The organism is Dyadobacter sp. BE31 (assembly GCF_031457695.1).
In the GTDB taxonomy this organism is placed as follows: Bacteria; Bacteroidota; Bacteroidia; order Cytophagales; family Spirosomataceae; genus Dyadobacter.
Map to the genome: position 1 here is coordinate 461,372 of NZ_JAVDXA010000006.1, position 56,897 is coordinate 518,268.

Genomic DNA, 56,897 nt, shown 5'->3' on the forward strand with positions numbered 1-56,897 from the left:
AAGCAGCGTTTCAAGGCTGGCAACAATAGCCAGGGTTACTGCCACGGTGTAAACTTCGGGTTTGTTGAATGCGGAGAAATCAGGTGTTTTAAAGAAACTAAAAAACTCCTGCGCGCTCGAAGCAACCGGGAGCTGCACCATATGCTCGCCGCTCAAAACCCATTGCGGCGCTGCGGCGCCGAACACGAGATTGAGGATAACGCCCGTTATGACCACGAATAAAGCACCCGGAATATACCTGAAAAGCTGAATGCGCTTCATGAACGGCTTATCGAACAGGATCAGCATCGCGAGCGAAATTGCTGAAATGATGATGGCCCCCGTGCTGTTATATCTGAACGAGTACCAAACCTCCGTGAAGGTATTGCGGCCATCCTTCTGTGCAAAGGCTTCGTCGCCCATGAAATCGGCATCGTAGCCGAATGCGTGCGGTATCTCCTTTAAAATAAGTGTAATACCAATGGCTGCGAGCATTCCCTTGATCACCGACGAAGGGAAATAGTAACCGATAATACCGGCTTTGAGGAAACCGGCGATTATTTGCAGAGCACCCGCCAGCACTACGGCCAGCAAAAATGCTTCGAAGCTGCCCAGGGTATCGAGCGCATTGAGTACAATCACAACCAGACCCGCTGCCGGACCTGCCACACCCAGGGAGGAGCCGCTCAGCGAGCCTACTACGATTCCGCCTACGATACCGGCAATAACACCCGAAAAAAGAAGATCGGAGCGCCCGGTCGAGGCCAGCGCAATACCGAGGCATAACGGCAGCGCTACCAGGGATACGACAAGCCCGGCAGGTAAATCGTATTTGATATTGGCGAACAAACTTTTATTATTCAATGACATACGATTGATTCAATAAGGATCAAAAATTGGACTACTCGGAATGCAGAACCGCTGATCAGACCAGCTGCGGTATTTCGAGACGGTATACGTCGTCGGCAAAGTTGCTGGCGTCGATGGTCACGTCCAGGTCTTTCAGAATGCCATTGCTGATGTCGTAGACCATGCCGTGCAGTTGCAGCCTTTTACCATTCGCCCAGGCGGTTTGTACGATGGTGGTTTTGGCAAGGTCGCGCACCTGCTCCTGAACGTTGATCTCCACGAAGCGATTGGCCCTCTCTTGCGGGTCTTCAATCGCATTCAGTTCCTGTGCGTGCAGGCGATACACGTCTTTGATGTGGCGCAACCAGTTGTCGATCAGACCTACCTGCTTGTTACCCATTGCGGTGATCACCCCGCCGCAGCCGTAGTGCCCGCATACGAGAATATGTTCCACGCCGAGTACATTCACAGAGTAGTCGAGTACGCTTAGCATGCTGATGTCCGTGTGGATCACCATGTTAGCAATATTGCGGTGCACGAAAATATCACCTGGTTGGGTGCCGGTGAGCTGGTTAGCGGGTACGCGGCTGTCGGAGCAGCCGATCCAGAGGAACTTCGGGGCTTGTCCTTTTGCCAGATTCGAGAAGAATTCGGGGTTTTCCTTAGTTGTTTCTTCTGCCCACTTTTTGTTGTTTTCAAATAACTGATTATAAGCCCTTATCATGATTTCTTGATTAGAATAATGGATGAATAATAGAGGAACATGCACGCAGGGACACGGAAATACCGCATCGCGTTACGATGGCAACGAACCCAGATAATTTTGGATCAAAGAAATCAGATTAGCTCCGGAGGCGGAGAGAGCAGGTTGCGGTAAATCTCGTTATCGAAATTCGCAGTATAGAAGAATGAGCTTTTGACCGGGATAAGCGTTACAGATCGGTCAAAATGTACGCTATGTGAAATCAGGAGTTGGTCGTCGTTCAGCTTTTCGACCTCTGTTTTTTCCTCATTGTCGCAGGTTCCTGACTCACAAACCACAGATGCCTTTTCCTTGGCCAGCAGCAGACTGGCAACATCTGTGGCTTTACAGATGAGGAAGGCCGTAAGCAGTATGAGACAAAGTGTTCTGAACACGGAAAAACAGTTTTTTAAGAACCAAGTTAACACTCAACGCGTCTAAAACGTTCAGTAGGGCACTTTTTAGTGTGGCTCCGGATTGAATTTTCTGCAAAGCATTCAACCCGAAGAATAAAAAAAGGGTCGTATCAACAACCCTTACTTATTCGCTTTCCATTGCTTTTCATTGTTCTCCAACCAACGCCCAACCAGGAACGCCGAGCTCAGCAGAACGACATAGAAAGCAATCATAACAATGGTCATCATCATAGTTGTACTCGATTATAATGCAAAGTAGGATGAGCAAAAATAGCTAAAAAATGCCAGAACGACGCTTTGTCAGCGAAAAATTAAAGCACTCCTTTGGTCGATGGCATGAAATCCAGCGCTTTAAGGTCGCGTTTTACAGCCATTTTGATCGCTTTCGCAAATGCTTTGAAAATCGATTCGATCTTGTGGTGCTCGTTATCGCCTTCGACCTTGATGTTCAGGTTGGATAGCGAAGTATCTGAGAATGACTTGAAAAAGTGGAAAAACATCTCGGTCGGCATTTCCCCGATTTTCTCTCTTTTGAACTCTGCATCCCACACGATCCACGGGCGGCCCGAGAAATCGATCGCCACCTGTGCAAGGGCTTCATCCATGGGTAAAAGGAAGCCGTACCGGCTGATTCCCCGTTTGTCACCAATTGCCTGACGGTAAGCTTCGCCTAACGCGAGGGCGGTATCTTCGATCGTATGGTGCTCATCAATATGCAAGTCGCCTTCGACGTGGATCGACAAATCGGCACCTGAATGGCGGGCGAGCTGGTCGAGCATGTGATCGAAGAAACCGAGGCCGGTATGAATGTCCGAGCGGCCGCTGCCGTCCAGGTTCAATTCTACCTTAATCTGGGTTTCCTTGGTATTTCTTTCGACAGAAGCTTTGCGGGAAGGGAGTTTTAAATGCTCATAAATAGCATCCCAGTCGCTGGTAACCAATGCCGTGGTCTCGTTCATCTGGTCGGTAATACCTTCTTCCGGCAGTTCCGAACGGAAAAGGATGGCTTTTGCGCCCAGGTTCACGGCCAATTGCACGTCGGTCAGGCGATCGCCGATCACGTAGCTGTTAGCCAGGTCATATTCATTCGAGAAATAAGCAGTGAGCATTCCGATGCCCGGTTTACGGGTAGGAAGGTTGTCTTCCGGAAAGCTGCGGTCGATATGCACGTCCGCGAAACGGATGTCCTCGCCTTCCAGCGTTTTGACCATCTTGTTTTGAGCCGGCCAGAAAGTGTCTTCGGGGAAAGAGTCGGTGCCGAGGCCGTCTTGGTTGGTCACCATCACCAGTTCATAATCGGTTTCATCCGCGATTTTGCGCAATGCGGAAATGGCTTTGGGCAGGAATTCGAGCTTTTCCAGGGAATCAACCTGAAAATCGGTGGGGGGCTCAACGATGATCGTACCGTCGCGATCGATAAATAGGACTTTTTTCATTAACGCAATGCTTATTTTCCCGCAAAGTTCGCAAAGAATGCCTAATTGAAAAGCAGTTGGACACGAATAATGGTGTTGATGGGAATTTTGTGCAATAGGAGAGCGGTTAGGAAATTGTAACTTTGCATTATAATCCGATATTAAAATGTTTACAGGAATCGTAGAAGCCATCGCGGAAGTGGTGAATGTCGACACGGAAGGGACCAATAAAACCTTCACTTTCCGGTCGGCCATTGCCAACGAGTTTAAAATAGATCAGAGTGTGAGCCATAACGGCGTTTGCCTTACGGTAGTGGCAACGGACGGCGACCAGTATAAGGTAACAGCCATCGAAGAAACCCTGTTGAAAACCAACCTGGGCGACCTCACACCGGGCAGCAAGGTGAATCTGGAACGGTGCATGCCTGCCAACGGCCGTTTCGACGGGCATATCGTGCAGGGGCACGTGGACCAGACCGCTACCTGTACGCAGGTGCAGGAGCGCGACGGCAGCTGGCTGTTCGATTTCGAGTATAATGCTTCAACCGGCAATATTACCGTCGAAAAGGGATCGATTTGCATTAACGGCGTGAGCCTCACGGTTTTCAACTCGGGAGAAAATACATTCAGGGTTGCGATTATCCCTTACACCTATAACTTTACCAATTTCCATTCGTTAAATGCGGGAGATACGGTGAACCTCGAATTTGATATTCTGGGTAAATACATCAAGAGAATTCTCGGTTCGTATGCGGTTTAGCATATTGGCATCTTGGAATATTACGTTTATTTTTACCCGTTTATAATACCCAAAGCCCATCCAATACATTCATGGCCAAAATAAGTACACAGTCCAGAACTGATCTTTTCATACACATCGGAATCATTGTCTCGCTGCTTTTGGTCCTTTTTCTGGGGTTTTTCTTCGTTTACCTCCCTTTTACAACCAATCATGGTGAAGCGATCACCGTGCCGGACCTGAAAAAGAAGAGTGTAGAGGATCTCGATGACTTTCTCGGCGACCGCGACCTGCGTTATGAGGTCGACTGTACGTTTGTGACCAATGTGCCGGCGCTGACGATCATCTCCCAATATCCATTGCCGGGTTCAAAAGTGAAAGAGGGACGGAAAATTTATGTTACAGTAGTTTCCCGCACCGCGCCGCTGATCAAAATGCCGAAGCTGACGGATATGACGCACCGTAGCGCGCAGATGTTGCTCAAAAGTGTAGGATTGGAAGAAGGAAATATTTCTTACGTTCCGGACATGGCGCAAAATGCGGTTTTGAGGCAGCTATATAATGGTAAAGAAATCCTGCCGGGCCAGCCGATCGCGAAGGGTACGAAAATCGATCTGGAATTGGGCGAAGGGCTGGGGACGGCACAATTTGAGGCGCCATCGGTGATCGGAATGCCTTTGGATGAAGCTAAAATAGCGATCGTGGGAGCGGGGCTGAAAGTAGGTCAGGTAATGGAAGTGCCGGCCGAGGAAGGCCAGGCAGCAGGCTCGATCGTGCGCCAGAACCCCGACGCGGGTAATAAGGTAAGAATAGGGGACGTAATCGACTTGTGGGTAACCCCGCAGGCGCCTGAATCGACGGATAATGGGAATCAACCGGAGCAGTAAAAAATTCTTCACACACAGGATTTTTATTTGGGTTTGTGTGCTGGCCATGGTACAAAGCCAGGTTGCGCGCGCGCAGTTACGCATCGTGCCGATCGATCAGGCCAGGTACAGTCATGCAGACGATGAACCGGAAGCGCAGAACCTCCGTACCCAGGCTTCGTTGAGCCTGCCTTTTTTTGATGATTTTTCGACTACCAAAACCCTTGCACCCAGCAGCAAATACTGGATGCCGGGGAGCGGGGTTTATATCAATAATACACTCACCAATTCGCACCCGTCGGTCAATGTAGCTACGTTCGACGGCTTGAATGCCAAAGGTATTCCCTATAACCTGGTGAACCCATTGGTACAGGGATATACCGATACGCTTACTTCACAGCCGGTTAATCTCAATCGCAAAGTCGCCGCCGATTCCGTTTACCTCAGTTTTTACTGGGCGGCGAAAGGCTTGGGCGAATTGCCGGATTCCAGCGACTTTTTACAGTTGGAGTTTCTCAACAAAACAGGGGAATGGGTGTCTGTATGGCAGCAGCTGGGATATGAAGTAGATACGCTGTTTCATCAACAATTTGTTTCTATTAAGGACGCGGGCTATCTGCACGATGCATTCCAATTCCGTTTCAGGTCTTATGGCAGGAGTTCAGGGCCTTATGATACCTGGCATCTGGATTATGTCTATCTGAATTCCAAACGATCGGTCAGGCAGCCGTATCTGTTCGACGTGGCTATGCGGAAGCCGGTCTCGAATATCCTGAAAAAGTATACCGCAATGCCCCTGCGTCAGTATCGTATCAACCCGGCCGGGGCGACTGCGGATTCTGTCAAAACCGATGTTGTCAACCATTTCAACAACTTCAACGTCCTCACGAGTACCTACACGCTCACGGACGCGCAGCGGGGGACCGAGTTTGTACGCAATGTGCAGCGCTCTATCGTTGTTGAATCATTGAAGTCGCAGGTATTGCGGGCTAAAATAGCGCCGGTCAATCCAGCCGCGCTGATCGACAGCCTGCATTTGATCAGTAAATTCTTCATCGCCACAACTGATACCATCCCCGGAGCGAACCTCAAAACGAACGATACCATCACCGCGAAAGCCGCATTGACGGATTACTTCGCCTATGACGACGGCAGTGCCGAATATGGCGTGCAGGTGAATCAGAAACTTGGACGTGTTGCCGTGCAATATGTGCTTGCCAAGGCAGATACAATCGGCGGGGTACGGATGTCGATGGTTTCATTCAACAAGGATATTTCAGGACAGGGTTTTACGATTCAGATTTACAGCAGCAAAGGCGGCAAGCCTGACCAAGTGATTGCCCAGCGGTCGGTAGCCGTGCGTTACCCGGCAGCTCGTGATGGTTTTATCGATTATGCATTTGCTACCCCGGTTGCGGTGGCGGATACCTTCTACGTAGGCTGGTTGCAGATCAACGATCAGCCGGTGACGGTAGGTTTCGACCGAAATTCACTTTTGGGCAGGAATGCGGTGTATTATAATCTGGGAACTGAATGGGCGAAGGAAACATCGCTGAAAGGCTCGATCATGATCCGGCCGTACCTTGGCAAAAAGGCGCAAGGGATTATCACCGGTAATGAGCCAGCCGATCAGATCAATGCGGTTTTTTACCCCAATCCGGCCAGGGGCGAAGTGCGCTGGAATAACAAATCGCTCAAAAAGATCGAAGTTTACAGCACCGGAGGGAACCTGGTGCATTCTCTGGCGCCTGCGCGTGATCAGCAATCGGCACCTGTTGGCCATCTGAGTCAGGGAATTTATATCTTTAAGGCTACCGATGGGAAACGTTCTTTTGTACAAAAAATGTTAATCTCTCAATAGACCCAGTCGTCACAAATTTTTGAAATATGGATATTACCGTTGAAGAATTAAAAGAGCGTCTTGAAAAGGGCGAAGATTTGCACTTTTACGATGTTCGCGAAGAACACGAATACGAAGAGGACAACCTCGGCGCGATATTGATCCCCCTTGGCGAGTTGCCGGATCACCTCGATGAGCTGGAACCGTTGAAGGATGAGGAAATCATCATTCACTGCCGTTCAGGCGCTCGTAGCGGCAAAGCTGCACGCTACCTGGAATCCCAGGGTTTCTCCAACGTGCGCAATGTATTGGGAGGCATCCTGGCTTACCGCGAGCTGGAAGACTAAAACTTGTCCATTTGACGGAGCGCAGGCTCCGTCAAATGCCTTATAGCAAACCTGTCTGCTGCCGCACATATTCCAGAATGCGGCCGTATTCGTCCGGATGAAACCACTCGAAATCCCCCTGATGCCTGAACCACGTAAGTTGCCGCTTGGCGTAACGGCGTGAGTTCTGTTTCAAAAGCCTCACCATTTCCTTTTCGTCATACTCGCCGTCCAGAAAGCTGTAAACTTCACGGTATCCTACTGTTTTGAGCGCATGGTGCTCACGGTAGTCAATCACGCTTTTTGCTTCTTCTACCAGCCCTTCTTGCAGCATGATGTCCATTCGTAGGTCTATTCTTTGGTAGAGTTCCGCACGGTCGCGGTCCAAAGCGATGTTAACGGGCAGAAAAGGCCTGTTTCGGGTACTTTTTAGCTTAAATTGGCTGATGGGGATGCCGGAGGTATAAAACACTTCCAGCGCGCGCACAACACGCTGCGGATTAGCTAGCTCGGATGTAGCCGCAAACTCCGGATCGATTTGGCGTACTTCCTCTTGCAGCGGGGAAAGCCCGTTGTCGTTCAGTTTCTGCATAAGTGATTCACGAAGCCCGGGAAGAGGGGCGGGCAGGTCGTCGAGGCCTTCCAGCACTGCTTTGACGTAAAAGCCCGAGCCTCCCGTCATGACTACAATGTCATGTTCCTGAAAAAGCACTTTGAGCAGGGCTAATGCGTCGCGCTCGAAATCGCCGGCGCTATATGCTTCCGAAATAGAATGCGAATCGACAAAATGGTGCTTCGCCTGCATTAGTTCTTCGGGCGTAGGTTTTGCTGTGCCGATACTCAACTCTCGGAAGAACTGTCGCGAATCGGCGGATATGATTTCCGTACCGAGGTCCTGCGCGAGCCGGGTGGATAGGGCGGTTTTGCCTACCGCTGTGGGGCCTGCGACGGTTACCAGATATTTCTGTGGGCTATTTGGCATTGTGCCGTTTTTATTTGAATTTTAATCAGTACAAAAATAGAGATATGGACTCCACTACACTATTTTTTTTGATCATTACCCTCGTTGCCGGTGGCCTGGCCGGAGCTGCACTTAATACCTGGTTGCAGGGCAGGAAGTCGAAGAAATACGTGTCTACACAGGAAGCTTCCGTATTGATCGAACGGATCGAGAAAGTATTTAAAGTGGTGATGGCCGAAGGCTATTTTACTGAGATTTATAATTACCAGAATGACAAAAACATCTGGAACCTTATTAATGATAAAAAGAAAGCCTTGATTATTGCGAAGGCCAAAGTGTTGGTAGGCTATGATTTTAGCAAATTGAAATTCCACCGGCCTGATGGCGAACGCAAATTGGTAATAGATTTCTTTCCTGCCCCCGAAATTCTGTCCATTGATACCGACTACAAGTTTTACGACATCGAGCAAGGCTGGCTCAACCGTTTTCACAGTGACGATTATACTGCCATTTTGAATGAAGCCAAGCAAACGATGAACGACAAAGCGATGGAAAGTGACTTGCCTCGCATTGCTGGTAATCAGGTGCAACTCATGATCTTCCAGTTAGCTGCTTCTATGAACTGGTCAGTTGAAATGAAGCTTCCGGATGGTAATGTGGCAATGCTGCGAGAGTTTACACATTACCGTACACTGGAAGCGCAAATTGATTCTTTGGATACCCGAAAGGAATAGTTAATTTTTTTATATAATTTATGCGTTAAACGCCTCTGTCCTCGTCAGAACAGGAGTTGTCTGCGTATTAACTCATACAGTTTTTCAATTAATCACTTTCTAAACTTTAACAGTTATGCTCAAAAAATTATTACTATTTGCCTCTGTGGTGTTGATGATCGCTATGGTAAGCTGCAAGGGAGATGATGGAGCTGTCGGTCCGGCTGGTGCTACGGGAGCCCAGGGGCCAGCGGGTCCGGCAGGACCTGCGGGTAAGGATGGAGAAGACGGAGCCAGCAGCTCGGCCATAATTCTTTCAACAGGTCAGGTCGACACAGACAGCACCGGCGGATTTATTACAGGTATCGAAAACCTGACAGCCGAACAGGATACTGCTTTGAGCAAATCTGTTGTATTGGTTTACTTGAAATCACAGAACGTTTACTGGCCGATGCCGGGTCTCGTTCTTTTCACGGGTAACAAGTTCAGCTCGTATACCTTTGTGCATGCTGTTCAGAACAAGACGTTTTTCGTTGAGCTGTTGGCTACCAACTGGGGTGAAGATCAGGACGATGCTCCTAAAAGAACTTTCCAGGATATCCGCATTGTGATCGTACCTGGCGAAGTTGTAAACATGGGGCGTCTAAGTGCTGAGACACTCAAAGACTACAACAAAACAATCGCTGCATTGGGCCTGACAGATACGCAGGTGAAAGTGGCAACCAAATTGAAATTCAACCTGAAAAGAAAGTAATACATTCAACAGGTTAACTGGAAAATCAATCAATTAATAGGAAAGGTCAGTTGCAACGGATAATGCCGTTTTAACTGACCTTTTTCTATGCTGTGAAACGACTTTGGAAGATAAACGACCAGGGGAACCGCGGCACAGCACATGCGTTGAAATACGGCGATAGGATTGCAAACAAAAAGAGCTTCCATTTGGAAGCTCTTTCGTATTTTGATATCTGTTGTTCTTAGTATTCCCAAAGACCGTGTTCCAGTTCCATCAACTCCTGCTCGTAATTCAGGGATTTGATAAGTGCCTCTTTTTCTCCATTGTAGATGTCGAGGAATGCCTTATCGTTGGCGTTCGAGAACTTGGTGATCCGTCCGTAGAACAGGCGAAGATCGAAAGCATCCGCGAGGTTCTTATTTTGGGCGGTATTGTGGGTGTTATACCAGATATATTTCTTAGGATCGCTTCTGAAAAGTCTTTCAACATCTTTCCAACGGAACGAAGCAACCGGCAATTCAAGCCCTGTTGCGGTTTGGTCAGAAGGGAGAACAATTGTGAGCGTCTGGATGTCGGTATACAAACGTGAACGTTTCTTATCGAAAATCCAGTCTTCCTTCACTTCCAGGATACTCAACTGATCAGGGAAATATTCTTCTTCTGACGCAGCTATTTGCTGAGTTTCGAAAGAACTGCTATCCGGTTTGGGAGCTTCCACTTTGGGTTCTTCTTTGGCAACCTCAGTTTTGGCACCTTTTTTGGAAGACTTTTTCTTAGGAGGACCCCAACCGTCGTCTACCGGCTCAGCTTCTTTTTTTGTATCCTTTTTGGCACCCCAGCCATCGTCGGCGTTAGCGGCTTGTTTGCTAGGATCTGTTTTGGCTTTCGTATCCCAACCGTCTGCTTTGGCTGGCTCACCAAAACCTGCCGCGATTTCCTCGGCAGAAAGGCCTGCGGTTTGGTTAGGGATTAAAACACGTTTATGAAGCTCGTCACCGGTGATTTTGGTCGCGCAGGAGTCGTTTGTATAAGCATCTATCAATCCTGCTTTCGCCGCATCCAACAAGTAACGTGTGATCTCATTGTTTTTAGAGAACATGGAAATGTTCTGCTTTTCTTTCAAATCAACCCGTCTCCAGAGCGTTCTTTTCATCATCACGTCGCCGTCTGCAATAGGGCGTGACGAGAACTGATTCGCAGTCGAATCCTCTTTCTCCTGCCCAAAAGCGGCAGTACTTGCAAGAGACAGCGACAGCAAAGACCATGCAATCGTTTTTCCGTTCATTCTTCTCATATCATACATAAAGTTGTATTGTCCAATCAACGACTAAAAGCGGTGGATTAGTATAGCGTCACACTACGAGTTTGGTTACCCATTTCAACTTCGCTCACAGCGCCTTTAAAGTTCTGGCGCTCTACTTTCAGGATTGAAATTACATAACGGTCACCAGGTTGCGCTTGCTGTGCGAGAGAGGAAATGGAACCTCCTCCTCCGTTCAATGTCACGCCGTTGATGCGACGTGGACCACGTGCAAGTGAAATTTCAACCTGAGATACCCGGAATTTAGCATCCTCAGGAGAGAAGTTCTTGAAGCTCTCGTCAGGAATAGCTACAATCTGAATGCTTCTGGTACCCGAGGCAGGAGCGCCTCTGCGTTCGTCGAATGCGGCACCGTTCACGCGTACTTCCAGGGATGGTTTGGGAACGCGGTTTACTTTAAATGGCTCAGAACCCAGTACGTTACCTGCATTGCTTACCGTGATGTTCAGGCTGGCCTTGTTAGGTACGATAGTGAATTTACCTTTTTGACCGCTATTAATGATCTCACCGCCGTCTGTTGAGAAGCTAGGTGCCCAGAGTGCTCCCAATGCGGGGCTTTGAATGCTAAGCTTGTTGGCGCAACCAAAATACAACGGAGGCAATGTTCCTGTTTCGATCTGGTAGGAAGGCTTCACCACGAAGTATTCCTGAGTCATTGTATAAGTAGTGTCTTTGCCGGATGGGGTAGGGATAGTGATTTGTCCGCGAAGCTCTCTTTTAGCAAGACCTTCTGCATTGTAACCGCCGCCTTGTGCTGTAAATTCGATGATACCCACGCCGTTTTCAACTTTAACAGGTGATCCATTCAAGCTCATGCGGGGGGTGATACCCGAAGCGGAAGCCGCGATGAACATCTGGCCTTTGAATTTGGTACCGGCTACTACTGTTTTCGCATCTGCACTTACCATCGCCAATACGCGGTCGAATTTAATATCCGCGGCACCTACTTTGGTGGCTAGGTAGTTCAGCACTTCGCCTTCCATACGACGAACGTCGGTTTGTTTCTGGCTCAACACGGCCAGCGCGGCCGCAACAGGCGTAGATTCGAAATTCAACTCTGCGAAGTCTTTATTACGCTGATCTTTGTTGTTTTTTGCCAGATCGTCTTCACGACCATCTTGCGCCAGCATTTTGAATTTGTTGGGAGAAAACTTGTTAAGCTCAGAGGTGAAAGCGTTCAATTTTTGTTTCAAAGCATATGCTTTTCCATTCTTGCGAACGCCAATCATCAATTCTGCCACTTTGGTTTCTTCCTGGGGATTTTTGATAGCGCCTTCTTCGTTGTAGCCTGAACCTGCATCTTTGATAATTTCATCTTTCAATGCATTCAGTTCGTTCGCCATATCGGAAGAAAGCTTGCGTACCTGTTCGGCTTCTTTGATTACAGCCACATCGGCCGCACGGTTACCCGACTTCTCAACTGCCGCTTTGATTTTCAGCACAGTTTCCTGATTTATCCTGTTAGCGGCTCCGGAGGATAATTGCAATGAATTGTTCAGAAGGAGGAATTTTTCGATGATAGCTGAACTTACCTGCAATGCGAGCATCGCCGTAAGCACCAGATACATCATTCCAATCATCTTTTGACGGGGTGTTTCTTTTCCACCTGCCATATTGTTGTGTAATCAGTTTCAGTGATCGAATTATTTAACTAACAACAATGACCCTGCAAACCCGGACGGGAAGCCCCTGATGGGATTACAGAGTCATCGCCTGAGCGCTGTTACGCATTGCCACCACGCATTGCGGTCAGCATGTTTCCGTAAATGCCGTTCAATGAAGAGATATTGTTGGTAAGTCTCGCCATTTCGCTCTTGAACACCTGTGATTCCTTCGTAGCATCGGCCATGTTTTCCATAGCGGCTGTCAGGTTACCATAGAAAGCATTCATTGCTTTCAAGTGTTTGGTAGTGTCCTGCAATTCCAGTTCGTATACTGCATTCAATGCACCCATGTTTTTGGTGATCAGTTGGAACTGGTCGCGGTAAGATTGTGCATCTTTGGTAGCATCAGCCATAGATGACATCGCGTTGATCGCCACGCCATAAGACTTGTTCATATCGCTGATAGCAGTTGAAGCAGTCTTTACATTTTTAGCGTAGTCGTTTGTAGCAACGGTTGCGTCAGTAAGGTCGGTGATTTTGCCTACTGTTTCAGACAGGTTTTTGAAACCTTTGCCGAGGCTTTCGAAAATCTCAGGAGAGATTTTCGCATTATCGAGCATATTATCCAGTTTGGCAGTGATATTGCTGCTAGGGGCCGAGCTTCTGGAAATGGCAGGACCTGAATAATCGTCAGCGAGTTCAGGATACACACGGGTCCAGTCCGGATCCTTGTCAACCGATTGGGTAAGTGTTTGCAATGCATAAAGCAAGAAGATCAGAACCTCGGTTCCAAGACCTGCTGTCAGCATCGGGCCACCTCCGTCCCAGTGCTGGATTTTGAACAAAGCTCCTAAAATTACGACGGCAGCACCCGCACTGTATATTGTTGGTACTAGTTTATCCCAAAAAAAATTAGGTCCGCTACTCTTAGCCATGTGAATTGAAATCGGTTACAGTGAAAAAATTATAGTAAGTAAAGTGTTGGATTGATTCGGTCTGATCGTAAAAAAGAAGCAGAGTAGAAACGCTGCTTCTTTTTTGGTGAAAGTTTTTTCTAGCGACGACGGGCACGGGCTCCTCCGCGGTCGTTTACATTATCCATTACACAGCGGAAGCCGATGAATGCACGGGTTTCAGTTTCAAACTCGTAGGTACGGGTACCGGTTTGCAGGTAGTAGGCAATATCTTTCCAGGAACCGCCTTTTACCACTTTACGTGGTTCGTTCGGGTCGTTGTATTGCGGGTTCATATCCCATACGATCGCTGTCGCATTGTCAGTGTAGGCATCCGAAGTCCATTCCGCCACGTTTCCAGCCATGTTGTACAAGCCGAAATCGTTAGGATTGTAAGCATTTGCAGGACCGGTGTAAGGATATCCGTCGGCATCGTAGTTACCACGCTGAGGCTTGAAGTTTGCCAGGAAGCATCCTTTTGCATTCATGGTATACGGGTTACCCCAGGGATATTTCGCTACAGCACGTCCGCCTCTTGCAGCCCATTCCCATTCAGCCTCTGTCGGCAGACGGAAGCCGGTCGAATTGAACTGGCCCTCTTTGTTCTGGAAATCGTGGAGCAGGTTGGTGCGCCATTTTGAGAAGTAAGTAGCAGCGATCCAGCTTACGCCTACCACGGGGTAGGTGTCGAAGCCAGGGTGCTGATAGTAATATTCTACGAATGGATCTCCGTTTGAATATGCAAAATCCTTTTTCCAAACGGTTGTATCAGGATAGTACTTGGCCATGATTTCCTCCTCACCGAGTACGGATACGGAGTCAACCAGCAACGCGTTCACGAACTGACGATACTCGTTGTTGGTGATTTCAGTGTCATCCATGAAAAATGAACTGATTGTCACGCGGCGGTTCATGTTGTTCATGGAGGAAGCGATGTCTTCGTCAGCCTGGCCCATCACAAAAGAACCTGAGGGGATCACGACCATCCCAGCCGGTGTGGTCTGCTTGAATCCTTTACGGGCAGTAGCAGTGATTTCACCGTTTTGAATACCGCTTTCTTCTTTTCCTCCCTTGCCAAACTTGCTCTTAAGAAAACCGCAGCTTTGCAAGAGCATTAATGCGGCTACCAGAAGCAGGCTTTTGACTCCATCCCGATAGAACACTTTCACATTCATAGTGGTTTTGTAAATTTTGATAATAAAATGCTAGCCTAAAAACGTCAACGAATGATATCTAGTATACTTGAAATAAAACAAAATGTGTACGCCTGTCAGAATAAGTGCCACTGGATTTCAGTGTTGAAATCTTCACGGATCGATTACTAAATCAGGTGTTTATCGACTAAACGTAAGAATAATGCAATTGGTATGGAAGCCGTACATTTTACAAATATAAATCAAAGTTTCGCAAACTGATTCATACGACTTACCAAGAGGTTGGCAAAAAACGTCGATTTGACATCCAAATCTTGGATTTTTAATAATTTGGTGATAAAATATTAATATATCCGATAGCGTTTAGGCGGATTTGCTAAAAGCGGAACCGCGGTGTACGGATAGGGGCCTTTTTACCGAATTTAGGCGAAGGCAGCGCATAAGAAAGCATTACTTCGAAAGAAGAAGGTGACTTCGTTTTGTTTCCGCCAACCACCATATCATAGGCACCCGAGAGACGCAGCGATTGATCGGCCAGCAGGTAAATACCACCCATGATGATGAAGTAAGTGTCCTGTTGACGGTAAGTACCGCCTATCCAGTAACGTTTATTATAGGTCAGTGTCGCTCCTCCTTCCACCGACACGGTGTTAATGTCCGATTTGACCAGGACGATCGGCTGGATATCGAGTAAGTAGCCGAGTTCGAGATTTACACCTGCATTGAAATACAATGTACGCGGAAGCGGGTTAGTGCCTGTTTCGGAGCCCAGTTGGTATTTAGGTTTCAGGAAATGGTTCAGCGAGAGACCCGCGTAGAATGTCTCGTTCTCATACCGTGCGCCAACGGAGAAATCGGGGTTGATTTCTGCGATCGTGCCGGTTTGGATCAAAGGATCGTCCGGGTCGCGGGCGCGGAGCTTGCCGTAATCGATCGCCTGGCGGAACAGCCCTGCGCTGAGGCCTACTCCTAATTTACCACCGCCAAGTGGTATATGGTATGCGGCGGTGAGTTTGAAATCCTGGTCTGTCCTCGGACCACTTTTGTCGTTCAATGCGTAGAAGCCGATACCGAAGTTTTTGATCGGCATGCTGAACGAGAACAGCTGTGTTGAAAGTGCACCACCTGTATCGTCGATGTTAGTCCCTTGATAACCTGCATATTGTGTCCGGTGCGTGAGCTGGAACTTGGTCAGTCCGTCGGCGCCTGCCGCAGCAGGGTTCAGGTAAAGCTGGTTCAGCGAGAACAAACTGAACTGCGCGTCTTTTTGGGCAATGGCACAGAGCGGTAGGAAAAGCAGTAACGCAAAGGGCCGGATATATCTGGTACTTCGAAGAGTAAAGGTCAAAGTCATGCCGCAGGAATAGATTTAAGGATCACGCTGATATGCTTTCGGATTTAGATTGATAACGCATATTGCTTAAAAAAATTGACATATACATGAAAAAGCCCCGGATTTTTTCCGGGGCTTTTCGTGCTTTTTGTAAAGCTTTTTATACGTTGTTCGCTTTGCGGATGTATAAGTCGAGCGCGCCTGTCATCGAAGGTGCATTCGGTAACGGAGCCTGGATGTCCAGAAAAAGCCCTGCGTCTTCGACCGCCTTCGCAGTGGTAGGGCCGAATGCCGCAATGCGGGTGTTGTTCTGTTTGAAGTCCGGGAAGTTGTCAAAAAGTGACTTGATCCCCGAAGGGCTGAAAAACGCGATGATATCGTAGTATACGTCTTCCAGATCGGATAGGTCAGACGAAACCGTCTGGTACATGGTCGCTTCTGTGAAGTGGAATTCCTCGGTATCCGCAAATTCAGGAATGTCGTTCTTTCTGACGTCCGAGCAAGGGTAGAGGAATTTCTCCTTTTTATGTTTGCGCATGAGCTCGATCAACTCGGCAGCCGTTTTGGTGCCTGTGAAGACCTTTCTCTTGCGGATCACGATGTATTTCTGAAGGTAATTGGCAGTTTGCTCTGAAATACAGAAATATTTCATCGTAGCTGGTACTTCAACCCGACCTTCATTGCAAATGCGGAAGAAATGGTCGATGGCGTTACGGCTTGTGAAAATGACGGCCGTATGGTCCAGGATGTTAACTTTTTGCTTGCGAAAGTCTTTGTAGGAAACCCCGTCGACCTGAATGAAAGGCCGGAAGTCCACCTTGATATTATACTTTCTGGCTAATTCGTAATAAGGTGAATTCTCGTCTGCTGGTCGGGATTGACTTACCAAAAGACTGGTTACTTTTTTAAGCCTGTCCTGATCAAAATTGATGGTATCACTCATGTATAATCCTCATTAGTTTATTCCCAACTCATGTTTCCTGACTACAAAGCAAACTTCATACTCACAATGAGCGGGATTATTTCGATGACACAAAGGTAAGAAAATAAATAGAGATTAATCAACGAGCCGGCCGGCTTGGCTACAACATATAGCGCGACGAACCGGGCTACATAGAAAAAAAGGAATGGCAAAAGGATATAGGGCCGGCTTGCTTCCAGCCAGTTGATATGGTTGGAATACAAGCCAAAAATGGCCAGAAATACGAGCGCGTAAAACAGGTATGTCGACTGTACGATTTTGATAAAAATAATGTCGACCTGCTTGTCCAGATTGAGCATATTCCCCGCCAGCACCATAAATATGTACTTTGCGTAGATCAGCAAAAAGAAGATTACCGACAGGATACAGAAGTCGCCCAGGATTTGTGCCGTATTAACTTTGTCGGAAAGTATCGTGCTGACAGAGAATAGGTTGAGTCGGTTAATCGACAGATAAATAACCGTAAAGCTCATCATCATCGAACTGATTGCGACAAAGAAGATCACCGTGTTGCTATACGGCTTGTTGATCTTCGAAAGCTGGTCACGCGGGTCGTTGTTGAAAAACTCGATGGGATTTATTAAACGGATAAAAGAAAGCGGGTTCAGGTTGAAGATCCACGCATTCAATACCAGGATAATAATCAATGCAATTCCGGCAAATGTGCCGAAAGGTGTGAAAGTAATCGGCTTGATATTGATGAAGCCCGATCGTGCGGGCCCGATGGACTCGGAATCGGTTTGCTTTTTTTTGTTGCAAATGATCACCGTTTTGTCGGCAATACCAGGGCTGCCGTACAAGGTCAGCAGCAGCTCGTCTTTGTGATAAAGGCGATAAAGGCTGTCGAGGCTGAGTTCCTGCCATTTGCCAGCTGCAATGCGGTTTTGCAATGCGCCTTCAAGAAACAGGTAGCTTTCGTTTTCGGAGTGTACAAGAAGCGAATATCTTCTGTTTTTAACCAAATCAATATAAAGACTCGCGAAGCGCGTGCCTTCATTGACACCCTGAGAGAAGGGTACGTAGTTCTTGTACTGCTCGTTGTACACAAGCCAGTCGTCCTGGTAATTATAGACCGGAAAGAACTGACCCGGCGGGTTTACTTTTGCCGCGCCCTGCGCCAGTGAGCCCAACAAGGTTACTGCCGTAAAAAAAGCCCAAAAAACAGCCGAAAATATGGACTTCATTGGTACAAAAAAGGCTGGGTTTCCCCAGCCCTTTGATCAAAGTCAGTTAGCAATGATTATTTCTTTCCAAGTGCGAGAAGCATCGTTTCACCGATCAATGCAGGTGATTCTGCCACGAAGATGCCCGACTCTTTCATAATTCTGATTTTCGCTTCCGCAGTATCGTCCGCGCCGCCGATGATCGCACCCGCGTGGCCCATACGACGTCCTTTCGGAGCTGTCTGACCTGCGATGAAGCCAACAACAGGCTTTTTGTTGCCGGTTGAACGGATATATGCCGCAGCGTCTGCTTCCATGCTTCCGCCGATTTCACCGATCATTACGATCGCTTCTGTTTCGTCGTCGTTCATCAGGAGCTCAACCGCTTCTTTGGTAGTAGTACCGATAATAGGGTCACCGCCGATACCGATTGCCGTAGTTTGGCCCAATCCGGCACGTGAAAGCTGATCTACCGCTTCGTAAGTAAGCGTTCCGGATTTCGATACCAGGCCGATCGTTCCTTTTTTGAAGATAAAACCAGGCATGATACCTACTTTACATTCTTCCGCAGTGATGATACCAGGGCAGTTAGGGCCGATCAGGCGTACATTTTTGCCTTTGATATACTCTTTCGCCTGCATCATGTCCTTGGTTGGGATACCTTCGGTGATACAAACGATAACGCCGATACCAGCATCAGCAGCTTCCATGATCGCGTCGGCAGCGAAAGCCGGTGGAACAAAGATGATGGCAACGTCTGCACCGGTAGCGCGAACAGCAAGGTCAACTGTATTAAAAACAGGTCTTTCCAAATGAGAAAGCCCACCTTTGCCAGGCGTAACACCACCTACAACATTCGTACCGTATTCAATCATTTGCTGGGCGTGGAACGAGCCCTCCGAACCGGTAAATCCCTGAACTATAATCTTGGAGTTTTTATTAACTAAAACGCTCATGTTGGTAAATCAGTTTTTTCGGTAAAAGTAGGACGAAAAGCACGAAGTAGCAAAATGTAGGCATAATTTGTAAATTGCTTTTTCGACATCATGATGGCTGTTTATGAACATATTTCTTAATCCGCATATATTTTCTAACCTCGTTTTGGCGATCACCAGTTTATTTGTCTTCTTCCGGTATTTCAGGCAGCAGCAGGTTTTGGTCCGGTGGCTCTGGGGTATTTTCTTCGGTAGCATTTCGCTTGTCGCATTCACAGATCTGTTGTTTTATGCCGGTGTAGAAGGCCTGGGAATGGCCCACGAAATATTCGAGGCGGGGGAAATGACGCTCGGTGCGCTGTGCCTGGTGACGGCGTCGTGGTGCCTCATTATGCGGTATGAAAGCGGCTCGTTCCTATTTTACTCGACGGTCGGGCTGGGGGCATTGCTGTTCTACTGCATTACCTGGTACCGGGTCGAATATGTGGGGCTGATCATCAAAGCATTTTGCATTCTGGTAACATTGCTGATCTCCTGTGTGGGCCTGGCCAACCGCCAGAAGAGCGCGTTATGGACGTTGTTTTCGATGATGCTGCTGGCGCTTTCGACCAAGTCGGGGAAGCTGCCGCTGCCGATGGACCCGGTGGATATCAATCACTATATGATGGTGTTATCGGTTATTTGCGTCGGAAGAGCCGTCCGCGACCAGTATAAGATCCTTTTTTAAGTTCAAACAATTGTTAATGGATTGCATTTTTCAGAGTGCGTGTCGTAAATTGCACCAGTTAATCTTAACCAACACAAGTTTACTAATACTCAGAATATGAAAAGGACCAAGTATGGCGTAATGCTTCTTGCCTCAGTTTTGGCTTTCGGAGCAGTTACATTGAACCCTGTTTCGGCTAAAACATCTCCTGCAAAAGAAGTAGCAAGCGATGTGAAGCAAGCTAAGACGATCGTGATCAAAGGAAGTGATGCAATGCAGTTCGACCTGAAAGAGATCAAAGTGAAGGCTGGACAAAAAGTGAAACTTACGCTGACTCACTCAGGTAAACTTGCGAAAGCTGCTATGGGCCACAACTGGGTTCTTCTGAAACCAGGTACTGATGTAGCTGCATTCGGATCAAAAGCTGCTGCTGCGAGAGAAACAGATTATATCCCTGCATCTGAAAAAGCAAGCATCCTTGCGCATACCAAGCTGGTAGGCGGTGGCGAAAGCGACACGATCGAGTTCACAGCGCCTGCAAAAGGAACTTACACCTACATTTGCAGCTTCCCAGGCCACTACGCGCTGATGAAAGGTAGCTTCATCGTTGAATAAGCGAACCTGAAATTTATATAAACGGCGTCACGCATTTGTGTGACGCCGTTTCTGTTTTAGATCTCTGCCAATTGCCTCTCGATCAGTTCGACTACCTCCGGCCGGTCCCATTGCGAAGCGCCGATTTCCTGCGCCAGGATTTTGCCCTTATATATAATGTACGTCCGCGGGATCGCATTGCCGTCGAGCTGCGAAGGGTACGGGCCCGCATACTGGTAGAAGGGCAGGTTATAGCCTTTCCGAGAGATGAATGGGTTCACGGTTTCGGCATCTTCGTCGGAAATGATGTAGAATGCGATCTTGCTGTGGTCTTTGTATTTGTTATAAAGCGTCTGGATACCCGGCATTTCCATATTGCACGGCCCGCACCATGTCGCCCATACATTCACGAAGGCGATTTTGTTCTCGTCCATCGTCACTGGTTTGCCAGAGAGGTCGGTGAGCGGCAGGTATACCGACTCCTGTACAGCGGGTGCTTCTGCGCCGGGCGCTTCCGCAACGGGGCTGTTTTCCTCGACGGGCGATTTGAAAAACACAAAATAGACCGCCGCGCCGGCTACCAGCAGCAGTAAAACGAGCGACAATTTTTTGGTGGTTGATGACATAACTGGTGTAGTTCTGGTGATTGGATGTGGATACGAACCATTCCAAAAATAGGGCTTTTCTTTTTTTGATGCTGACTCGGAATTTGAATACTTTTATACACTATTTAAAAAACATCGATTTGAGGAAAAGGTTTACATTCATGAGACTTCAATTTACTGGCATTTCATTTCTCCTTGCGCTTACCTTTTATTGCCCCGCTTTCGCCCAACGCTCAGCAGCTGAATACTTCGAAGACGGCAATACCAAAGCCGGTACAGGTGATTTCAATGGCGCAATGCAGGCGTACACCACGGTGATTTCCATGAATCCGGACCATGCGCCCAGCTATTTCAACCGCGGGCTCGCCAAAGCCAACCTCAAAGATTATCGCGGCGCGATGCAGGATTACGACCGGGCTATCGAGCTGAACCCTAAAGAAGCACTTTACTACCAGAGCCGCGGCGTGAGCAAAAGCTTACAGGACGACTACCGCTCAGCCATTGAAGATTATTCCAAATCCATCGAACTCAACCCGGAGGAGCCCAAGGCCTATTATAACCGCGGCGTGAGTTATGCCAAATTGAAAAATCACCGGAATGCGCTGGTAGACCTCGACCATGCATTAGCGCTGAATCCCGACGAGCTTGCAGCACTGTATGCAAGGGGAAATTGCAAGCAGGATTTGCAGGAATACGCCGGCAGCCTCGCCGACTTCACGCGCGTGATCGAGCTCAGCCCTAAGCGCACGGGCGCTTACGCAGGCAGAGGTCTGGCGAAACTTGAACTCGGCGATTACCAGGGCGCCGCCGCCGATTTCACGCGTGCGATTGAATTAAGTCCGAACGAGAGTGAATATTACAGCAATCGCGGATTTGCCAAAAATAAAATAGACGATTTCCAGGGCGCTATTATCGATTTTGACAAAACCATTCAGCTTGATCCTGAAAATTATAATGCCTATTACGGCCGCGGATTTGCCAAAGGAAAACTGAACGACCCGCGTGGTGCTATTGCGGACCTTACCAAAGCCATTGAAGTAAAAAATGCCTACACCGGCGATCCAAAAAAGAATGCATTCACCGGAAAAATCAACAAAGAGAAACTCGACGAACTGCGCGACCAGGTGCAGACGCATGTGAAGATCGAAACCCTCACAAACGAGCGCGCGGAAGCATATTACGTACGTGCGATCGCGAAGTCGAAAGTAGGGGAACTCAAAGGGGCCTTAGCCGACCTTACCACCGCCGTGGAGCTCAATCCAACCTATTCCAATGCCTACTTCTCACGGGCGATGATCCGTTCCGCATCGGGCGATCAAATGGGGGCTGTCCTGGATTTTACCAGTTCCATTAAACTGCGCTCCGATTACCCGGAGGCTTATTATTTGAGAGGTATTGTAAAAAATAGCCTGGGAGAGATTAATGACGGCTGCCTGGACCTGAGTAAGGCGGGAGAGCTGGGTTATCAGCAGGCTTATAAGGTGATTGCGGCGTATTGTAACTAGTAGGCTAGTACAAATCTCCTGATTTGCACATAATATTTGAAGGCCTCCGGCCGGACTGCACCGCAAAGTCGTTTTGCAATTCTGCCCGGCCGGAGGCCTTCGAATAGTTAGTCACGAAGGATGACCTTCGCGCCATTTTCCTCCCTACTAAGCCTTTTTCAAATTTTCAGCAACCTTATCCCAATTCACCACATCCCAGAATGCCTTGATGTAATCCGGACGTTTGTTTTGGTAATGCAGGTAATAGGCGTGCTCCCAAACGTCGATGGCGAGGATGGGTGTTCCTTTGAAATCCGAAACGTCCATCAGCGGATTGTCCTGGTTGGGCGTTGAGCCTACCGCGAGTTTTCCGCCTTTGGCAACCAGCCACGCCCAGCCTGAGCCGAAGCGAGTAGCTCCCGCTTTCGCGAATTCTTCTTTGAACTTATCGAACGAGCCGAATTGTCCATTGATCGCGTCGGCAACAGCGCCGGTTGGTGCTGCGCTCTTTTTAGGGCCCATTACATCCCAGAAGAATGTGTGGTTCCAGTGGCCGCCGCCGTTGTTGCGGATGGCAGCAGGCGCTTTGCTGACCGATTTGATGATATCTTCAAGGGATTTCTTCTCCCATTCAGTTCCTTTTACAGCGTCGTTGAGGTTTTTCACATATGCAGCGTGGTGCTTGCCGTAGTGGATTTCCATCGTCAGTTTGTCGATGCTGGGCTCCAACGCACCGAAATCGTAAGGAAGCGGCGCTTGCTTGAATGGAGCAGTTTCAGCCAATAGGGAACCGGCCGCTGAGGCGTTCGGTATACCCGCCAATGATTGTTCGGCCAATGCGCCAACAGTGAGTGCGCTGCCGGCCAGTGTCCGCAAAAAATCTGTTCTATTCATAATAGTACATTAAGTGTTTAGTGTTAATCATAAGCCACCCGGCTTACAATGCTGCGGCCGAGCGTAATCTCGTCCGCATATTCCAGGTCCCCGCCAATGGGAATACCTCTTGCGATAGTGCTTAGCTTAATACCTGTGGCTTTCAGCTTTTTTTGCAGGTAAAAAGCTGTCGTATCGCCTTCCATCGTGGGGCTCAATGCCAATATGACTTCCTGAACGGCCTCGTCTCCTTCCTGGCTCCCGATCCTCGACATCAGCGAATCGATTTCCAGATCCGACGGGCCGATGCCTTCCAACGGCGAAATGATACCCCCCAGCACATGGTACAGGCCCCGGTACTGATTCGTCAATTCGATAGCGAGCACGTCGCGCGTGTCCACCACGACGCAAATCGTTGTCTGATCTCGCTTGTTATTGCTGCAAATATTGCAAAGTACGTCGTCGGCGATGTTGTGGCAGCGGGTACAGTAAGTGGTTTTGGTGCGCATGTTCAGCAATGCGTCGGACAACGAGCGGGTTTGTTCTTCGTCCCTTTTCAGCAAATGTAATGCCAGGCGCAGTGCGGTTTTTTTGCCTATTCCCGGCAAGCGGGATATTTCGGCGACGGCTTCCTCAATAAGACGTGAGGGATAGTTCATGAGAAGATGCTGAGTGATGGGGTTTGAAAGAACATCAAAACCCGTTTTGTTGATGCTGGCAGTGCGATAGGGGGGAGGGGCTCAATGCACCTCTGCTGAAATGCCTCTCCGGCATATTTCGTTGCGCATCCCCGCCAGCTCTTCAAAAGAACCTTCCTTGACGGAGCATTTGCCTTTATAGTGGATAATGATCGTACATTGTTCCGCTTGCTCATTGCTATGACCGCAAACTTCAATCAGCGTATCGATCACCCAATCGAAGGTATTCACGTCGTCATTGTAGATAATCAGCTTTTTAATGTCCGTATCTACGGTTTCTTCCAGAATTTCCAGCTCTGTTTCTGTGAGCGCTTGCATAACAACCAAATTTCTGTTTGATTAGCAAATCTAATTAAAAACGGAAACTATCCGAAGCTTTTAAGCGCCTTTTAATCCACTCCTGAATCCTCAAATACCCACTTTAATGAACCCTTATATCTCCCTGCTGATACTGGTAGTTTATTTTGGAATGCTGATCACGGTGTCCATTTTCACTTCCAGGGGCGCGGATACCAATACTTTTTTTACCGCCAACCGGCAGTCGCCGTGGTACCTGGTGGCATTCGGTATGATCGGTACTTCGCTGTCGGGCGTTACGTTTGTGTCTGTGCCGGGCGCGGTCGCGAATATCCAGTTTTCCTATTTCCAGGTGGTGATCGGTTATATTCTGGGGTATTTTGTGATAGGCACGGTGTTGATGCCGCTCTACTACCGGCTGAACCTCATTTCAATCTATTCCTACCTCGAACAACGCTTCGGATTCTGGTCTTATAAAACGGGTTCGGGCTTTTTCCTGCTCTCGCGCACGGTGGGGTCGGCTGTGCGGCTGTACGTGGCTGCGCAGGTATTGCAGCTCGCATTGTTTAAACCGCTGGGCGTCCCGTTTGAAGTGGCGGTAGCGATCACCATATTCCTGATCTGGATTTATACATTTAAAGGAGGCGTTAAAACGATCATCGTGACGGATACGCTGCAAACCTTCTTCCTCATTACGGCTGTCGTGCTGACAATCGTGCTCGTTTCCAGCGAGCTGAACCTTAATGGGGTCGGCGATATCTGGACGACGGTTCAGAAAAGCGGGTATTCGCAAATCTTTTATTGGGACACCAACGATCCCAAGAACTTCTTCAAGCAGTTCTTCGCCGGGGTGTTCATTGCGATTGTGATGACGGGCCTCGACCAGGACCTTATGCAGAAGAACCTGACCTGCAAAAACATCGGAGAAGCACAAAAGAACATGTTCTGGTTTGTGGTAGTGCTCGTGATCGTAAACTTCCTGTTCCTGTCGCTTGGGGCATTGCTTTACGTATATGCAGAGGCGCAAGGCATACCCGCAACCGCGAAGACGGACGATTTCTATCCGATGCTCGCATTGAACCACCTCGGATTGGTGGTGGGGATAACGTTCCTGCTCGGAATTACCGCGGCTACCTATGCCAGCTCCGATTCGGCGCTTACGGCATTGACGACCGCATTCTGTATCGATTTCATGAATATCGAGAAACGTCCGGAAGAAAAGCGGGCGTCGATCAAATTCTGGGTGCATGTGGGCTTCTCGGTGATATTCTATCTGGTGATCCTGATATTTAACCGGATGAACAATAAGGAGGTAATCACGGCGGTATTCGATCTTGCGGGATACACCTACGGGCCGCTGCTGGGCTTGTTCGCTTTCGGCGCGTTTCTGAAACGGCCGGTGAAAGATCGCTTCGTGCCGTTCGTCTGCATTCTGGCCCCGATCTTGACCTACATTATCAACGACCATTCCGCCGAATGGTTTAATGGCTACAAGTTTGGATTTGAAAGGCTCATTATCAATGGGTTAATTACTTTTGTCGGGCTCTGGCTTCTGCATGATCGCGCCGGGAAGCGTTACGTTCCGCAGGCATAGGCAGGCGGCGAATCTTTGCCGTTATTTTGATATTCTAATACCCTGGAAACGGTTACACAATTCCAGGGTTTTTTCTTGCATATATTCAAAAAAATCTTAACTTTCTGATAAAATCAGGCGTGTAATTCATGCCACCTGATGGATGTTTTGTTGAAAGATTGAGTTCGGTTATTTATTTAACAAACTAAACTTTTGCAGTATGAAAACACTGTCAGTCATGTTGCTAGGCATTGTCCTTTTTGTTTCCTGCAAGGATAAAGCCGCAGAAGAGGAAGCTGCCCGTCAGGCTAACCTCGAAAAGGAAAAACAAGCCATTAAAGCAGTCATAGAGAATGAAACGAAGTCGTTTTTCGCCCGGGATTTCAATGCCTGGAAATCGAATTACGCACAAACCGATTATGCCTTTCAGGCTTGGAGTAACGATGACGGTACTTTCGATTCCAACGTAGGTTGGGCGGATATCAACAAGCAGGTCGGCAAGTATATTGCTGCCAACCCCGAACCGGTATCCAGCCACCCGATCGTAGAGCGGAAAAATATGATTTTCAAGTTTTATGACGACGATGTGGCCTATCTTACCTGGGACCAGTTCAATAGCGACAAATCCGAAAAGAATTTTCACCACAGCAAAGAGGTGAGGCTGCTCGAAAAAATCAATGGAGAATGGAAAATCGTATGCGTGTCGGCATTCTGGGATTATCGTCACCCGATACCCGCCAGCAGGCTGCCGATGATTCAGAAAATTGCGAATGAAAGCAGAGGAAAAATTTAAACCGTGCAACCTGTGTGCCGTTTCAAAGCGTTCGGTTTCAGGCACAAATGTTCGGTTCTGAACAACCAGCTATCGGGCACGAAGTTGCAGAAAAAAAATCGAAAACAAATGTAAGCTGCTCGTCATCAGTGTATTAAAAGTAGGGTGTGCCACGATTTGGTTCGTTAAAACCAGGTTTGGCACATCCTTTTTTTATTTAAAGTCAACTGTGCGATTGTACAGAACCAAACTTTAAATACTTATTAGCCATGAAAATCTCCATTGTTTCCATCCTGACCAGCGCCTTTGCGCTCACCTTGTCTTTCACATCTTTTGCGGCTGACAAAAAGAAAAACAAAGAAGAAAAAGAGACCGCCGGTGTGGTCGCTTTCGACGCTGCATTGTACAAAATCGGTGATACCAATAAAGTACGGTTGTCGGTCGACAAAAATGCCAATGAAAGACTGCGCGTGGTGCTGAAAGACAAATCAGGTAAGATCTATTACTCGGAAGTGTTCAACGAACGCGACACCAAATACCGCCGCGTGTTTAACCTCGACGAGATGACCGATGGAACTTACTATTTTGAACTGTCCCACAAAAAGGACAAAAAAGTAAAAGAAGTGAATATCGAAAGCACCAGTTCTAAAATGATCTCGCTGCAATGAACACCGAACCCATAAAAAATCCCGGTCCGAAAAGACCGGGATTTTTTATGTTAATGCAATTCTTTTTCGGGATCCCAGAAGCATTGCTCCCAGTTGACGATCCGGTTGTTTTCAACCTTCACGCCCTCGCTTTCGAGGCGTTCCTGCATGGTCGTAGGCGTTTCGAAAAGCTGGCTTGCGCTGAGTTCTCCCGCTTTGTTTACAACGCGGTGGGCCGGAATGCCCTGTTCGTGGTAGCTGCTGCCCATTGCCCAGCCGACCATTCTTGCACCTCGTTTGTTGCCGAGGTAGGCGGCAATTGCCCCATAGGAGGTCGCCCGGCCTGCGGGAATTTGCCTCACCACGTCATAAACGTCATTGAAAAAGTCATTTCCCTTTTTCATGCTCGTTTGCGCGGGCTTGTTGTCTCTCGTCGATTTCTTCGGAAAGCTGACGGTACCAATCTTCCCCGTATGCACGGATCAGCGGGTCTTTGAGGAATTTGTAAACCGGGACTTTTAATTGCTGGCCCAGGCTGCAAGCAGGGCTGCATATTTCCCAGCGGTCGTAATTAAGCGCGTGGTACTGCTCGTATTTCGTAACCCTAATCGGGTACAAATGGCAGGAAAGCGGTTTTTTATAGCTGATCTTGCCGTCGTTGTATGCTTCTTCGATACCGCATTTGAGAATACCCTTCTGGTCGTAGATCGCGTAAGCGCATTCGCGGCCATTGATGATCGGTGTTACGTAGTCACCGTCCCAGTCCTTGGTCCAGGTGCCTTCGGCGGCGATCACCTTTTTGCCGGCTTCGGTCAGGTAGGGCTCTACCTCGGGATAAATCTCATCGAGAATCGCGAGCTCATCCTCATCCAAAGGGGCACCGGAGTCCCCTTCCACACAACATGCGCCCTTGCATTTGTCCAGGTTACAGACAAACTCCTGGTCTTCGATGTCGTCGCTAATGCACGTATTTTCAATGAGAATCATAATGGGAACAGCTTATTGCTGAGGTATTTTAAGTTTTTGTCCCACCATAACACTGTTTCCGGACATATTGTTTAATTTCTTGATATCATCCACACTGGTATGGTAAGTTTGGGCAATGCGGAAAAGGGTTTCACCTGGTGCGACGGTGTGGGTCTGGGAGCCTGACGGCTGGCTTGCAGCCTCCGATTCGCCGCCTTCGCCTCTTTTTACACGTAGTTTCTGACCTGATTTCAGGCGGTCGGAATCACTCAGGTTATTCAAATCGAGTAGCTCCTTAATGGAGATACCGTAAGCTTTTGAAATGCTGTAATAGGTCTGCCCACTCTGAACCGTATGGAATTCACTACCCGGTGTAGCAGTGAGTCTGGTTTCTTCTTTGATTTCCTCCGGTGTTTTGAAAGTCGAAGCCGGAGCAGGGCGCTCCACTGCAACCTTGGCCGGTGCAGCTTCTTCACCCGTTTTCGACACCAGTAACCGCTGGCCTGATACCAGGCGGCTTTGCGCAGAGCGGTTGTTGATTGTCAGCAATTCGCGCAACGACAGGTTGTATTTGCTTGCAATGCCGAAATACGTGTCACCTGGCTGCACGGTATGATATGCCGGCGCTGCTGAGGCAGTAGCTGTGTTTTTTTCTTCGCTGTTGCTCCAACGCGCAGGTTCTGATTCTTTCTTCGCCGGGGCTTCGCTTTCTCCTTCTGCTGCGCGTTCTGCACGCATACGGGAGTACACAGAGCTGGATGATGCCGTTGTACGCGTAGTATTAGGCGTTACTACTTTACCAGGCGTATTGGATTTGCTCGCCGGCTTTTCGTCTTCTGCCGATTTGAAAGTGCTGTTGGTATCGTCCTGGGTGATGATCACCACGCGATCGTTGGTATTGGCAGCCGCTGGTGCGGATGCTCCCGCGCCCGAAGTTTTGCCGGATGGCTTATAAAGTCCGGCGGCATTGCCCGCCGTTTTTCCGGCTGATGCAGCAGTGCTAGCAGGGGCTGCGGCCGGCTCAGGTTCTTTGGCTGCAACGCTTTCATTTTTTTCAACCAAAACCGGAGTGTATTTCTTGCGTCCGGAAGCATTACTCGGGATGTTGTTGTTGGACGCTGCCGGTGCTGTTGTTGCTGAGGCAGGTGCTTTTTGCGGAACAACCGATGTGCCGGCGGCTGCGAGAATCGAGTCTTTTTTAGCAGGAGCAGTAGGTTGCGGCGGAGCGATAATCTCTATTGGCTGCTTGCGTGGGCGTTTCTTGTTCAGAAAAAGTACCTGGCCGGTCTGGATAGGGTAGTTGCGGCTGGTAGTGCGGTTGAACTTCAAAAGGTTCACCAACCGAATGCCATATTGCTGCGACACGCTCAGCCAGGTATCGCCGGGCCGGGCCACGTGCGACGGGGCGCTTGCCTTCTTGTGCTTGCGCGAGAGGTAATATACCTGGCCCGGAACAAGCGGCATGTCGGCGAGCAGGTCGTTGTAACGCATGAAACGGGGTGTGCGGATGCCTGCGGCTTTGGCCAGTGTTTTAGGTTTGTCGCCAGCGCGGGCTTCGATACCCGGTAAGCCGTTGATTTCGTAAAGTGTGGGTGAATTAGGCTCCTGAAGTTGAACGGCTGATTTCTTCAGGACGGGATAACCTGTATCCTCGTAAACCGACGCCACGGCAGTCTGGCGGGGAGGCAATGCAAGTTTTTCGCGAACAGATGCCACCTGGTCCACCGGTACGGGCAAAGTAATGAGGTACTCGCGGTCGTCTGGAATCTTGTCGTCGTTAAGCCATCTATTATGGTTTTTCAGTTCCGAAGCAGGGACATTCAACGATCTCGCAATTTCATCGAGTGATTGCCCTTTGCCATAATCCGACTCCATCAAAATGTACGCATTGGGGGATTTGTAGCGCTCGATACCCGATTCCAATGCAATTTTATGTGCAAAAAAGCGGAGCATGTAGCGGTCGGTTTTGCCGGTGAGCGTCACCTCGCGTGCGTAAGCCCAGTTTGCAGGAACCACTTTTTTTACACCGCCTGCACCCTGATAATAGGAATACAACGTCGTTACCCAGTTGTTGAACTGCTGGTTGTTCTTTTTGAGATACCACGCGGCGGCATGTGTGGAGGAGCTGATGTTCTTTCTTTCATCCACATCATTATCCACACGAAGGTTCAGTTCGCGTGCCGTTTCGGGTTTGAACTGCCAGTAACCTACTGCATTGGAGCTCGAAACCACATCCGGGCGGAAAGAGCTTTCCTGTACAGCCAGGTATTTGAAGTCGATGGGCACCTCTTCGTCCATGAGAATACCCTCCACGATAGGGAAGTGCATAATGGCGCGGTCCATTTTTTCCTCCCAAAACTTTCTGTTCGACATCAGGCTTTTGACGTCTTCCTCGATGATATCCTGTGCGCTCCGATCGAACTTGACGGTGATACCGCCGAAGGAAACGCTGGACGGGATTTCGGGGGCCTGCGCAAAAGCTGCATGGGCGGTTAGCAGCAGGACGATAGCAAAAGAGATGATGTTGTTAGTGGAAGTTCTGGCCATAAAAAAGGTAAATGGTCGCCTGACTATTGAGTACTATAATTTCTGAAGAATCATCAACCCGTCGCGGATTGGTAGCAGCAAGTTGGAAACCCGTGGATCTTCGTGTACCATCCGGTTGAAATCCAGCAATGCCTGCGTGTCTTTGTCAATCTTTTTTAACTGCTGCACGACTTTGCCGCTCCATAGCACATTGTCGGCTATCAGGAAGCCCCCCGTGCGGGTTTTGTCGAGACAGAGGTTAAAATAAGAAGAATAATTGATTTTATCCGCATCGATGAACACGATGTCGAAGGTATCGGTGAGCGTCGGGATAATATCCAATGCATTACCGATACGATAGTCGATCTGGTCTTTGAAAGGCGTCTGGTCGAAATAGCGCCTGGTGAAGCTTTCGAGCTCCTCGTTCACATCGATGGTGATGAGCTTGCCGCCGGGATTGAGCCCTTCACAAAGGCAAATGCCCGAGTAGCCCGTATACGTGCCGATTTCCAGGATGCGGTCGGGCCGGATCATCCTGGAAATCATCGAAAGGAACCTTCCCTGCATGTGCCCGGAGAGCATACGCGGGCTGAGAACGTGTGCATGTGTCTCCCTGTTGAGAGATTTCAGCAATGCATTCTCATCCTCCGTATGGGCCGCGGAATATTCTTCGATTTCCTCTACCAAAAACTTCATTCGAATATAATATGTGCTAATCCCGGTGCCGCCGCCTGTCAGGCATGGGCTACAATGCGTTCCAGATAAGTGCCGTAGCCGCTCTTCAAAAGAGGCCGGGCGATTTCACGCAATTGTTCTGCATTAATAAAGCCCATGCGGTATGCGATCTCCTCAATGCAGCCTACTTTTAAGCCCTGGCGCTCTTCGATTACCTGGACGAACTGGCCGGCTTGCATAAGCGATTGGAATGTGCCCGTATCGAGCCATGCCGTGCCGCGGTTGAGGACACCTACTTTCAATTTGCCGCGTTCGAGGTAAACCCGGTTTACGTCCGTGATTTCGAGCTCGCCGCGCGGGGAAGGAGGGATAGTTTTTGCGATCTCCACCACATCGTTGTCGTAGAAGTACAATCCGGGAACCGCATAATTGGATTTTGGTTCAACGGGTTTTTCTTCAATAGAAATCACATGATTGTCTTTATCAAACTCTACAACGCCGTAACGCTCCGGATCGTGTACCTGGTAGGCAAAGATCACGCCTCCGTCGGGGTCGTTGTTGGATTGGAGCAGGCTCGAAAGGCCCGATCCGTAGAAAATATTGTCGCCGAGGATCAACGCAACTTTGTCGTCGCCGATGAATTCTTCACCAATGATGAATGCCTGCGCGAGACCATCCGGGCTTGGTTGTACCGCATAGCTGAACTGGCAACCCAGACGGCTACCGTCGCCGAGGAGTTTCTCGAAATGCGGCAGGTCGTGCGGGGTCGAAATGATCAGGATTTCGCGAATACCCGCCAGCATCAGGATCGATAGCGGGTAGTATATCATCGGCTTGTCGTAAACCGGCATGAGCTGCTTGCTTACCGCCAATGTAAGCGGGTGTAATCTCGTACCGGAACCACCGGCCAGAATAATGCCTTTCATAAAAAGAGTTTCAATTGAGTAAAGAAATGGCCCGGATCAACGATCCTGGTACATTTCGTCATAATATTTCTGGTAATTGCCGGAGGTAACGTTGTTCAACCAGTCCTGATTCGAAAGATACCAGTCAACGGTTCTTTCCAGGCCTTCTGCAAACTGCAATGAAGGTTTCCAGCCCAGTTCTTCCGACAATTTGGTGGCGTCGATCGCGTAGCGCAGGTCGTGTCCCGCGCGGTCGGTCACGTAGGTGATCAGTTGCGCGCTTTCGCCTTCGCCGCGGCCGAGTTTGCGGTCCATAATGCTGCAAAGCAAATGCACGAGGTCGATATTCTTCCACTCGTTATGGCCGCCGATGTTATAAGTATCGCCATTGGCGCCTTTATGGAAAATCACGTCGATCGCGATTGCGTGGTCTTCCACGAACAACCAGTCGCGGATATTTTCGCCTTTTCCGTAAACAGGAAGTGGTTTTTGCTGAATAATGTTGTGGATCATCAGCGGAATCAGCTTCTCGGGGAAATGGTTCGGGCCGTAATTGTTCGAGCAGTTTGAAATAACAACCGGCAATTTGTAAGTATTGTGGTATGCCCTTACAAAATGATCGGACGACGCTTTTGAGGCCGAGTACGGCGAACGCGGATCATAACTGGTCGTTTCCACGAAGAACGTCCCGGGATCGTGCAGTTCACCATAAACTTCATCGGTAGACACGTGGTAGAAACGACGGTCGCTGAAATCGTCTTTCCATGCTTTTTTAGCCGCATTCAAAAGATTTACCGTACCTACCACATTCGTCATTACAAACGACATCGGGTCCGTGATTGAGCGGTCCACGTGACTTTCCGCAGCAAGGTGTACCACACCGTGGAAATCGTTTTCAGTAAAAAGCTTGTCGATAAACGCCGCATCGACGATATCGCCTTTCACGAATGTATAATTCGGCGCATTTTCGACGTCGCGCAAGTTTTCCAGGTTACCCGCGTAGGTAAGCGCGTCGAGGTTATATATATGATATTCCGGGTGAAAGTTGACAAACCGGCGAACCACATGTGAGCCGATAAAACCCGCTCCTCCCGTAATCAAGATTTTTTTCATTTTTCAGCTTTTGAGTTTTAGTTGCCAGTTCCAAGCATCGCGCAATGCGTCCGCCATGGTTTTCTCGGCACGCCATTTCATTACATTATTTACTTTGTCGGACTGCGCGTAGATTTTCTCGACGTCCCCTTCACGGCGTGGCCCGATGGTGTAATTGAGTTTCACGCCGTTTACTTCCTCAAAAGTATTAATCAATTGCAAAACGGTATAACCTTCGCCCGTTCCCACATTAAATACATCGTAATAGTTAGTATCCGTCTGCAATTCAAGCAGGTCGAGCGCCTTCACGTGTGCCTTCGCGAGGTCCACCACGTGGATGAAATCACGGATACAGGTTCCGTCGGGCGTGTCGTAGTCGTTCCCAAATACGGTGAGCGACTTGCGGAGGCCGGCGGCGGTTTGCGTAATGAACGGCACCAGGTTACTTGGAACGCCATTCGGCAGCTCGCCGATGAGCGACGTTTCATGTGCACCGATCGGGTTGAAATAGCGCAGTGAAATCGCTTTCAGGCCTGGACGTGAATGTACATGGTCGCGGATAATGTCCTCGGCGATGGCCTTGGTGTTGCCGTAAGGCGAGTTGGCCGGCAGGCGCGGCGTGCTTTCGGTTACCGGCAGCTTTTCGGGCTGGCCATATACGGTACACGACGAGGAAAATACAAATTTATCTACATTGAATTCCTTCGCCGCCCGAAGCAGTACGAGCAGGGAAATCAGGTTGTTTTCGTAGTAATTCAGTGGCTTTTCAACCGACTCACCCACAGCCTTGTACGCTGCAAAATGAATCACGCCGTCGAACTTTTCTTTTTCAAACAGAGCCCTTACCTTGTCGGCGTCATTGCAATCGATTTCGTAGAACGGAAACTCTTTGCCGGTGATCTTTTTGATTCCTTCTAAGACGTTGAGATTGGAGTTGTACAGGTTGTCGATAATGACCGGTTCGAATCCTGCATTGTGCAACTCTACAACGGTATGGGAACCGATAAAACCGGCCCCTCCGGTAACGAGAATTTTCATGCGTTATGCGCGTTTTTTATAAGAATATGGTGGTATAGATGGTATTCAAAACGGCTTTTAGCCCGCTTTTTTTCCGGGCAAAAGTAGAAAATTTGACGTCCATTAAAAAAAAATGTTTTTATTTATCCGTTGGTTGTAAAACGCAGATTTGAGGAAAATGAACCAGAAAGAAATCAAGGCACTGATATCCTTGCTTGATGATGAAGATCATGAAGTGAGTCAGCATGTTGAAGGGAAGATATTATCGTTGGGAGGGACAGTGATACCTTTTCTGGAGACCGAATGGGAGGAGAGTTTCAACCCGATCGTGCAGCGTAAAATCGAGGAATTGATCCACGAATTGCAGCTCAGCATTATGATCGAACGGTTACAAGCGTGGAAAAACGGCGGCGGGCTCGACTTGCTGGAAGGCATGTGGATCATCGCCACTTACCATTATCCCGACTTGTCGATCGAAAAGTTGCGAACCACCATCGAACAGCTTTATTACGACATCTGGATACAGTTCCAGGAAGAGATGAATGCGGTGGATCAGGTGAAGCGGATCAACAGCATTTTCTTTGGCGTGATGAACTTCGCGGCCAACACCAAGAACTTCCATTCACCCACCAACTCGATGATCAGCTCGGTGCTGGAAAGCCGGCGGGGAAATCCGATCACCTTGTGTGTGATCTATTTGTTGATTGCGAGAAAGCTCGGGATGCCGGTATACGGCGTGAATTTGCCGAACCTGTTTGTGTTGACCTATAAAAGCGATAAAACGCAGTTCTATATCAATGTATTCAACCGCGGGATCATCTTTTCCAAAACGGATATCGATCACTACATCGCGCAGCTGAATATCAAATCCAAAGACATATTCTACCAGCCCTGTACCAATCTCGAAATCGTGCAGCGTGTATTGCGTAACCTGATTTTATCTTACGAGAAAACCAGCGAGCAGGATAAGATCCGGGAAATCGAGAAAATACTGAAATCGACGCTCGACGAGCTGCCGGAAGGCTGAAATCAGAGCGCGATGGCCAGGCAATGGCCGTCGAACCAGCGGATGTAAATGTTGGAGGGGATGATAATGTCTTCGTCGGTAAGGCTTCCTCTGAGGATAATGTCGGCGTCTTCGAACGGGCTGATAAAAATAGAATCCCTGAAACTGATCTTTTTCTTTCCGTAGAGTTTATACAAAGCTTCTTTCGCGCACCAGTACATGCAAAGGCGGTCCATTTCGTCCTGCGCGTGGTCGTGCTCGGGCGGGGAAAGGTACTTTTTGGAAGTACGCTGTAGTTTCGGGTCGGTCTTTTCCATGTCTATGCCCACCGCGGCTGTTGGGTTAATGGCCACGGCTACGAATTCGGCAGTGTGGGTGATGGAAATGTGCGAATCGTTGTCGATCAGGAATGCCTTGCCGTGCTCGTCCTTGTGAATGCCCACGTAGTTAATGCCAAACTGCTCCGCCAATGACTTGATCAGCATCCGGCTGGCGAGCCACTCGCGTTTTTTTTGCGGGTGGGATATTCTGTCGAGCTCTTCCTGGTTAAAGCCGTTACCCAGAGCCGTTTGAAGTTCCGCTTCGGTTTCCGTCAGTTTCCAGAGCAGTAATGTGCTGCTATCTTCTATCTTTTCGGAATGAACGAGGGGCATGGTAATACTGTTTGCTACAAAACTATCAAGATGAATATTCGCAAAGTAGATACTTTTTCCGGTCATAGGGACAGTGTTTATACAATTATTTCTGACGGAAGCGGTCGCGGCTTTTATTCTGCGGGAGCCGATGGCTTTGTAATTCAATGGGACCTGCAAAAGCCGGATCTCGGAAAGCTCGTCGCGCGTGCGGGCACGTCCGTATACGCGCTCGCATTGCACGAAAGCAGCGATTCGCTCTGGATCGGGCAGAATTTCGAAGGCATTCAGGTATTGAATACCAAGGAAAATGCGATTGAAAAAACTTCCAAAATCACAACCTCGACCATTTTCGACATTCGCTTTGCGGGCGATAAGGCGCTTATTGCGTTAGGGGACGGCGTGCTAGTAGTGATGGACGTGCCGTCGTTCGCCGTGCAGAAGCATATCAAGATTGCCGGTAAGAGCATCCGAAGCATCGCGGTCAATATGGAGACTAATGAATTTGCAACCGGCGACAGCGATTGCAACGTCCATATCTTTGATTTGGATGGTTTTAAATTAAAAAAGACCATACAAGCACATACAAACTCGGTATTTTCCGTTAAGTATTCACCGGACGGTAAATACCTGTTCACCACCGGCCGGGACGCGCACCTGAAAATATGGGACGTCAATGATGCATACGGCATCGTCTCCGACATTCCCGCGCATATGTACGCGATCAACGACATTACATTCAGTCCTGATCGCTCCCTCTTCGCTACTTGCAGTATGGATAAGTCCATAAAATTGTGGGATGCAGCCACATTCAAGCTTAAAAAAATTATCGATCGCGCACGTCATGCGGGGCACGGAACATCGGTGAACAAGCTCCTTTGGACGGGCTTTGAAAATCAACTGATTTCGTGCAGCGACGACCGCATGATATCCGTTTGGGAGGTCGCGTAAGCCAATACTTATAATATGGTAATGTTGGTAAATACTTTGAAAAATGACACATATATCTTTAACTTACACGACCGTTTTTAACTAGGCATCAAAGCATAGAATGCATCATGAAAATATCCGCTATAGAGATACGCAAGCACACTTTTGAAAAGATTTTCAGAGGTTATGACCCGGACGAAGTAGATGCTTTCCTGAACTCTTTGTCTCAGGAATGGGAGCGGTATTCAAGCGAAAACAACTTGCTGAAGATGCAGCTGGAATACGCGGAGAAGGAATTGGCGAAGTTGAAAGATATCGAATCAACCTTATTCAGAACCTTAAAAGCAGCCGAAGATACCAGCAAGTTAATCGAGAAAGAAGCCAACGAAAATGCGGAAAAAAGAATAGAAGAATCACGCGTCGCGGCGAATGACCTGGTAACCGAAGCGGAGCAGCGTACAAGCCAGATTATCAAGCAAACGGAGGACAGGCTGGCTAAATTTAAGGAGGATTTTGCACAGGAAGTGAAGATTCAGGAACGTGATTTCCGGGCGATCGAAAACTTCCGCGATAACCTCATTGTGCAGCTTAGTTCACTGGCGAACAGCGCCCTCGAAACCGTCGAACGTTTCGAGCAGAAATATGATAAAGAATCGGTCCTCAACAAAATGGAGGACATTAAAAAACATATCGCGGAGATCGAAATCCCGAAGAAGCCGCTATACCAGGCGCCGGTAAGGATTGAAGTGGAAGAGAAACCGGTAGAGTCGCCAGCCGAGCCGGAAGTGGAAGTGGTGTTGCAGGACGATAAGCCGGAATTGGTATTTGAAGTGGCGGAGGAACAAGAGCCAGAGCCGGAACCTGTTTTTGAAATAGATCCCGAACTCCCCGGAGTTGAGCCGGAAGAAGAAATTCAGGCTGTTGCCCCGGTAGTTACGGAAGTCCCCGAACCCGAGCCTGCACCCGTTCCCGAACCGGAGCCGGTTCGCGAAGAGCCCGTTGCTTACAACAGGCCAAGACAAACTCAGAGGACTGCCGCCGACGAGGCCGAAGAGGTGTTGGCAGAAATGCACAAGGTGGCAGAGAAGGCCAGGGATTCTTCGGCGGGTATCAACCGGCCGAGAGAAAGCAGCCCGCCGAAGAAATCAGGCGGCGGTTCATTTTTTGACCAAATCTAATAACCACCATTGGGAACGATCAGTCTCGAAGGACTCGAGTTTTTTGCATACCACGGCTACTACCCCGAAGAACAACGTATCGGAAATAAATATGCCCTGGACATTACGATTACCACCGACTTTTTCCGTGCCGCGCAGCACGACAAGCTGAGTGAGACCGTCAATTATGAAACCATTTACCAGCTCACGGCGAAGGTCATGAAAGAGCCGGCCAAGCTTTTGGAACACATTGGTTTTAATGTAATTGAAAAGATCCGGGAGCATTACCCGACGGTCGAGAAGGTGACGGTGAAAGTTTCGAAGTTCAATCCGCCAATAGGAGGGGTTTGCACCCGGGCGGTGATAACAATGGAAGGATAACAAAAGAGGCGGTTCTGAAACCGCCTCTTTGCATTTATCAATATTCGTGGGGAAGCTCGATGTTCACCGCCTCGTGCCATGGCAAGCCGTGGATGTTCAGCAGCTCCATGAAAGGATCCGGATTCAGTTCTTCTACATTATAAACTCCGGGCTTCATCCATTCGTCGTTGGTGAGCATCAGCATGGCGCCGATCATCGCCGGAACGCCCGTGGTGTAGCTCACTGCCTGAGCGCGTACTTCGCGGTAGCATTCGGCGTGGTCGCAGTTGTTCCAAACGTAGTAAGTTTTCTCTTCACCGTCTTTGATACCCTTGATCTGGCAGCCGATGGAAGTTTGGCCTGAATAATTCTCGCCCAAAGTGTCGGGAGCCGGCAATACCGCTTTCAGGAATTCGAGGGGAACGATGTCAATACCGTTGAATTTGATCGGTTTGATGCTCGTCATACCGACGTTTTCCAGCACATTCAAATGCGTAATGTAAGCCTGGCCGAAAGTCATCCAGAAACGTGCGCGTTTCAGGGTAGGGAAGTTCTTTACAAGTGATTCGAGTTCTTCGTGGTAAAGCACGTAGCTCTCTTTGGGCCCGATGCCCGGGTAATCGATCGGTTTATGGATGCTCATCGCGGGGATTTCGACCCATTCGCCGTTTTCCCAATAGCGGCCCGGCTGGGTGATCTCGCGGATGTTGATTTCTGGATTGAAGTTGGTGGCGAATGCTTTTCCGTGGTCGCCTGCGTTACAGTCGATAATGTCCAGGTAATGCATTTCGTCGAACTGATGCTTGGCAGCGAACGCGGTGAAAACCTGCGTAGCGCCCGGGTCGAAACCGCAGCCCAGTACGGCCATCAGTCCTGCCTCCTTGAAGCGCTCCTGGTATGCCCATTGCCAGCTGTATTCGAATTTCGCAACGTCTTTGGGTTCGTAATTGGCGGTATCGAGGTAATGCACGCCGGTTTCGAGGCAGGCATCCATGATCGTCAGATCCTGGTAAGGCAGCGCTACGTTGATGAGCACTTTGGGCTGGAAACGTTTGATGAGCAAAACCGTTTCTGCCACGATGTCGGCATCCACCTGTGCGGTCTGGATATCAACCCCATGCATTTCCTTGATTTCGGCTGCTATTTTATCACATTTCGCCTTGGTGCGGCTGGCGAGCATTATTTCGGTGAAAACATTGCTGTTCAATGCGCATTTGTGTGCCACAACACTACCGACACCACCTGCGCCAATGATAAGAACCTTGGACATTTTAATAGTTTTAAATTTCCGGCAAAGATAGGACGACCGGTTAATTTTTCAATTTAAATTTCCGTTAACCACCTTCATCACTTTGCCTGCGCCGTAGTTCAAATAGTACACTTCGCCCTTGATATCCTGCCCGAAAGACGAAATATTACCCTTGCCTTCCAGGATGAGCGTGTTGGATTTGCGGACGTCGCCGTCGAGTTCGAGCGCCCATATGCGCCCGCTCACGTAATCGCCGTAGATGTACTTGCCCGCGAGCGCGGGAATGGCCGAGCCGCGGTACACATACCCGCCGGTAATGGAGCGATCGCCGTTGTCCTGGCTGTAATCATGCACAGGTTCGATGAGACCTTGTACATTACAATTGGACGAAGGATTGTAGCAGTTAATGCCCTCTTTCAAACGCCAACCGTAGTTACCGCCTTTAGTAATAATGTCGATTTCCTCCCGTTCGTTCTGGCCGACATCACCTGCGAAAAGTTTACCGGTAGTGCTATCAAAGCTGATGCGCCACGGATTGCGGAGACCGTAGGCGTAGATTTCGGGTAAATTTCCGGTGGTGCCAGTTGCATAGGGATTGTCGGCGGGGATGCTGTAATTCCCTTTCACCGTGCCATTCACATCCACGCGAAGGATTTTGCCTAAATAGCTTTTCAAATTCTGTGCATTGTTCTGCGGGTCGCCGCCGCTGCCGCCGTCACCGGTGGCAATATAGAGGTAACCGTCTTTCCCGAATTGCAGCGAGCCGCCATTGTGGTTATCGTAGGGTTGATTAAATGTAAAAAGAATGGCTTCGCTATTTGGATCGGCTTGGGTGGTGCTGGTTGCTTTGTAGCGTGCTATCACCGTTTTCAAAGGTGTGCCAGATGTGTAATTGACGAAGAAATAGCCATTGGTCTTAAAATCAGGATGGAAAGCAAGACCTAGCAACCCACGCTCGCCGCCGGACCTTACCTTGCTTTTAATATCGAGGAAAGTTGAACTGGCAGAGACATTTGCCGCATTGGAAAACACCTTAATAACCCCGCCCTGCTCGACGACGAAGAACCGGCTGCTATCACCCGGCGCCTGCACGAGATCTACCGGCTGGCTGAATGTTAATGCCTGAAAAATGTCTTTGGAATCGATTGTATTTTCGGGAAGCTCGGAATCCTCGGGCGTTTTGGGGGCATCGGATTTGCAGGCAAAAACTGCCATTGCGAATGCCAGCGGAACGAGCGTGAGGCGAAGGATGGCTTTCATGAGGTCGTAGTAGTAAGTTTCTAAGACAACGTCATGAAAGCCTATTTGTTTTTGGAAATGGTTTTAAATCAGGTGTTTCCATATCACATCATACACATCTACGGCTTCCAGTTCTTGCTTTTCGGTCGCCTGGTCGGTGATGATGATCGGGTAGTATTCTTTGGGAATGTTAATGCCGCCGTGGGACCCTTTTACTAATGTGGCATCAAGTGGAATGACGTCCATTAAGTATCTGAAACCAAGCAGTTTTCGCGCCAGTTTGTAGCCTGCTCGCAGCTTGATCAACGGATTTTTGGGATCCATAAACATTTCCACAGGATCGTAACCCGGCTTACGGTGAATGTCTACCAAATGCGCGTAGTCCGGTGCTTTCGCATCGTCGAGCCAGTAGTAGTAAGTAAACCAGCTATCCGGTTTCGCAACGACTACGATGTCCCCAGAGCGCTGATGATCGATATGGTATTCCTTTTGCGCTTCTTTATCGAGAACGAGGTCGATACCCGGTGTTTTTTTCAAAACCTGCATGACCCGTTCTTTCACGGAAGGATCATTCAGGTAAACGTGGGCGATCTGGTGATCGGAAACCGCGAATGCTTTGGAAATACCTGCATCTAGCAACTCGTACCAGCGTTCGTTACGCACGGAAATCAGTCCTTCGTTTCGGAGAATGCGATTGATGTGGATTGGGTTATTTACTGCATTAATACCATATTCCGAAAGCAGAATGATCTTCGCATTACGTGCTTCGTAAAACTGAATGAGGTCTTTTACCACTTCATCGATCTCATTCAGCTCCTTGCTGATCTTCGAGAAATCCGGGCCGAATTTTTGCAAACAATAATCCAGATGCGGCAGGTAAATCAGTGTCAGCGTGGGATTATGCTTTTTCTCGACTGACATAGAAGCATCAGCAATCCAGCGGGTGGATTTGATATTTGCATTCGGTCCCCAAAAATTGAAGAGCGGGAACTGGCCGAGTTCGGCTTGCAATTCGTCGCGAAGTTCGGGGGGATAGGAGTAGCAATCGGGCGCTTTCACACCATCGGCATGGTATTGTGGGCGTGGTGTCACCGACCAGTCGGCGGTAGAGTACATGTTATACCACCAGAACATCTTCGAAACCGTGAAATTCGGGTCCTGTTTTCTTGCATTATCCCAAATTTTATTGCCTTGCACGAGTTTGTTCGATTGTTTCCAAAACTTCACTTCCGAATCCTCACGATCGTACCAGCCATTGCCGACGATGCCGTTCTCCGCAGGCCATTTGCCCGTCACATAGGTACTTTGCGAAGTAGTGGTAACGGCCGGAAGCACTGGTTTAATGGGCGTCAAATGCCGTTTTTTGACATAAGCATCCAGGAACGGCGTATGCTCGCCGATCAGGTTGGCGCTTAGTCCTACAATATCTATAACTACGGTTTTATTCATAATTCAAAACTTTCTTCACCCATTCGAGCTCGCGAACGATGGATTCGCCGATCGGCTTCTGCATATCTTCCGGCAGCACGCCCCAGGTGTAGGTTTCGACTTCGAGATAGGCCGAGAAGGGCGCTTCTTTTTGCAATGCCAATGTCTGCACAATATCTCCCTGAGTTGAATCGAGCACGCCGTAGGTATTCACAAACAGTGGAACGTGAAAATGCACGCGCCATTCCTCGTGGGTTTCGTCCCAGTCGGTCAAAGTCTCTTTGAGATCGGGGTAATGGGTGAAATGGCCGTCGTCGTGGCGGGCTACCACCTGGTGGAGGTATACCGGCTCATCGAAAGTCTCGATAGCCTTGCGTTTAATTTCCCGTTCGTTGGCGTAATTGACTTTCAAAGCCGAGCTCACCTGAATGCGGCCGACTTGAATGCCGTATTCATTCAAGGAGTCGAGGATATCTTCCGGTTTCTCAAATCCTACCGCCGCGTGGCAAATGTCGTAGCACAATTGGATGTGTTTCAAGATCAGCGCCTGCGCCGCTTCACCGTCGATTCCGTATTTTTCCACCAGATAAATAGTGCCTTTCGGAAGAAGGAGATTGGTATACCAGGTTACAAAATCTTCGGTATTATCCAGAATGCCGTCCGGTTCGGGCTCAATATCCAAATGAAGGAACTTGCCGGTTTCCTTTTCAATGCGGATCAGTTCATCGAGGAGTTCGAGAATGTGATCAGTCGCTTTTTCGGTGGCTTGCAACTTGTCCGCTTCGGTTTTCCACCAAAGTCTGTATGATAATGGAGGAGTTGAAACGCCGCCATGCATATCGGCAGGCAGTAATGCGGCCAGGATGTTGAAAAGGCGTTTGGTATAAGTGAGGCGGTCGGCGGTCGTCCAGTCGGGCGTGTGCACGTCGTCCTTCACACGGGTGTTGTGGAAGCCGCCGTAAGGGAAGCCGTTGATCACAAACACATACACATTTTGCGCATCGAGCCAGTTTTTGAACTCGGCCAGCACTTCCGGCTTGCTCAGCTCGATGGACGCTTCATTTGCAACACGCAGCCCCAGCCCGAAAGGCTTACCAGGCGCTAGTTGTTCGCGGATATAAGGAATGCTTTCTCGCAGCGACCGGAAATGCTCGTCCCACTTTTCACCGGGATGGATGTTGCTGCAATAGGTAAGGTGTCCGTAAGGCGTGATCATGCAGGGATAATTTTGGAACTTTCGAGGTAATCCACCGACTGTGCGATGATGTCGGCGTCCAGTTCATGCACTTCCACTCCTTTTCCAATCTTTTCCAACAGCATGATGGTAAGCCTCCCGCCCAGGTGCTCGCGGAATTCCTGCAAGCCGTTGCGGAGGTTGATTTTATCGTTTTCAGCCAGTTTGGAATGGTATAATTCAAAACCAACTTTGGTCAACACGTCGATAATGCGGTGCAGGTCGCTCTCTGCCAGCATACCTATTTTATGGGCATACACACAGTCCAATGCAATGCCGATTGCCACCGCTTCGCCGTGACGGACTTCAAAATTCGTCAGGAATTCGAGCTTATGCGCGGCCCAGTGACCGAAATCCAACGGGCGTGAAGAGCCGAATTCAAACGGATCGCCGCCGGCAATGTGGTCGGTATGCATTTCGGCGCAACGGTGGATGAGGTAAGCCATCGCCTCTTCATCGCGGTTGGCGAGTGCCGTTGCGTGTTCTTCAATCCATTCGAAAAATGCCTGGTCTTTGATCAATGCCACTTTCACGGCTTCTGCTAAACCGCCGCGCCAGTCGCGGTCGTCGAGTGTGCGCAGGAAGGTGAGGTCGTTGAAAACGGCCACCGGCGGTGCGAATGTACCGAGGAAGTTCTTTTTACCGTGGAAGTTAATGCTGTTCTTAACCCCCACACCTGAATCGTTTTGGGCTAAAACGGTCGTCGGAATGCGGATCAGCTTGATACCCCGGTGCGAAACCGCGGCCGCATAACCCACGAGGTCGAGCACGGCGCCACCGCCGATGCCGATCACAAATGAATGGCGGTCGATCCCGAAAACGTCGACGGCTTCCACAAGCTTGTCGAACTGGGTAGGGTCATTTTTGCAAGCCTCTCCGCCCGGCACCGAAATGATTTCGGGTGCGAGCTGGATGTGCGTCACATTTTGTGCGAAATAGGCGCGGATATTGTTTTTCAAATCCGGCTGCGTCTGTTCAAACCCCTCGTCCACGATCACCAGGGCCTTGCGTTGAAAGCCCTGCTCGGTATATTCTTGAAAAAAATCTTTCAGTAACGGGTTCTGGGTGTCAAAAAGGTGTTGGGTGAAGAATACGGCATAGTTGTATTCCACCTGGAAACGTTGTTTTATGGTTTGCATTGAATCTGGCATTACACGCAAAATGGGTATTTAACATTAAAACGTTTGAAAGCACTATCCGTTCAAACGCAGCTCAAAATCATTGATATAAAGACTAAAATTAACAGGTTTTCCCCGTCCCACCATCGTCCAATTTATTTATTAGCCGGAAGCCACCTTCTTCGATCCTTGCGCGACAACCCTTCCTCCATCCTCCTTACTCCCTTTCTACCTTAATCAAGTAACCGCAAACGCCTTCGCCAAATACATCGAAAGCGGCAGCAATGCGAGCACTGCAATGGCAATAGGTAGCAGGCCAAAAGCCGCGCACCAGGAAGCATTCATCACAATGAGAGAAATTACCCCTGCTTTCACCGCCTTACCAATCAGCGGACCAATGGGATTTTGCATGGCATTCCAAAGCGGCCGGAAAATGAACCAGGCGTGCAGCAATACAAATGGAATAGTAAACAGCAGATTACCCTTTCCTTGCGCGATCGTCAACTGCGCCGCAAGCACAGCGAGGTAAAGGAATGCGGCGATATACAAGGTGCGTTTCTTGCCGCCATGCACTTCATCCTGGCTGATGAGGGTGATTGCGCCGATGTACATGATCGGGAAAATGGCAATGAATGCCCATTGCTGAAAAGATTCGGGTAATACGCTCATGCCGAGGATCAGGTTGCCGCCCCGGCACATCCCCATGACGAGCGGGCCGAAGAATACGTGATGTTTGGCAAAACGGTTATACAAAACCGTCAGCATCGCGACTACCACGGCAATCATCCCGCTTTGCAAGCTGAATGCACCCGCCGCGATAATGCCCAGCAGTAATAGCGAAATACCCATCGTAGCAGCCTGCGCCAGCGGCACTTTCCCACTTGGAATAGGCCGCTCAGGCCGCTCGATGGCGTCGAGTTTGGCATCGAAAACATCGTTCATCACCACGCCGCCGCCGTACAGGCCCAGCGTGGAAATGACCAGTAATGCGGGTGAAAAATCCGAAAACGTAAACTGCGCGATGGCCATACCAGCCAGGATGTCCGCAATGGCGGTTACCAGGTTGGCCGGGCGCGTCAGCTGCAAATAAGGTTTGAGGCTGCTCACTTTAATTGATCACTAAAAAGTCTTTCACCGGAGCAGGCTGCTGGCCGCCTCTCAGAATGCTGTTACCATGGAATTTCTCCGTTTGGTCGACTGCGTATCCCGATTCGAAATCGGTCACGTCGATCTGCCCGCTCTTGCCGAATGCGTCGATCGCATTCTGGTAAGTGACGAGCCGGATCGTTTCATCCGAAATGCCCCGCATTTTCATCAATGCGGCCGTTTTCGGGATTGCCAGCGGATCGGAAATGCCCCAGTCGGCGGCGGAGTTGATCATAATGCGTTCAGGACCATATTGTTCCACCACTTTCACCATCCTTTCATTCCCCATTTTGGTAAAAGGATAAATGGTAAATGCTGCCCAGAAACCCTGGTCGAGCACGCTCTTTACGGTTTCTTCATTGTTGTGGTCCACGATCACCCACGACGGATCGATGCCGTGTTCCAATGCAATGGCCATACTGCGCTCCGTACCTTTCTTCTTGTCGCGGTGCGGCGTGTGAATCTGCACAGGCAGTTTCGCTTCTTTCGCGAGTTCCAGTTGCAGGCGGTAATATTTTTCCTCTGCGGGTGTCTGGTCGTCGAAACCGATTTCTCCAACGCCTACCACGCCTTCTTTATAAATGTATAATGGCAGGATTTCCATTACCTGTTCCGCCAGCGGCTCGTTATTGGCTTCGCGGGAGTTCAGGCCCATGGTGCAGTAGTGTTTTATTCCAAACTGTGAGGAGCGGAATCGTTCCCATCCTACCAGGCTGCTGTAATAATCCTTGAATGTCGATAAACCCGTCCGCGGCTGTCCTACCCAGAATGCGGGTTCGATGAGCGCCACGATGCCGGCCTGGTTCATGGCCTGGTAATCGTCCGTTGTGCGGGAAACCATGTGGATATGTGGGTCGAAAAACCGCATTCCTTTGATGAGATCTTTGTAGTCGTTCCAGGCGATGTCGCGGTGCGCAGGGGCCTGGTTCGCTTCTTCGCTGTCTTCGAAATGCGAAGGGTTCGGGGTTATTTCTGTATGATTAGCGCACATAATGTCAATGTTCAAGGTCGGCCCAGGTCAATGCGCCGGATTTTACTGATTTTTCGAGATCGGTATATTTTGCCAAAAGGTAATTGGCTGCCGGGAGCGTCGCCTCGCCACAAGCCAATGCGGCCGCCTGACGGTCTTCTTCTTTTTCCGAATCAAACAAATGCTGCATATCGGCTAGCAATGCGGTGTTCAGGTACTTGCCTGTGAGCCGCCACACCTGCGCAGGCACGCTACGTCCGGCCGCCCAGCGCTCGTGCGCGAAGTCCGAAAGCGTTACGGCCAGCTTTTCGTTCGAGCGGCTTCCCAGGCCTTCTATGAAATGAATAGGCTTGTCGTTGAATATCGTTTTGAGTACCAGCTGGTTCCAGGCCAATTCGCTGAAATATTTTGCCGGGAAAGGGTTGTGCAATGCAATCGCATCGAACACGAAGCCCATATTCGACCGCACGGCATCGGTAGCGCGGAAAAGCCATTGGTCGGGATAGGAAAGCAGCGGTAATGCCGAATACAGCGCCACCAACTCGTTCATTTCCGCCGTGTCGAACAGCGTTTCAATGTTTTTGGTATATGCTTCTTTATCCGACGGGTCGAGTTGCGTGAGCAGCCACACGCGGCTCAGCCTTACGAGTGACCAGCCTTCGACCGAAAAACCAGGTACTTCGAGGTCCAATGCAGCCTTGTCGGTGTCGGAGGTATGGATGATTTTTTTGGATAAAAACCTGGGGGCTGCCACGAAGGCCGTCATCAGGTCGATGGGTGCTGAGATGCCTTTTTGCTGTAACCATCCAGCCTCTTCGGCAGAAGTGTTCGAAGCGATGATCTCCCAGATCTTTTGTTTAATAATATCGGACATAACTGTTGTCTGTGATCCCGTTTACCGGTTTGCGCCGTGTAAATCTTTTGAGGATATGGGTTATTGCTATAATGCCTGTTTTGCAGTATAAAGTTTCCTGTCGGCTATTTATAACGTTATAAAGGTGCTTTTTGGCTCATTTTCGGGCATGATTGATATCAGTTTTAATGAAAAACTAATATCATTTGTAACTGATGGTTAAAAATCAAATTCCAGGATATCCGGGTCGTTGAGCAGGTGATGGGTCAGTTTTTCATGCTTTTTTTCGGAGCCCTGTAACGTCCAGCTGCCGGTAATGTGGGTACCGATGCGGCTCTGCTCGCCGCGGAGTATTTTCAGATCATACTCCTTGAACAGGTTCTCGTAAGTTTTCAGGGTCTTTTTCTGATAAACACACATCAGGCGGTAGTTGCGTATCTGGCTTTTCTGGCGGATAAGCTTCTGTACGGGCGATAAAATGACCAGCGTCATCCCCGAAATCAGGAAGCAACAGATCGTCACCTCATAAAATCCGGCGCCGATGCCCATTCCCACCGCGGCCGTCACCCACACAATCGCCGCCGTCGTAATCCCGACCACCCGGTTGTTCTCCCTGAAAATGATCCCCGCACCGATGAAACCGATGCCCGTCACGATATTCGCCGCAATGCGTCCCGCGTCCGAGCTGATTTTAATGGAAAGTATCGTAAAAAGCGTCGACCCCATCGCGATCAATATCAATGTGCGCAACCCGGCCGATTTGCTCCGGTACTCGCGCTCCGCACCGATGATCCCGCCGAGGGTGAAGGAGATCAGTAGTTTGTAAATGTCTTCGGGAAGGAGTTCCATTAAAGTAATTTGTATTCATAAATAAAGCCGGGCAGATGCGGAATCTCCCGGCTTTGTGATAGTACAGTATTATGGATTAGGCTGCCGAACGCAGTTCTACCCAGTCTATGATTATTTCAGCTCGTTGAAAGCCAAGCTTCACGACCTCGGCGTCGCCCACGCCATCGTACGCCATGACGAGGTGTGGTTGTTCGTAGACGGATACGAACGTGTGCAACATTTTTTTATCCTGTTGAGCCAAATTAGACTTGTACCAGTCCACATCCTTTCGCCCCTTGGTTTTCTTGCCGAAATAATGGTCGAGCGCGAAAAGAACACCGGAATAGGCAGTATGCCCAGCCATTTTCACGTACTTGGAATCCTGGTAAAAGCCATCCTCTTTGGCGCCCTTTTCGCGAAGGATTTCCTTTGCATTGTTCAGGTAGCGTTTTGCCTCGGTTACTGCTTCTTGTGCGGAGAGTTCTTGTTTTTTGATCATAGCGTATGTTTGAGGTACATATGTTTTTAGTGTTGTTAGATCCTTGCAGGATTTTCAATTTCACGCGGCCGCTGTTCGCGTTTCGACCCAGTCAATTATACGTTCGGCCTCTCTGAATCCGATTTTGACAACTTCTGCATTCCCTGCACCATCGTATGCCATAACGAGGTGTAGCTGTTCATAAACCGTTTCGAAAGAGTCGAGTATTTTTCGGTCTTCTTTCGAAATGTTGACCCTGTACCAATCCACGTCCTTGCGGCCTTTCGCTTTTTTACCAAAGTAATGGTCTAATGCAAAAAGCACACCGGTATAGGCAGTATGTCCAGCCATTTTTACATACTTCGAATCCCGATAGTGTCCTTCCACTTTTGCACCTTTTTCGCGTAGGATTTCCTTTGCATTGTTCAGGTAGCGTTTAGCCTCGGTTACAGCTTCTTGTGCGGAGAGTTCTTGCTTTTTGATCATAGCGTATGTTTAATTTAAAAGTGTTTTTAATGTTGTTACATCCCTACGGAATTTCCAATTTGAACGGTTTCTACTCTTGCTACCAATGTTCCGTACCTGGCGGCACTCTTTTCTTCATGATTGAATCGCGTTAGCGATGCAACATTGGTAGAAAATAGTAGCGACCAATGTGTTGAAATGCTGTCGGCATGTAACAACAATCAATATCAACAAATTTACAAAGAATCACTTAGCATTCATCCACTCCTCGATCTCCTCCGCTTCCAAGGGAATATGCGCCATCAGATCCACATTTCCGTTTTCGGTAATCAGAATGTCATTCTCCAAACGAATACCTAATCCTTCCTCGCGAATGTAAATACCCGGCTCACAGGTGAAGACCATACCGGCTTCGAACCGGCGGTATTTGTTGCCCACGTCGTGAATATCGAGGCCGAGGAAGTGGGAGGTTCCGTGGGGGAAATACTTTTTGTACGCAGGCAGGTCGGGGTCCTGCTTTTCGATGTCTTCTTTGGTGATGAGGCCCAGACCGATGAGCTCGCTTTCCATAATGCGGCCGATTTCCTGGTGGTATTCATCCCAGACGTTGCCGGGCACGAGGAGGCCTTTGGCGGCTTTGAAAACGCGAAGCACCGCATCGTACACATCGCGTTGGCGTTTTGTGAAGCGGCCGTTTACCGGAATACTACGCGTGAGGTCGGCGCCGTAGTTGGCGTATTCGGCGGCTACATCGAGCAGGAGGATGTCGCCGTCCTTGCAAATCTGGTCGTTTTGAATGTAATGCAGCACGCAGGCATTCGCACCGGATGCGATGATCGGCTGGTAGGAGAAGCCTTTCGAGCGGTTGCGGACGAATTCATGAAGGAGCTCGGCCTCGATCTCGAATTCATGGACGCCGGGTTTGACGAATTTCAATACCCTTTCAAAACCCTGCTTGGTAATATCACAGGCCTTTTGAAGCAATGCGATTTCCTCCGGCTGCTTCACTGCCCGCAGCTGGTGCATTAGTGGCGCCAGGCGCACGAGATTGTGCAATGGGTAGCGGTTTTTGAAATCCACAATAAACCTTGCGTCGCGCGACTGCACGTATGAGTCGTTGCGCGTGTGTTCGTTGGTGTTCAGATACACATTTTCAGCCTCGAAAACGATGTTGCCGAAAACCGTTTCGAACTGGTGCGTCCAGTATATGCTCTGAATGCCAGTAGCTACGCGGGCCTGCTCCCTGGTCAGTTTTTCCCCTTCCCAAACGGCGATGGTTTCGTTGGTTTCGCGGAGAAAAAGTACCTCGCGGAACTTCGGATCGGGGTGATCGGGGAAGATGAGCAGGATAGTTTCCTCCTGGTCGACGCCGGTGAGGTAGAACAGGTCGCTGTTTTGTTTGAAACCCATTGTGCCGTCCGCATTGGTAGGCATAATGTCGTTGGCGTTAAGAATCGCCAGTGATTTCGGTTTGAGTAAAGTCGTCAAACGGCGTCTGTTTTCAACAAATAGCTTTTGGTCGATGGGGGAATATCGCATGTCTGTATTTTTTCGGATCCGGTAATTTAATTTGTAAAATTACGTTTATCTTGTTCAAAAATTCTAAACATCCGTCTCTGAGCAGAATAGCGTGAGGACGCTTAAATGCCGTTTTGGAAGTTACATTATACCAAATTGATTAAGAATACCTAACTAATGCCGTTGATGAGAAGATTGCTTTTGCTTGCGTTTGTATTGGTGCCGTTGGTGTTGTCTGCAAGCCCGAAATATTGGATTTATCTGAAAAATAAAGACCTGACCACAAGCCCTGCTGTTTCGGCGCTGACGCTGGAAAACCGGCAGAAATTGGGCCTGGCACTTTCAGATGAAACCGATTTACCGGTAAAAAAAGAATATGAAGCAGCATTGCGGCAGCAGTCGGTGAATATCATCAATCGCTCCAAATGGCTGAATGCGGTTTCGGCCAATCTTACAAGCGAGCAGGCGATGAAAGTAAGGGAGCTGGATTTTGTGGCCGATGTGGTGATGATCGATCCGGGTTTTTACATCGCACGCACGCAGCCGATCGAAAAGGCGCAAATGGCGCCCGTGATGTCGCAGGTACAGGCCAATGCATTTTTGAAAGAAAATATCACCGCCAAAGACGTGACGATCGGTGTAATCGATGCCGGTTTCTACGGCGCAGACTCTTCCCTTTCGCTTTCACAGGTTTTTTCCAATAAAAGAATATTAGGCATCCGGGACTACGTGAAACCGGGCCGTCCGGGTGACTTGCTGTTCAGCACCGCCGAATCATTCTCCGATATGCACGGTACCGAAGTGCTTGCGGCTATTTCAGGGATTGATTACCAGGATCAGGTGCAATATGGTATGGCTACCAATGCGAAGTTCTACCTCGCCCGCACCGACTATTCGATGCGCGAGTACCGTGGCGAAGAGGACAACTGGATCGCCGCGATGGAATGGATGGACAGCCTCGGCGTGCGTTTGATCAATACTTCATTGGGTTATGCCAAAGGCTTCTCCGACCCGAAAGAGAACTATCAGCCATCGCAAATGGACGGCAAAACCAGCGCTATCAGCAAAGCCGCGCAGATTGCTTCCGATAAAAAAGGCATTATGATCATCGTTTCCGCCGGTAATGAGGGCGACGACAAAAGCTGGGGCATTGTTTCCGCTCCTGCCGACGCGAAAGGCGTACTTTCGGTAGGTGCTACCAATGGCAAGCTTTGGAACCGCATTGGGTACAGCAGCGTCGGGCCGGAGTTTCTGTCCTATGTGAAACCGAATGTTTCGTGCTTCTCGCTGTACGGAACGTCGCTTTCTGCCCCTGTCATTACCGGTTTTGCTGCATGTCTGCTTCAAGCTAATCCACAGCTTTCGAACAAAGAACTCATTTCACTGATCGAAAAATCGTCGCATTTGTATCCTTACGGCAATAATTATGTGGGTTACGGCGTGCCGCAAGCTTCACGCGCGTTGGCGCTGGCGAAGGCTCCCTATTTGCCTAACAACTCCAAGCTGGTAACCGCCAAAGGCCGTACTTGCGAGGTAGATGTAACGAGCCAGGATCCGATGGTTGCTATTTACCGCAAGAAAAACGAAAAGGACGTGATCGCGCAGCAGGTAGCAAAGGTTCAAAACGGCAAAGTGTCGCTCAAACGCCAGAATAACGAGAAATTCACGACCATCGACCTTCGGGATTACGTGGTGGAAGTGGAGTGGAATTAGCACTAAGGTGACCTGCGGAGCCTTGCTTCTTCGAGATCGAGTTCGTGTTCTTTGGTCTTGATGAGCTCGTTGGAGCAAGTTCTCTCCTGTCTCAATTTCAGGATTTCCTCCCTTTTTACTTCAATAATTTCCAGCAGCATCTTGCGGTATTTGCGCACATGGCTTACTGATTTGCTGTCTTCGGAATGAAGCAGTTTGTAATCCGCCATTTCGACAATTTTCTCATATCGGTCTTTCAATAGCCGGAATGGTTCGAAATCCTGTATCTCACCTTCATAATTAGATTTCATGTAATCGAGGCTCACTGTTGCCAGTCGGGAGTTTATCAACGCATTCTCCTTTTCCAGGCTATCGCCGTCGTCTTCGATTTTAAGCCATTTGATCAAATAGGGCAGGCTCAGTCCCTGGAACACCAGCGTGAAAAGAATCACCACGAACGTGATAAACAAGAACAGGTCGCGGTGCGGAAATGCCTTTCCATTCATCAAAAGTGGAATAGCCAATGCAGATGCCAGCGACACCACGCCGCGCATCCCGCTCCAAGCAACGATAAATACCGGCTGCCAGCCGGGCCTTGCCTCTTTTTGGCGGATGGATTTGAAAAGGATCCGCGGAATGTAGGTACTGGGAAAAACCCAGATAATGCGGATCAGGATTGTAACAATGCTGATAATGACGGCGTAGGTCACCACTTCGGTGATGGTGTATTCATGCAGCCCATCCATCACTTCCGGTAGTTGCAGCCCGATCAGGATAAATACAATGCCATTCAGAAGGAAAACCACCGTTTGCCAGACATAATTGGTCTGCATTCGCGACTGGTAGGTAAACAGCTCGTGCGCACGGAAGCTCAGGAAGAGCCCGCCGCTCACCACGGCCAGTACACCCGAATAATGGAAATGCTCGGCCGCGATATACATCAAATAGGGTGAAATGAATGTAAGCGCCGTATCGATGCTCGGGGTAGTCGGGAAAAAACGATGAACCACGTACAGCACATGCGCGATAGCCAATCCGATGAGGATACCCATGATGGCGACCATCAGGAAGTCCGCGCCTGCTTTCCAGAGTACAAAATTGCCAGTTTCGATCGTCGCCAGCGCCACACGAAATACAATGAGTGATGAAGCATCGTTGACAAGACTTTCACCTTCGAGGATCGTAACGACGCGCTTAGGGACTTTAAGTCCGTGTAAAACGGAAGTAGCTGCCACGGCGTCGGGCGGTGAGATAATGCCGCCCAGCACGAAGCCCATCGCCAGTGAGAAACCCGGAATGAGCGCGTGGCTGATGTAGGCAATGGCGGTGGCCGTAAATACAACCAGCCCGATGGACAGCAGCCCGATTGCACGCCGGGATGCCCAGAAGTCTTTCCAGGAAGTATTCCAGGCGGCTTCATAAAGCAGTGGAGGCAGGAAGATCAGAAACACCCAGTCGGGTTCGAGCTGGATGTGGGGCATGCCGGGGACTACGCCGATCAGCAAGCCGGCGATGACCAGGAAGATCGGGTAGGAGATGCCGATTTTTTCGCTCAGCATCGTGAGCATCGAAACCACAAAAAGGAGTGATATTATAAGCAGTAAATTCTCAAGGACCATATTCAGGAAACGGAAGTTCGGGGATATAAAACTATATAAATTGTATTATTAACATGTAATAACTTTTGTGTGTGGTCGAGCACGCAAATGGAAATTTTGGTTTATATTAGCAGGAAATATTGAGGTTTTGCATTAACTTTAATGCCTTTAAGATCCTGTATCACTGGCATAATCAACAGAAAATTCAATAAAAACAGTCATTCCATCACCTAATCCTTAATTGACAATGAGTACTTCTCGGAGAGATGTTTTGAAAATGGCGGGAGTTGCATTGGCAGGTAGCACATTGCCGACCTTTGCGATTCTGAACCCCAATCGCGCTTTTGCAGGCGTAAATGCCGATACCCTCAAAGTAGGTTTGATCGGTTGCGGCGGCCGTGGCTCCGGTGCTGCCAACCAGGCTTTGAAAGCCGACCCGAACGTGGTGTTGTGGGCAATGGGCGACATTTTCAAAGACAAAATGGACGCGTCGCTTGAAAACCTTACCAAAGTGCACGGCCCGAAAGTGAAAGTGGATGAAGGTCGTAAGTTCATTGGTTTCGACGCTTTCAAAAAAGTGCTGGACTCAGGTGTGGATGTAGTGTTGCTCGCTACGCCTCCCCACTTCCGTCCCGAGCACCTCACTGCCGCTATCAATGCAGGTAAGCACGTGTTCTGCGAAAAACCTGTGGCGGTTGACGCTCCCGGTGTTCGCAAAGTGCTGGACGCAGCGAAATTGGCAAAACAAAAGAATGTGTCACTGATGTCGGGCTTCTGCTGGCGTTACCATGAGCCGAAACGTGCGAGCTTTGCGCGTATCCTCGATGGCGCAGTGGGCGACATTACAGCTATCTATAACACTTACGACACCGGTACACTGTGGTCGTTCCCACGTGTTTCGGGCTGGACAGACGCTGAATACGTATTGCGTAACTGGACTTACTACACCTGGCTCGCGGGTGACCACATCGTGGAGCAGGCCGTACACAGCATCGACATGATGGCTTGGGCAATGGGTGGAAAGCTGCCGGTTTCAGCGGTAGGTACAGGCGGCCGTCAGGTTCGTACCGATTCGTTGTTCGGTAACATCTTCGACCACTTCTCGGTTGTTTACGATTACGACAACGGCGTGAAAGGTTTCCACCACTCACGTCAGCAGGCCAACTGCGAAAACAGCTACCTCGTACAAACACTCGGTACCAAAGGAAGCGCGATGGTGAACTGTGCTCGTAACGTACACGAAATCACCGGTGCGAACCCTTGGAAATACGAAGGTGTACAAAACGATATGTACCAGACAGAGCACAACGAACTGTTTGCGTCTATCCGTAGCGGTAAGCTGATCAACGATGGTGAGTTCATGGCACACAGCACATTGACCGCCATCATGGGTAGAATGGCTGCCTACACCGGCAAGCGCATTACCTGGAACGAGGCATTGAACTCTACCGAGAAGCTGGGCCCTGATACTTACAGCTTTGACATGAAACCACCGGTTGTAGAGGTGGCCAAACCAGGTATCACTGCATTCTCCTGATACCTTATGCAAAGAAGAGATTTCTTAAAAAACACCGCCATGGCAGCATCTGCCGTGGCGGTGGGCTCTTCGGTGCTGGCTGGCACCGAAGCAACTGCTGCTATGCCTGCTGCGGCCGGGTCGCCGGTCGCCGGATCCCCGGCGGCACGTCCGATGGTGAAGAAAAGCCTTAAATGGGGCATGGTGAAAGAAGATTTGTCGATCATGGACAAATTCAAACTCCTGAAAGACCTCGGCTACGACGGTGTCGAACTCGACTCGCCCGACAAGCTGGATATGAAGGAAGTATTGGCCGCGCGCGACAAAACGGGCCTTGAATTGCCCGGAACCGTGAATTCGATGCACTGGAAGCTCCCATTGTCGGACCCGGATCCAAAAAAACGCGAGGAATGCGTCAAATCCATCGAAAAAGCATTGTACGATACCAAGCAATACGGCGGGACTACTGTTCTCGTGGTACCAGGCGTTGTGAATGCGAATGTGACATATGCGGAAGCATACGAGCGCTCGCAGGCAGAAATCCGCAAGCTGTTGCCGGTTTGTGAAAAAACAGGTGTCAAAATCGCGTTCGAGAACGTTTGGAACCAGTTTTTGCTGAGCCCGCTCGAAGCAGCCCGTTATGTGGATGAGTTCAAACATCCGATGGTAGGCTGGTATTTCGATGTTGGTAACGTGCTCCGTTACAGCTGGCCTGTCTCGTGGATCGAAGCATTGAACAAGCGCATTCTCAAACTGGATTTGAAAGAATTCAGCTTCAAAAAACAGAACGACCTCGGTCTCTGGAAAGGCTTCGACGTGGAGTTCATGGAGGGCGATTGCAATTGGTCCGAAGTGAACAAGGCGTTGCAGAAAGTCGGCTATTCGGGCTGGGCTTCCGCAGAAGTTTCCGGTGGCGATCGCAAACGTTTATTGACTATCCGTGAGAAGATGGATCTCGTATTTAATGCATAATTACACTTCTTACAAATGCGAAAAGGGCCCGGGTAACCGGGCTTTTTTTGT

Annotated in this window: 57 protein-coding genes (1 of these 57 cut by a window edge); 19 read left to right on the plus strand and 38 right to left on the minus strand. The window is 49.2% G+C overall.

The features are described 5' to 3' along the window. From J2Y43_RS27505 to hisB, 4 genes are all read right to left on the minus strand, one after another. Window positions 1-849, minus strand: partial view of a SulP family inorganic anion transporter gene (locus J2Y43_RS27505; RefSeq protein WP_309989269.1) — the 5' portion only. The gene continues 729 nt to the left of window position 1, outside the view; 849 of the gene's 1,578 nt are visible here — the first part of the coding sequence; the start codon lies at window positions 847-849; its stop codon lies beyond the left edge, outside the window. Window positions 850-904: 55 nt separating this feature from the next. Continuing rightward, on the minus strand, window positions 905-1,552 hold the full coding sequence (gene can / locus J2Y43_RS27510; protein ID WP_309989267.1) for a carbonate dehydratase: 648 nt from the start codon (window positions 1,550-1,552) through the stop codon (window positions 905-907). Between the two features lie 113 nt (window positions 1,553-1,665). Next, the gene (locus J2Y43_RS27515; RefSeq protein ID WP_291196068.1) at window positions 1,666-1,965 is read right to left on the minus strand and encodes a hypothetical protein; all 300 of its coding nucleotides are present in this window, start codon (window positions 1,963-1,965) and stop codon (window positions 1,666-1,668) included. 332 nt (window positions 1,966-2,297) lie between these two features. Beyond that, window positions 2,298-3,422 (minus strand): bifunctional histidinol-phosphatase/imidazoleglycerol-phosphate dehydratase HisB, encoded by a 1,125-nt coding sequence (hisB, locus tag J2Y43_RS27520; protein ID WP_223400253.1) that lies wholly within the window; start codon window positions 3,420-3,422, stop codon window positions 2,298-2,300. 145 nt (window positions 3,423-3,567) lie between these two features. On the opposite strand from hisB, the gene J2Y43_RS27525 reads away from it, so the two are divergent. The 4 genes from J2Y43_RS27525 to J2Y43_RS27540 all read left to right on the plus strand — a co-directional run bounded on the left by J2Y43_RS27525 (window position 3,568) and on the right by J2Y43_RS27540 (window position 7,193). Continuing rightward, entirely contained in the window at window positions 3,568-4,161 is a 594-nt protein-coding gene (locus J2Y43_RS27525) for a riboflavin synthase (protein ID WP_309989261.1), read from the plus strand. Between the two features lie 71 nt (window positions 4,162-4,232). Further along, complete coding sequence (locus tag J2Y43_RS27530) at window positions 4,233-5,027, plus strand: PASTA domain-containing protein (RefSeq protein ID WP_309989257.1); 795 nt, start codon at window positions 4,233-4,235, stop codon at window positions 5,025-5,027. Further along, window positions 5,005-6,867 carry a T9SS type A sorting domain-containing protein gene (locus J2Y43_RS27535; RefSeq protein WP_309989252.1) on the plus strand — a complete coding sequence of 621 codons (1,863 nt, stop codon included), beginning with the start codon at window positions 5,005-5,007 and terminating at the stop codon, window positions 6,865-6,867. The genes J2Y43_RS27530 and J2Y43_RS27535 overlap by 23 nt, the downstream gene beginning before the upstream one ends. A 26-nt stretch (window positions 6,868-6,893) precedes the next feature. Beyond that, entirely contained in the window at window positions 6,894-7,193 is a 300-nt protein-coding gene (locus tag J2Y43_RS27540) for a rhodanese-like domain-containing protein (protein WP_090374863.1), read from the plus strand. A gap of 40 nt (window positions 7,194-7,233) precedes the next feature. Here the strand turns inward: J2Y43_RS27540 and miaA are convergent, their stop codons facing one another. Beyond that, window positions 7,234-8,154, minus strand: a complete 921-nt coding sequence (gene miaA, locus J2Y43_RS27545) for a tRNA (adenosine(37)-N6)-dimethylallyltransferase MiaA (protein ID WP_309989249.1) — start codon at window positions 8,152-8,154, stop codon at window positions 7,234-7,236. A 44-nt stretch (window positions 8,155-8,198) separates the two neighbouring features. On the opposite strand from miaA, the gene J2Y43_RS27550 reads away from it, so the two are divergent. Next, window positions 8,199-8,867, plus strand: a complete 669-nt coding sequence (locus tag J2Y43_RS27550; protein WP_309989244.1) for a DUF4230 domain-containing protein — start codon at window positions 8,199-8,201, stop codon at window positions 8,865-8,867. 115 nt (window positions 8,868-8,982) lie between these two features. Beyond that, entirely contained in the window at window positions 8,983-9,600 is a 618-nt protein-coding gene (locus tag J2Y43_RS27555) for a hypothetical protein (protein ID WP_223400259.1), read from the plus strand. Between the two features lie 223 nt (window positions 9,601-9,823). Here the strand turns inward: J2Y43_RS27555 and gldN are convergent, their stop codons facing one another. From gldN to sucD, 8 genes are all read right to left on the minus strand, one after another. After that, window positions 9,824-10,885, minus strand: a complete 1,062-nt coding sequence (gldN, locus tag J2Y43_RS27560) for a gliding motility protein GldN (RefSeq protein WP_309989239.1) — start codon at window positions 10,883-10,885, stop codon at window positions 9,824-9,826. A gap of 38 nt (window positions 10,886-10,923) precedes the next feature. Further along, a complete protein-coding gene (gene gldM / locus J2Y43_RS27565; RefSeq protein ID WP_309989234.1) occupies window positions 10,924-12,516 on the minus strand; it encodes a gliding motility protein GldM in 1,593 nt (530 codons plus the stop codon). A gap of 110 nt (window positions 12,517-12,626) precedes the next feature. Next, window positions 12,627-13,442, minus strand: a complete 816-nt coding sequence (gene gldL, locus J2Y43_RS27570; RefSeq protein ID WP_309989229.1) for a gliding motility protein GldL — start codon at window positions 13,440-13,442, stop codon at window positions 12,627-12,629. A 119-nt stretch (window positions 13,443-13,561) separates the two neighbouring features. Then, window positions 13,562-14,635 carry an SUMF1/EgtB/PvdO family nonheme iron enzyme gene (locus tag J2Y43_RS27575; protein ID WP_106597010.1) on the minus strand — a complete coding sequence of 358 codons (1,074 nt, stop codon included), beginning with the start codon at window positions 14,633-14,635 and terminating at the stop codon, window positions 13,562-13,564. Between the two features lie 355 nt (window positions 14,636-14,990). Then, entirely contained in the window at window positions 14,991-15,968 is a 978-nt protein-coding gene (locus J2Y43_RS27580; RefSeq protein WP_309989225.1) for a PorP/SprF family type IX secretion system membrane protein, read from the minus strand. A gap of 139 nt (window positions 15,969-16,107) precedes the next feature. Then, a complete protein-coding gene (locus tag J2Y43_RS27585) occupies window positions 16,108-16,890 on the minus strand; it encodes a uroporphyrinogen-III synthase (RefSeq protein ID WP_309989222.1) in 783 nt (260 codons plus the stop codon). Between the two features lie 41 nt (window positions 16,891-16,931). Further along, a complete protein-coding gene (locus tag J2Y43_RS27590) occupies window positions 16,932-18,113 on the minus strand; it encodes a DUF4271 domain-containing protein (protein ID WP_309989219.1) in 1,182 nt (393 codons plus the stop codon). A gap of 56 nt (window positions 18,114-18,169) precedes the next feature. Beyond that, window positions 18,170-19,048 (minus strand): succinate--CoA ligase subunit alpha, encoded by an 879-nt coding sequence (gene sucD, locus J2Y43_RS27595; protein ID WP_309989216.1) that lies wholly within the window; start codon window positions 19,046-19,048, stop codon window positions 18,170-18,172. Between the two features lie 103 nt (window positions 19,049-19,151). Between sucD and J2Y43_RS27600 the strand changes: the two genes are divergently transcribed. Both J2Y43_RS27600 and azu read left to right on the plus strand, forming a co-directional pair. Next, on the plus strand, window positions 19,152-19,754 hold the full coding sequence (locus J2Y43_RS27600; RefSeq protein WP_309989212.1) for a hypothetical protein: 603 nt from the start codon (window positions 19,152-19,154) through the stop codon (window positions 19,752-19,754). Between the two features lie 96 nt (window positions 19,755-19,850). Then, entirely contained in the window at window positions 19,851-20,348 is a 498-nt protein-coding gene (azu, locus tag J2Y43_RS27605) for an azurin (RefSeq protein ID WP_106597015.1), read from the plus strand. Between the two features lie 56 nt (window positions 20,349-20,404). On the opposite strand, the gene J2Y43_RS27610 is transcribed toward azu, so the two are convergent. Further along, entirely contained in the window at window positions 20,405-20,953 is a 549-nt protein-coding gene (locus J2Y43_RS27610; protein WP_309989204.1) for a TlpA disulfide reductase family protein, read from the minus strand. A 140-nt stretch (window positions 20,954-21,093) separates the two neighbouring features. Between J2Y43_RS27610 and J2Y43_RS27615 the strand changes: the two genes are divergently transcribed. Continuing rightward, the gene (locus J2Y43_RS27615) at window positions 21,094-22,437 is read left to right on the plus strand and encodes a tetratricopeptide repeat protein (protein WP_309989202.1); all 1,344 of its coding nucleotides are present in this window, start codon (window positions 21,094-21,096) and stop codon (window positions 22,435-22,437) included. Between the two features lie 147 nt (window positions 22,438-22,584). On the opposite strand, the gene J2Y43_RS27620 is transcribed toward J2Y43_RS27615, so the two are convergent. The 3 genes from J2Y43_RS27620 to J2Y43_RS27630 all read right to left on the minus strand — a co-directional run bounded on the left by J2Y43_RS27620 (window position 22,585) and on the right by J2Y43_RS27630 (window position 24,305). Further along, window positions 22,585-23,310, minus strand: coding sequence for a superoxide dismutase (locus J2Y43_RS27620; RefSeq protein ID WP_309989199.1), 726 nt, complete (start codon window positions 23,308-23,310; stop codon window positions 22,585-22,587). A gap of 23 nt (window positions 23,311-23,333) precedes the next feature. Beyond that, window positions 23,334-23,948, minus strand: a complete 615-nt coding sequence (recR, locus tag J2Y43_RS27625; protein WP_309989196.1) for a recombination mediator RecR — start codon at window positions 23,946-23,948, stop codon at window positions 23,334-23,336. An 81-nt stretch (window positions 23,949-24,029) separates the two neighbouring features. Then, window positions 24,030-24,305, minus strand: a complete 276-nt coding sequence (locus tag J2Y43_RS27630) for an ATP-dependent Clp protease adaptor ClpS (protein WP_106597019.1) — start codon at window positions 24,303-24,305, stop codon at window positions 24,030-24,032. A gap of 106 nt (window positions 24,306-24,411) precedes the next feature. Between J2Y43_RS27630 and J2Y43_RS27635 the strand changes: the two genes are divergently transcribed. From J2Y43_RS27635 to J2Y43_RS27645, 3 genes are all read left to right on the plus strand, one after another. After that, a complete protein-coding gene (locus J2Y43_RS27635; protein ID WP_309989192.1) occupies window positions 24,412-25,878 on the plus strand; it encodes a sodium:solute symporter in 1,467 nt (488 codons plus the stop codon). A gap of 199 nt (window positions 25,879-26,077) precedes the next feature. Further along, complete coding sequence (locus tag J2Y43_RS27640) at window positions 26,078-26,650, plus strand: hypothetical protein (protein ID WP_223400272.1); 573 nt, start codon at window positions 26,078-26,080, stop codon at window positions 26,648-26,650. A 248-nt stretch (window positions 26,651-26,898) separates the two neighbouring features. Next, window positions 26,899-27,297 (plus strand): hypothetical protein, encoded by a 399-nt coding sequence (locus J2Y43_RS27645; protein ID WP_309989189.1) that lies wholly within the window; start codon window positions 26,899-26,901, stop codon window positions 27,295-27,297. Between the two features lie 50 nt (window positions 27,298-27,347). On the opposite strand, the gene J2Y43_RS27650 is transcribed toward J2Y43_RS27645, so the two are convergent. Genes J2Y43_RS27650 through galE form a run of 7 tightly spaced genes read right to left on the minus strand, consistent with a single transcriptional unit; the run spans window position 27,348 to window position 34,478 of the window. Continuing rightward, window positions 27,348-27,680, minus strand: coding sequence for an MGMT family protein (locus tag J2Y43_RS27650; RefSeq protein ID WP_309989186.1), 333 nt, complete (start codon window positions 27,678-27,680; stop codon window positions 27,348-27,350). Next, on the minus strand, window positions 27,664-28,263 hold the full coding sequence (locus J2Y43_RS27655) for a DUF3109 family protein (protein ID WP_223400275.1): 600 nt from the start codon (window positions 28,261-28,263) through the stop codon (window positions 27,664-27,666). The genes J2Y43_RS27650 and J2Y43_RS27655 overlap by 17 nt, the downstream gene beginning before the upstream one ends. Window positions 28,264-28,275: 12 nt before the next feature. Beyond that, a complete protein-coding gene (locus J2Y43_RS27660) occupies window positions 28,276-30,789 on the minus strand; it encodes a LysM peptidoglycan-binding domain-containing protein (RefSeq protein ID WP_309989181.1) in 2,514 nt (837 codons plus the stop codon). A gap of 33 nt (window positions 30,790-30,822) precedes the next feature. Further along, window positions 30,823-31,464 (minus strand): O-methyltransferase, encoded by a 642-nt coding sequence (locus J2Y43_RS27665; RefSeq protein WP_309989179.1) that lies wholly within the window; start codon window positions 31,462-31,464, stop codon window positions 30,823-30,825. A gap of 38 nt (window positions 31,465-31,502) precedes the next feature. After that, window positions 31,503-32,369, minus strand: a complete 867-nt coding sequence (rfbA, locus tag J2Y43_RS27670; protein ID WP_223400278.1) for a glucose-1-phosphate thymidylyltransferase RfbA — start codon at window positions 32,367-32,369, stop codon at window positions 31,503-31,505. Between the two features lie 36 nt (window positions 32,370-32,405). Next, a complete protein-coding gene (gene rfbB / locus J2Y43_RS27675; RefSeq protein WP_309989177.1) occupies window positions 32,406-33,461 on the minus strand; it encodes a dTDP-glucose 4,6-dehydratase in 1,056 nt (351 codons plus the stop codon). A 3-nt stretch (window positions 33,462-33,464) separates the two neighbouring features. Next, the gene (gene galE / locus J2Y43_RS27680; RefSeq protein ID WP_309989174.1) at window positions 33,465-34,478 is read right to left on the minus strand and encodes a UDP-glucose 4-epimerase GalE; all 1,014 of its coding nucleotides are present in this window, start codon (window positions 34,476-34,478) and stop codon (window positions 33,465-33,467) included. Between the two features lie 157 nt (window positions 34,479-34,635). On the opposite strand from galE, the gene J2Y43_RS27685 reads away from it, so the two are divergent. Further along, window positions 34,636-35,484, plus strand: coding sequence for a transglutaminase-like domain-containing protein (locus J2Y43_RS27685; RefSeq protein ID WP_309989172.1), 849 nt, complete (start codon window positions 34,636-34,638; stop codon window positions 35,482-35,484). Window positions 35,485-35,486: 2 nt separating this feature from the next. Here the strand turns inward: J2Y43_RS27685 and J2Y43_RS27690 are convergent, their stop codons facing one another. Then, on the minus strand, window positions 35,487-36,116 hold the full coding sequence (locus tag J2Y43_RS27690; protein ID WP_309989169.1) for a 4'-phosphopantetheinyl transferase superfamily protein: 630 nt from the start codon (window positions 36,114-36,116) through the stop codon (window positions 35,487-35,489). 30 nt (window positions 36,117-36,146) lie between these two features. Here J2Y43_RS27690 and J2Y43_RS27695 point away from each other — a divergent pair, with 30 nt between their 5' ends. The 3 genes from J2Y43_RS27695 (at window position 36,147) to folB (ending at window position 38,563) form a co-directional block, all read left to right on the plus strand. Beyond that, complete coding sequence (locus J2Y43_RS27695; protein ID WP_309989165.1) at window positions 36,147-37,046, plus strand: cytochrome D1 domain-containing protein; 900 nt, start codon at window positions 36,147-36,149, stop codon at window positions 37,044-37,046. Window positions 37,047-37,153: 107 nt separating this feature from the next. Continuing rightward, window positions 37,154-38,203 (plus strand): DivIVA domain-containing protein, encoded by a 1,050-nt coding sequence (locus J2Y43_RS27700; protein WP_309989162.1) that lies wholly within the window; start codon window positions 37,154-37,156, stop codon window positions 38,201-38,203. A gap of 9 nt (window positions 38,204-38,212) precedes the next feature. Further along, window positions 38,213-38,563, plus strand: a complete 351-nt coding sequence (gene folB, locus J2Y43_RS27705) for a dihydroneopterin aldolase (RefSeq protein ID WP_019940367.1) — start codon at window positions 38,213-38,215, stop codon at window positions 38,561-38,563. Window positions 38,564-38,600: 37 nt separating this feature from the next. On the opposite strand, the gene J2Y43_RS27710 is transcribed toward folB, so the two are convergent. The 12 genes from J2Y43_RS27710 to J2Y43_RS27765 form a co-directional block, all read right to left on the minus strand. Further along, window positions 38,601-39,857: a saccharopine dehydrogenase family protein gene (locus J2Y43_RS27710; RefSeq protein WP_309990283.1), complete on the minus strand. Its 1,257-nt coding sequence runs from the start codon at window positions 39,855-39,857 to the stop codon at window positions 38,601-38,603. Window positions 39,858-39,860: 3 nt separating this feature from the next. Beyond that, window positions 39,861-41,051 carry a PQQ-dependent sugar dehydrogenase gene (locus J2Y43_RS27715; protein WP_309989159.1) on the minus strand — a complete coding sequence of 397 codons (1,191 nt, stop codon included), beginning with the start codon at window positions 41,049-41,051 and terminating at the stop codon, window positions 39,861-39,863. A gap of 63 nt (window positions 41,052-41,114) precedes the next feature. After that, a complete protein-coding gene (locus tag J2Y43_RS27720) occupies window positions 41,115-42,479 on the minus strand; it encodes an alkaline phosphatase family protein (protein WP_309989156.1) in 1,365 nt (454 codons plus the stop codon). Beyond that, the gene (gene eboE / locus J2Y43_RS27725) at window positions 42,472-43,674 is read right to left on the minus strand and encodes a metabolite traffic protein EboE (protein ID WP_309989153.1); all 1,203 of its coding nucleotides are present in this window, start codon (window positions 43,672-43,674) and stop codon (window positions 42,472-42,474) included. Before eboE ends, J2Y43_RS27720 begins: the two co-directional genes overlap by 8 nt. After that, window positions 43,671-44,831 carry a 3-dehydroquinate synthase gene (locus tag J2Y43_RS27730; RefSeq protein ID WP_309989150.1) on the minus strand — a complete coding sequence of 387 codons (1,161 nt, stop codon included), beginning with the start codon at window positions 44,829-44,831 and terminating at the stop codon, window positions 43,671-43,673. Before J2Y43_RS27730 ends, eboE begins: the two co-directional genes overlap by 4 nt. 216 nt (window positions 44,832-45,047) lie before the next feature. After that, a complete protein-coding gene (gene eboC / locus J2Y43_RS27735; protein WP_309989147.1) occupies window positions 45,048-45,917 on the minus strand; it encodes a UbiA-like protein EboC in 870 nt (289 codons plus the stop codon). 1 nt (window position 45,918) lies between these two features. Then, window positions 45,919-46,947, minus strand: a complete 1,029-nt coding sequence (locus J2Y43_RS27740) for a TatD family hydrolase (RefSeq protein WP_309989144.1) — start codon at window positions 46,945-46,947, stop codon at window positions 45,919-45,921. A 4-nt stretch (window positions 46,948-46,951) separates the two neighbouring features. Next, the gene (locus J2Y43_RS27745; RefSeq protein WP_309989140.1) at window positions 46,952-47,800 is read right to left on the minus strand and encodes an EboA domain-containing protein; all 849 of its coding nucleotides are present in this window, start codon (window positions 47,798-47,800) and stop codon (window positions 46,952-46,954) included. Window positions 47,801-47,998: 198 nt separating this feature from the next. Beyond that, entirely contained in the window at window positions 47,999-48,628 is a 630-nt protein-coding gene (locus J2Y43_RS27750; protein WP_309989137.1) for an MgtC/SapB family protein, read from the minus strand. Between the two features lie 76 nt (window positions 48,629-48,704). Beyond that, entirely contained in the window at window positions 48,705-49,106 is a 402-nt protein-coding gene (locus J2Y43_RS27755; RefSeq protein WP_309989134.1) for a DUF5618 family protein, read from the minus strand. A 60-nt stretch (window positions 49,107-49,166) separates the two neighbouring features. Then, window positions 49,167-49,571 (minus strand): DUF5618 family protein, encoded by a 405-nt coding sequence (locus J2Y43_RS27760; RefSeq protein WP_309989131.1) that lies wholly within the window; start codon window positions 49,569-49,571, stop codon window positions 49,167-49,169. 225 nt (window positions 49,572-49,796) lie between these two features. Beyond that, entirely contained in the window at window positions 49,797-51,089 is a 1,293-nt protein-coding gene (locus J2Y43_RS27765) for an aminopeptidase P family protein (protein ID WP_309989127.1), read from the minus strand. A gap of 165 nt (window positions 51,090-51,254) precedes the next feature. On the opposite strand from J2Y43_RS27765, the gene J2Y43_RS27770 reads away from it, so the two are divergent. Beyond that, window positions 51,255-52,781 (plus strand): S8 family serine peptidase, encoded by a 1,527-nt coding sequence (locus J2Y43_RS27770; protein WP_409014497.1) that lies wholly within the window; start codon window positions 51,255-51,257, stop codon window positions 52,779-52,781. A gap of 2 nt (window positions 52,782-52,783) precedes the next feature. On the opposite strand, the gene J2Y43_RS27775 is transcribed toward J2Y43_RS27770, so the two are convergent. Further along, window positions 52,784-54,379 (minus strand): Na+/H+ antiporter, encoded by a 1,596-nt coding sequence (locus tag J2Y43_RS27775; protein ID WP_309989121.1) that lies wholly within the window; start codon window positions 54,377-54,379, stop codon window positions 52,784-52,786. 256 nt (window positions 54,380-54,635) lie between these two features. Between J2Y43_RS27775 and J2Y43_RS27780 the strand changes: the two genes are divergently transcribed. Further along, window positions 54,636-55,895, plus strand: coding sequence for a Gfo/Idh/MocA family protein (locus tag J2Y43_RS27780; RefSeq protein WP_409014504.1), 1,260 nt, complete (start codon window positions 54,636-54,638; stop codon window positions 55,893-55,895). A 39-nt stretch (window positions 55,896-55,934) separates the two neighbouring features. Further along, the gene (locus tag J2Y43_RS27785) at window positions 55,935-56,846 is read left to right on the plus strand and encodes a sugar phosphate isomerase/epimerase family protein (RefSeq protein WP_309989117.1); all 912 of its coding nucleotides are present in this window, start codon (window positions 55,935-55,937) and stop codon (window positions 56,844-56,846) included. The last annotated feature ends 51 nt before the right edge of the window (window positions 56,847-56,897 follow it).

Coding starts and splice junctions, on each gene's coding strand:
- can (WP_309989267.1), bottom strand. CDS start 1,552: ATGATAAGGGCTTATAATCAGTTATTTGAAAACAACAAAAAGTGGGCA.
- hisB (WP_223400253.1), bottom strand. CDS start 3,422: ATGAAAAAAGTCCTATTTATCGATCGCGACGGTACGATCATCGTTGAG.
- J2Y43_RS27525 (WP_309989261.1), top strand. CDS start 3,568: ATGTTTACAGGAATCGTAGAAGCCATCGCGGAAGTGGTGAATGTCGAC.
- J2Y43_RS27530 (WP_309989257.1), top strand. CDS start 4,233: ATGGCCAAAATAAGTACACAGTCCAGAACTGATCTTTTCATACACATC.
- J2Y43_RS27535 (WP_309989252.1), top strand. CDS start 5,005: ATGGGAATCAACCGGAGCAGTAAAAAATTCTTCACACACAGGATTTTT.
- J2Y43_RS27540 (WP_090374863.1), top strand. CDS start 6,894: ATGGATATTACCGTTGAAGAATTAAAAGAGCGTCTTGAAAAGGGCGAA.
- miaA (WP_309989249.1), bottom strand. CDS start 8,154: ATGCCAAATAGCCCACAGAAATATCTGGTAACCGTCGCAGGCCCCACA.
- J2Y43_RS27550 (WP_309989244.1), top strand. CDS start 8,199: ATGGACTCCACTACACTATTTTTTTTGATCATTACCCTCGTTGCCGGT.
- J2Y43_RS27555 (WP_223400259.1), top strand. CDS start 8,983: ATGCTCAAAAAATTATTACTATTTGCCTCTGTGGTGTTGATGATCGCT.
- gldN (WP_309989239.1), bottom strand. CDS start 10,885: ATGTATGATATGAGAAGAATGAACGGAAAAACGATTGCATGGTCTTTG.
- gldM (WP_309989234.1), bottom strand. CDS start 12,516: ATGGCAGGTGGAAAAGAAACACCCCGTCAAAAGATGATTGGAATGATG.
- gldL (WP_309989229.1), bottom strand. CDS start 13,442: ATGGCTAAGAGTAGCGGACCTAATTTTTTTTGGGATAAACTAGTACCA.
- J2Y43_RS27575 (WP_106597010.1), bottom strand. CDS start 14,635: ATGAATGTGAAAGTGTTCTATCGGGATGGAGTCAAAAGCCTGCTTCTG.
- J2Y43_RS27580 (WP_309989225.1), bottom strand. CDS start 15,968: ATGACTTTGACCTTTACTCTTCGAAGTACCAGATATATCCGGCCCTTT.
- J2Y43_RS27585 (WP_309989222.1), bottom strand. CDS start 16,890: ATGAGTGATACCATCAATTTTGATCAGGACAGGCTTAAAAAAGTAACC.
- J2Y43_RS27590 (WP_309989219.1), bottom strand. CDS start 18,113: ATGAAGTCCATATTTTCGGCTGTTTTTTGGGCTTTTTTTACGGCAGTA.
- sucD (WP_309989216.1), bottom strand. CDS start 19,048: ATGAGCGTTTTAGTTAATAAAAACTCCAAGATTATAGTTCAGGGATTT.
- J2Y43_RS27600 (WP_309989212.1), top strand. CDS start 19,152: ATGAACATATTTCTTAATCCGCATATATTTTCTAACCTCGTTTTGGCG.
- azu (WP_106597015.1), top strand. CDS start 19,851: ATGAAAAGGACCAAGTATGGCGTAATGCTTCTTGCCTCAGTTTTGGCT.
- J2Y43_RS27610 (WP_309989204.1), bottom strand. CDS start 20,953: ATGTCATCAACCACCAAAAAATTGTCGCTCGTTTTACTGCTGCTGGTA.
- J2Y43_RS27615 (WP_309989202.1), top strand. CDS start 21,094: ATGAGACTTCAATTTACTGGCATTTCATTTCTCCTTGCGCTTACCTTT.
- J2Y43_RS27620 (WP_309989199.1), bottom strand. CDS start 23,310: ATGAATAGAACAGATTTTTTGCGGACACTGGCCGGCAGCGCACTCACT.
- recR (WP_309989196.1), bottom strand. CDS start 23,948: ATGAACTATCCCTCACGTCTTATTGAGGAAGCCGTCGCCGAAATATCC.
- J2Y43_RS27630 (WP_106597019.1), bottom strand. CDS start 24,305: ATGCAAGCGCTCACAGAAACAGAGCTGGAAATTCTGGAAGAAACCGTA.
- J2Y43_RS27635 (WP_309989192.1), top strand. CDS start 24,412: ATGAACCCTTATATCTCCCTGCTGATACTGGTAGTTTATTTTGGAATG.
- J2Y43_RS27640 (WP_223400272.1), top strand. CDS start 26,078: ATGAAAACACTGTCAGTCATGTTGCTAGGCATTGTCCTTTTTGTTTCC.
- J2Y43_RS27645 (WP_309989189.1), top strand. CDS start 26,899: ATGAAAATCTCCATTGTTTCCATCCTGACCAGCGCCTTTGCGCTCACC.
- J2Y43_RS27650 (WP_309989186.1), bottom strand. CDS start 27,680: ATGAAAAAGGGAAATGACTTTTTCAATGACGTTTATGACGTGGTGAGG.
- J2Y43_RS27655 (WP_223400275.1), bottom strand. CDS start 28,263: ATGATTCTCATTGAAAATACGTGCATTAGCGACGACATCGAAGACCAG.
- J2Y43_RS27660 (WP_309989181.1), bottom strand. CDS start 30,789: ATGGCCAGAACTTCCACTAACAACATCATCTCTTTTGCTATCGTCCTG.
- J2Y43_RS27665 (WP_309989179.1), bottom strand. CDS start 31,464: ATGAAGTTTTTGGTAGAGGAAATCGAAGAATATTCCGCGGCCCATACG.
- rfbA (WP_223400278.1), bottom strand. CDS start 32,369: ATGAAAGGCATTATTCTGGCCGGTGGTTCCGGTACGAGATTACACCCG.
- rfbB (WP_309989177.1), bottom strand. CDS start 33,461: ATGAAAAAAATCTTGATTACGGGAGGAGCGGGTTTTATCGGCTCACAT.
- galE (WP_309989174.1), bottom strand. CDS start 34,478: ATGAAAATTCTCGTTACCGGAGGGGCCGGTTTTATCGGTTCCCATACC.
- J2Y43_RS27685 (WP_309989172.1), top strand. CDS start 34,636: ATGAACCAGAAAGAAATCAAGGCACTGATATCCTTGCTTGATGATGAA.
- J2Y43_RS27690 (WP_309989169.1), bottom strand. CDS start 36,116: ATGCCCCTCGTTCATTCCGAAAAGATAGAAGATAGCAGCACATTACTG.
- J2Y43_RS27695 (WP_309989165.1), top strand. CDS start 36,147: ATGAATATTCGCAAAGTAGATACTTTTTCCGGTCATAGGGACAGTGTT.
- J2Y43_RS27700 (WP_309989162.1), top strand. CDS start 37,154: ATGAAAATATCCGCTATAGAGATACGCAAGCACACTTTTGAAAAGATT.
- J2Y43_RS27715 (WP_309989159.1), bottom strand. CDS start 41,051: ATGAAAGCCATCCTTCGCCTCACGCTCGTTCCGCTGGCATTCGCAATG.
- J2Y43_RS27720 (WP_309989156.1), bottom strand. CDS start 42,479: ATGAATAAAACCGTAGTTATAGATATTGTAGGACTAAGCGCCAACCTG.
- eboE (WP_309989153.1), bottom strand. CDS start 43,674: ATGATCACGCCTTACGGACACCTTACCTATTGCAGCAACATCCATCCC.
- J2Y43_RS27730 (WP_309989150.1), bottom strand. CDS start 44,831: ATGCAAACCATAAAACAACGTTTCCAGGTGGAATACAACTATGCCGTA.
- J2Y43_RS27740 (WP_309989144.1), bottom strand. CDS start 46,947: ATGTGCGCTAATCATACAGAAATAACCCCGAACCCTTCGCATTTCGAA.
- J2Y43_RS27745 (WP_309989140.1), bottom strand. CDS start 47,800: ATGTCCGATATTATTAAACAAAAGATCTGGGAGATCATCGCTTCGAAC.
- J2Y43_RS27750 (WP_309989137.1), bottom strand. CDS start 48,628: ATGGAACTCCTTCCCGAAGACATTTACAAACTACTGATCTCCTTCACC.
- J2Y43_RS27755 (WP_309989134.1), bottom strand. CDS start 49,106: ATGATCAAAAAACAAGAACTCTCCGCACAAGAAGCAGTAACCGAGGCA.
- J2Y43_RS27760 (WP_309989131.1), bottom strand. CDS start 49,571: ATGATCAAAAAGCAAGAACTCTCCGCACAAGAAGCTGTAACCGAGGCT.
- J2Y43_RS27765 (WP_309989127.1), bottom strand. CDS start 51,089: ATGCGATATTCCCCCATCGACCAAAAGCTATTTGTTGAAAACAGACGC.
- J2Y43_RS27770 (WP_409014497.1), top strand. CDS start 51,255: ATGAGAAGATTGCTTTTGCTTGCGTTTGTATTGGTGCCGTTGGTGTTG.
- J2Y43_RS27775 (WP_309989121.1), bottom strand. CDS start 54,379: ATGGTCCTTGAGAATTTACTGCTTATAATATCACTCCTTTTTGTGGTT.
- J2Y43_RS27780 (WP_409014504.1), top strand. CDS start 54,636: ATGGCGGGAGTTGCATTGGCAGGTAGCACATTGCCGACCTTTGCGATT.
- J2Y43_RS27785 (WP_309989117.1), top strand. CDS start 55,935: ATGGCAGCATCTGCCGTGGCGGTGGGCTCTTCGGTGCTGGCTGGCACC.